General features: G+C 30.8%; 51 protein-coding genes (1 of these 51 cut by a window edge). 26 read left to right on the top strand and 25 right to left on the bottom strand.

Features of this window, described 5'->3' with window-relative positions:
- The first annotated feature begins 13 nt into the window (after window positions 1–13).
- Window positions 14–631: a DUF4097 family beta strand repeat-containing protein gene (locus tag FHS04_RS09230; protein WP_146131290.1), complete on the top strand. Its 618-nt coding sequence runs from the start codon at window positions 14–16 to the stop codon at window positions 629–631.
- 67 nt (window positions 632–698) lie between these two features.
- Complete coding sequence (locus FHS04_RS09225; protein WP_106677226.1) at window positions 699–1,325, top strand: lipoprotein signal peptidase; 627 nt, start codon at window positions 699–701, stop codon at window positions 1,323–1,325.
- Here the strand turns inward: FHS04_RS09225 and FHS04_RS09220 are convergent.
- Genes FHS04_RS09220 through FHS04_RS09205 form a run of 4 tightly spaced genes read right to left on the bottom strand, consistent with a single transcriptional unit; the run spans window position 1,322 to window position 4,157 of the window.
- Window positions 1,322–1,885, bottom strand: a complete 564-nt coding sequence (locus FHS04_RS09220; RefSeq protein ID WP_106677228.1) for a 5-formyltetrahydrofolate cyclo-ligase — start codon at window positions 1,883–1,885, stop codon at window positions 1,322–1,324. The genes FHS04_RS09225 and FHS04_RS09220 overlap by 4 nt on opposite strands.
- 6 nt (window positions 1,886–1,891) lie before the next feature.
- Window positions 1,892–2,863 (bottom strand): succinylglutamate desuccinylase/aspartoacylase family protein, encoded by a 972-nt coding sequence (locus FHS04_RS09215; RefSeq protein ID WP_106677230.1) that lies wholly within the window; start codon window positions 2,861–2,863, stop codon window positions 1,892–1,894.
- Entirely contained in the window at window positions 2,863–3,741 is an 879-nt protein-coding gene (gene rimK, locus FHS04_RS09210) for a 30S ribosomal protein S6--L-glutamate ligase (RefSeq protein ID WP_106677232.1), read from the bottom strand. Before rimK ends, FHS04_RS09215 begins: the two co-directional genes overlap by 1 nt.
- Window positions 3,738–4,157, bottom strand: a complete 420-nt coding sequence (locus FHS04_RS09205; protein WP_027879601.1) for an ATP-dependent zinc protease family protein — start codon at window positions 4,155–4,157, stop codon at window positions 3,738–3,740. Before FHS04_RS09205 ends, rimK begins: the two co-directional genes overlap by 4 nt.
- Window positions 4,158–4,295: 138 nt before the next feature.
- On the opposite strand from FHS04_RS09205, the gene uvrC reads away from it, so the two are divergent.
- From uvrC to FHS04_RS09155, 10 genes are all read left to right on the top strand, one after another.
- A complete protein-coding gene (gene uvrC / locus FHS04_RS09200; RefSeq protein ID WP_027879600.1) occupies window positions 4,296–6,089 on the top strand; it encodes an excinuclease ABC subunit UvrC in 1,794 nt (597 codons plus the stop codon).
- Complete coding sequence (locus FHS04_RS09195) at window positions 6,086–8,320, top strand: patatin-like phospholipase family protein (protein ID WP_106677234.1); 2,235 nt, start codon at window positions 6,086–6,088, stop codon at window positions 8,318–8,320. Before uvrC ends, FHS04_RS09195 begins: the two co-directional genes overlap by 4 nt.
- A gap of 217 nt (window positions 8,321–8,537) precedes the next feature.
- Entirely contained in the window at window positions 8,538–9,692 is a 1,155-nt protein-coding gene (locus FHS04_RS09190; protein WP_106677236.1) for a homogentisate 1,2-dioxygenase, read from the top strand.
- Between the two features lie 13 nt (window positions 9,693–9,705).
- Window positions 9,706–10,866: a 4-hydroxyphenylpyruvate dioxygenase gene (gene hppD / locus FHS04_RS09185; RefSeq protein ID WP_106677238.1), complete on the top strand. Its 1,161-nt coding sequence runs from the start codon at window positions 9,706–9,708 to the stop codon at window positions 10,864–10,866.
- A gap of 144 nt (window positions 10,867–11,010) precedes the next feature.
- Window positions 11,011–11,790, top strand: coding sequence for a DUF3108 domain-containing protein (locus FHS04_RS09180; protein ID WP_106677240.1), 780 nt, complete (start codon window positions 11,011–11,013; stop codon window positions 11,788–11,790).
- 3 nt (window positions 11,791–11,793) lie between these two features.
- Window positions 11,794–12,717: a tryptophan 2,3-dioxygenase family protein gene (locus tag FHS04_RS09175; RefSeq protein WP_106677242.1), complete on the top strand. Its 924-nt coding sequence runs from the start codon at window positions 11,794–11,796 to the stop codon at window positions 12,715–12,717.
- On the top strand, window positions 12,675–13,997 hold the full coding sequence (locus FHS04_RS09170; RefSeq protein WP_106677244.1) for a M23 family metallopeptidase: 1,323 nt from the start codon (window positions 12,675–12,677) through the stop codon (window positions 13,995–13,997). Before FHS04_RS09175 ends, FHS04_RS09170 begins: the two co-directional genes overlap by 43 nt.
- A complete protein-coding gene (pgi, locus tag FHS04_RS09165) occupies window positions 13,997–15,640 on the top strand; it encodes a glucose-6-phosphate isomerase (RefSeq protein WP_106677246.1) in 1,644 nt (547 codons plus the stop codon). Before FHS04_RS09170 ends, pgi begins: the two co-directional genes overlap by 1 nt.
- A gap of 167 nt (window positions 15,641–15,807) precedes the next feature.
- Entirely contained in the window at window positions 15,808–18,423 is a 2,616-nt protein-coding gene (locus FHS04_RS09160; protein ID WP_106677503.1) for a TonB-dependent receptor, read from the top strand.
- A 105-nt stretch (window positions 18,424–18,528) separates the two neighbouring features.
- Window positions 18,529–18,957 carry a hypothetical protein gene (locus FHS04_RS09155; protein WP_027879591.1) on the top strand — a complete coding sequence of 143 codons (429 nt, stop codon included), beginning with the start codon at window positions 18,529–18,531 and terminating at the stop codon, window positions 18,955–18,957.
- Between the two features lie 57 nt (window positions 18,958–19,014).
- On the opposite strand, the gene FHS04_RS09150 is transcribed toward FHS04_RS09155, so the two are convergent.
- Window positions 19,015–20,091, bottom strand: coding sequence for an endonuclease/exonuclease/phosphatase family protein (locus tag FHS04_RS09150; protein WP_106677248.1), 1,077 nt, complete (start codon window positions 20,089–20,091; stop codon window positions 19,015–19,017).
- Window positions 20,092–20,233: 142 nt separating this feature from the next.
- Here FHS04_RS09150 and FHS04_RS09145 point away from each other — a divergent pair, with 142 nt between their 5' ends.
- The 3 genes from FHS04_RS09145 to FHS04_RS09135 all read left to right on the top strand — a co-directional run bounded on the left by FHS04_RS09145 (window position 20,234) and on the right by FHS04_RS09135 (window position 24,939).
- Window positions 20,234–23,113, top strand: a complete 2,880-nt coding sequence (locus FHS04_RS09145) for a carboxypeptidase regulatory-like domain-containing protein (protein WP_106677249.1) — start codon at window positions 20,234–20,236, stop codon at window positions 23,111–23,113.
- A gap of 32 nt (window positions 23,114–23,145) precedes the next feature.
- On the top strand, window positions 23,146–24,498 hold the full coding sequence (locus tag FHS04_RS09140) for a DUF5689 domain-containing protein (RefSeq protein ID WP_106677251.1): 1,353 nt from the start codon (window positions 23,146–23,148) through the stop codon (window positions 24,496–24,498).
- A 66-nt stretch (window positions 24,499–24,564) separates the two neighbouring features.
- Entirely contained in the window at window positions 24,565–24,939 is a 375-nt protein-coding gene (locus FHS04_RS09135) for a hypothetical protein (RefSeq protein ID WP_027879588.1), read from the top strand.
- Window positions 24,940–24,941: 2 nt separating this feature from the next.
- On the opposite strand, the gene FHS04_RS09130 is transcribed toward FHS04_RS09135, so the two are convergent.
- Both FHS04_RS09130 and FHS04_RS09125 read right to left on the bottom strand, forming a co-directional pair.
- On the bottom strand, window positions 24,942–25,847 hold the full coding sequence (locus FHS04_RS09130; RefSeq protein ID WP_106677253.1) for a histone deacetylase family protein: 906 nt from the start codon (window positions 25,845–25,847) through the stop codon (window positions 24,942–24,944).
- Window positions 25,848–27,971, bottom strand: coding sequence for a Tex family protein (locus FHS04_RS09125; protein ID WP_106677255.1), 2,124 nt, complete (start codon window positions 27,969–27,971; stop codon window positions 25,848–25,850).
- A gap of 121 nt (window positions 27,972–28,092) precedes the next feature.
- Between FHS04_RS09125 and FHS04_RS09120 the strand changes: the two genes are divergently transcribed.
- Genes FHS04_RS09120 through FHS04_RS09100 form a run of 5 tightly spaced genes read left to right on the top strand, consistent with a single transcriptional unit; the run spans window position 28,093 to window position 33,507 of the window.
- On the top strand, window positions 28,093–28,530 hold the full coding sequence (locus FHS04_RS09120) for a hypothetical protein (RefSeq protein ID WP_106677257.1): 438 nt from the start codon (window positions 28,093–28,095) through the stop codon (window positions 28,528–28,530).
- Window positions 28,531–28,536: 6 nt separating this feature from the next.
- Window positions 28,537–30,789, top strand: coding sequence for an MORN repeat-containing protein (locus FHS04_RS09115; protein ID WP_106677259.1), 2,253 nt, complete (start codon window positions 28,537–28,539; stop codon window positions 30,787–30,789).
- Between the two features lie 19 nt (window positions 30,790–30,808).
- Window positions 30,809–31,819: a hypothetical protein gene (locus FHS04_RS09110; protein WP_106677261.1), complete on the top strand. Its 1,011-nt coding sequence runs from the start codon at window positions 30,809–30,811 to the stop codon at window positions 31,817–31,819.
- Window positions 31,820–31,822: 3 nt separating this feature from the next.
- On the top strand, window positions 31,823–32,836 hold the full coding sequence (locus FHS04_RS09105; protein ID WP_106677263.1) for a UbiA family prenyltransferase: 1,014 nt from the start codon (window positions 31,823–31,825) through the stop codon (window positions 32,834–32,836).
- Between the two features lie 47 nt (window positions 32,837–32,883).
- The gene (locus FHS04_RS09100; RefSeq protein ID WP_106677265.1) at window positions 32,884–33,507 is read left to right on the top strand and encodes a hypothetical protein; all 624 of its coding nucleotides are present in this window, start codon (window positions 32,884–32,886) and stop codon (window positions 33,505–33,507) included.
- Between the two features lie 52 nt (window positions 33,508–33,559).
- Here the strand turns inward: FHS04_RS09100 and FHS04_RS09095 are convergent, their stop codons facing one another.
- The 4 genes from FHS04_RS09095 to metG form a co-directional block, all read right to left on the bottom strand.
- A complete protein-coding gene (locus tag FHS04_RS09095; protein WP_027879580.1) occupies window positions 33,560–34,261 on the bottom strand; it encodes an OmpA family protein in 702 nt (233 codons plus the stop codon).
- Window positions 34,262–34,273: 12 nt separating this feature from the next.
- Window positions 34,274–34,744 carry a lipocalin family protein gene (locus tag FHS04_RS09090; RefSeq protein ID WP_027879579.1) on the bottom strand — a complete coding sequence of 157 codons (471 nt, stop codon included), beginning with the start codon at window positions 34,742–34,744 and terminating at the stop codon, window positions 34,274–34,276.
- Window positions 34,745–35,031: 287 nt separating this feature from the next.
- Window positions 35,032–36,360 carry a hypothetical protein gene (locus FHS04_RS09085; protein WP_146131291.1) on the bottom strand — a complete coding sequence of 443 codons (1,329 nt, stop codon included), beginning with the start codon at window positions 36,358–36,360 and terminating at the stop codon, window positions 35,032–35,034.
- Window positions 36,361–36,450: 90 nt separating this feature from the next.
- Window positions 36,451–38,508 (bottom strand): methionine--tRNA ligase, encoded by a 2,058-nt coding sequence (metG, locus tag FHS04_RS09080; RefSeq protein WP_106677269.1) that lies wholly within the window; start codon window positions 38,506–38,508, stop codon window positions 36,451–36,453.
- A 72-nt stretch (window positions 38,509–38,580) separates the two neighbouring features.
- On the opposite strand from metG, the gene FHS04_RS09075 reads away from it, so the two are divergent.
- The gene (locus FHS04_RS09075) at window positions 38,581–39,597 is read left to right on the top strand and encodes a S66 peptidase family protein (protein ID WP_106677271.1); all 1,017 of its coding nucleotides are present in this window, start codon (window positions 38,581–38,583) and stop codon (window positions 39,595–39,597) included.
- 2 nt (window positions 39,598–39,599) lie between these two features.
- Window positions 39,600–39,959 carry a YraN family protein gene (locus FHS04_RS09070; protein ID WP_106677273.1) on the top strand — a complete coding sequence of 120 codons (360 nt, stop codon included), beginning with the start codon at window positions 39,600–39,602 and terminating at the stop codon, window positions 39,957–39,959.
- Here FHS04_RS09070 and FHS04_RS09065 read toward each other — a convergent pair.
- From FHS04_RS09065 to mfd, 3 genes are read right to left on the bottom strand one after another with little or no spacing between them, the layout of a single operon-like run.
- Window positions 39,956–40,306, bottom strand: coding sequence for a DUF2200 domain-containing protein (locus tag FHS04_RS09065; protein WP_106677275.1), 351 nt, complete (start codon window positions 40,304–40,306; stop codon window positions 39,956–39,958). The genes FHS04_RS09070 and FHS04_RS09065 overlap by 4 nt on opposite strands.
- Before the next feature lie 29 nt (window positions 40,307–40,335).
- Window positions 40,336–41,670, bottom strand: a complete 1,335-nt coding sequence (locus FHS04_RS09060; protein WP_106677277.1) for a TlpA family protein disulfide reductase — start codon at window positions 41,668–41,670, stop codon at window positions 40,336–40,338.
- A 30-nt stretch (window positions 41,671–41,700) separates the two neighbouring features.
- Window positions 41,701–45,039, bottom strand: coding sequence for a transcription-repair coupling factor (mfd, locus tag FHS04_RS09055; RefSeq protein WP_106677279.1), 3,339 nt, complete (start codon window positions 45,037–45,039; stop codon window positions 41,701–41,703).
- Window positions 45,040–45,280: 241 nt separating this feature from the next.
- Between mfd and FHS04_RS09050 the strand changes: the two genes are divergently transcribed.
- On the top strand, window positions 45,281–45,712 hold the full coding sequence (locus FHS04_RS09050) for a tellurite resistance TerB family protein (protein ID WP_106677281.1): 432 nt from the start codon (window positions 45,281–45,283) through the stop codon (window positions 45,710–45,712).
- Window positions 45,713–45,761: 49 nt separating this feature from the next.
- Here FHS04_RS09050 and FHS04_RS09045 read toward each other — a convergent pair whose 3' ends face one another.
- From FHS04_RS09045 to fbp, 5 genes are read right to left on the bottom strand one after another with little or no spacing between them, the layout of a single operon-like run.
- Window positions 45,762–47,288: an ATP-binding protein gene (locus FHS04_RS09045; RefSeq protein ID WP_106677283.1), complete on the bottom strand. Its 1,527-nt coding sequence runs from the start codon at window positions 47,286–47,288 to the stop codon at window positions 45,762–45,764.
- Between the two features lie 18 nt (window positions 47,289–47,306).
- The gene (locus tag FHS04_RS09040) at window positions 47,307–47,798 is read right to left on the bottom strand and encodes a Rab family GTPase (protein ID WP_027879570.1); all 492 of its coding nucleotides are present in this window, start codon (window positions 47,796–47,798) and stop codon (window positions 47,307–47,309) included.
- Window positions 47,785–48,603, bottom strand: a complete 819-nt coding sequence (locus FHS04_RS09035) for a cell envelope biogenesis protein OmpA (protein WP_106677285.1) — start codon at window positions 48,601–48,603, stop codon at window positions 47,785–47,787. The genes FHS04_RS09040 and FHS04_RS09035 overlap by 14 nt, the downstream gene beginning before the upstream one ends.
- A 14-nt stretch (window positions 48,604–48,617) precedes the next feature.
- A complete protein-coding gene (locus tag FHS04_RS09030) occupies window positions 48,618–48,974 on the bottom strand; it encodes a hypothetical protein (RefSeq protein WP_027879568.1) in 357 nt (118 codons plus the stop codon).
- A gap of 53 nt (window positions 48,975–49,027) precedes the next feature.
- Window positions 49,028–50,032 carry a class 1 fructose-bisphosphatase gene (gene fbp / locus FHS04_RS09025; protein ID WP_027879567.1) on the bottom strand — a complete coding sequence of 335 codons (1,005 nt, stop codon included), beginning with the start codon at window positions 50,030–50,032 and terminating at the stop codon, window positions 49,028–49,030.
- Between the two features lie 117 nt (window positions 50,033–50,149).
- Between fbp and FHS04_RS09020 the strand changes: the two genes are divergently transcribed.
- The 3 genes from FHS04_RS09020 to FHS04_RS09010 are packed head-to-tail and all read left to right on the top strand — an operon-like array spanning window position 50,150 to window position 53,745.
- Window positions 50,150–50,629, top strand: a complete 480-nt coding sequence (locus FHS04_RS09020; RefSeq protein WP_106677287.1) for a GNAT family N-acetyltransferase — start codon at window positions 50,150–50,152, stop codon at window positions 50,627–50,629.
- A complete protein-coding gene (locus tag FHS04_RS09015; RefSeq protein WP_106677290.1) occupies window positions 50,630–51,880 on the top strand; it encodes an aspartate kinase in 1,251 nt (416 codons plus the stop codon). It abuts the gene before it with no gap.
- Window positions 51,881–51,921: 41 nt separating this feature from the next.
- Window positions 51,922–53,745: a GNAT family N-acyltransferase gene (locus FHS04_RS09010; RefSeq protein WP_106677292.1), complete on the top strand. Its 1,824-nt coding sequence runs from the start codon at window positions 51,922–51,924 to the stop codon at window positions 53,743–53,745.
- Here FHS04_RS09010 and FHS04_RS09005 read toward each other — a convergent pair whose 3' ends face one another.
- From FHS04_RS09005 to mgtE, 6 genes are all read right to left on the bottom strand, one after another.
- Window positions 53,746–54,072, bottom strand: a complete 327-nt coding sequence (locus FHS04_RS09005; protein ID WP_106677294.1) for an ArsR/SmtB family transcription factor — start codon at window positions 54,070–54,072, stop codon at window positions 53,746–53,748.
- Window positions 54,073–54,161: 89 nt separating this feature from the next.
- Complete coding sequence (locus FHS04_RS09000) at window positions 54,162–54,659, bottom strand: hypothetical protein (RefSeq protein WP_106677296.1); 498 nt, start codon at window positions 54,657–54,659, stop codon at window positions 54,162–54,164.
- Window positions 54,660–54,679: 20 nt separating this feature from the next.
- On the bottom strand, window positions 54,680–55,069 hold the full coding sequence (locus FHS04_RS08995) for a VOC family protein (RefSeq protein ID WP_027879562.1): 390 nt from the start codon (window positions 55,067–55,069) through the stop codon (window positions 54,680–54,682).
- A gap of 1 nt (window position 55,070) precedes the next feature.
- Window positions 55,071–55,529: a DUF1801 domain-containing protein gene (locus FHS04_RS08990; RefSeq protein WP_106677298.1), complete on the bottom strand. Its 459-nt coding sequence runs from the start codon at window positions 55,527–55,529 to the stop codon at window positions 55,071–55,073.
- A 24-nt stretch (window positions 55,530–55,553) separates the two neighbouring features.
- On the bottom strand, window positions 55,554–56,489 hold the full coding sequence (locus FHS04_RS08985) for a 2-hydroxyacid dehydrogenase (RefSeq protein WP_106677300.1): 936 nt from the start codon (window positions 56,487–56,489) through the stop codon (window positions 55,554–55,556).
- 5 nt (window positions 56,490–56,494) lie between these two features.
- Window positions 56,495–57,671, bottom strand: the 3' portion of a protein-coding gene (gene mgtE / locus FHS04_RS08980) for a magnesium transporter (RefSeq protein ID WP_221184974.1). It continues 194 nt past the right edge of the window; 1,177 of the gene's 1,371 nt are visible here — the last part of the coding sequence; its start codon lies off the right edge, out of view; its stop codon occupies window positions 56,495–56,497.

The raw sequence follows: 57,671 nt of genomic DNA, 5'->3' as shown, positions 1-57,671 counted from the left end.
ATTTCCACAAATTTTGAAATTCAAATTCGTTTTATTTTTTCTTTTAGTTGTCCATTGTTCTATTGCACAGAAGCAAACCGAAAAACAATGGAATACACAGAAAATCAAAAAAGTTGATATTGATGGCGAAGGAATTTTTAAAATAAACATTAAAAATAGTGTATCTAATACTATTGATTTGTTGGTTAAATTTGAAGGCGAGCATTCAGAAAATTTAGTGATAATTGATAGTATTAATCAAGGTGTTTTAAGACTATCTACAGATTTTCAACCTTTATTTAAAGCAGATAATGACAAGTTAAGTGCGCATAAAGTATTATCTGTAGAGTTGCAATTAAGTATTCCAAAACCTATTGATTTAAATATTAAAAGTGATATTGCGCAAACTAAAATAGAAGGTCAATTTCCAAATGTGTTTATAGAATTAAAAACTGGTAATTGTACGTTAGATCCGTTTTTTGGTAATGCAACAATAAATACTATAAACGGAACTATTAATATTAAAACAAATAACGCAAAAACCATTGCAAAAAGTAAAACAGGAATAGTTGATGTTAAGCAATTTAAACTAGCATTATATCAATTAAATTTGCAAACTGTTAACGGAAATATAAACGTCTCTAAAATTTAAAAAATAAGTCTATTTTTGTTTAAAACTAATCCTTGTCAACTAAGCATAGTTGACAAGTCTATACTTTATGAGCCTAAAAAAAGCTACAATCTTTATCGTCTTAATTTTACTTATTGATCAAGTAAGTAAAATATATGTAAAAACACATTTTGTATTAGGAGAAGATGTTGCTGTTTTTGATTGGTTTAAAATTTATTTTATAGAAAATAGCGGTATGGCTTGGGGAACAAAACTAAGTGATTTGTTTCCTTTTATTAGTGATCGTACTGCAAAAGTTAGTCTTACTGTCTTCAGGATTTTTGCAATTATTGGTATTGGATATTGGTTATATAATAGTATTAAAAAGCAGCAATCTAAAATGCTTAATGTTGCACTTATCTTTGTGTTTGCTGGTGCTTTGGGTAATATATTAGATTCTGTGTTTTACGGTGTTTTATTTGACGATAGTATTGGTCAAGTAGCTACATTTATGCCAGAACAAGGTTACGATAGTATGTTGCACGGTAAGGTAGTAGATATGTTATACTTCCCGATTTGGCAAGGATATTTGCCAGAATGGATACCAAGTGTTGGCGGTAAATACTTTACTTTTTTTGAGCCTGTTTTTAACATTGCAGACGTAGCTATTAGTATTGGTTTTGGAATATTAATTTTCTTTAATAAAAAAGCGTTTCCAAAAACAGAAGATGCTTAGAATTTGTAAACCTTATCAGGTGTTACACAATAATCTAATGCAATATCACCTTCATAAGCATCCTTAATTTCAGCTTCAGCTTCAAAAAAAGACAATCCTATTTTTAGGGTTTTAGGTTTACATGTTGCTAAAAAATTATCATAAAACCCTTTACCATAACCAACTCTATTTCCCTTTAAATCAAAAGCTAAAAGCGGTATAAATACAACGTCTATATTATGGTTTGGTATCTCAATACCACTAACAGGCTCTGGTATGTTATATTGATTGAGTTTTAAAGTGGTATTGTCCGATAACAGGTAATTGGTTAATGTGTTGCTTTCAAAATTGCTTTTAGAAATAGCTATGTTTTTATCTTTTCCGGATAGAATATTTAAAATAAATTCAGTTTGAATTTCTTTCTGTGATTCAATAGTTAAAAATAAGTGGTACACATTGTAGTCCCAAATAGCTAGTTTTAATAATTGGTTAGCAATATCAATGCTAAATTGATCTATTTGTTCTTCGGTAAGTTGTTGTCTTAAAGCTTTATATTTTTGGCGTAATCGGGCTTTATTCATTTTTAATTATTTAACTATTCCTGTTGAAATATGAAATAAAGCATCACCTTGATAAACAATAGGAGATTCATTTATATTAAACACGTAACCATCATGTTTAGCTTTTACAAAGTGATTAAATTTTCCGTAAGGATCTGTAATATTACCAATGGTGTCACCTTCTTTTATATATTGACCTAAATCTACATTAGCTTTAAACATACCAGAAAAGCTGGCGCGTTGCCATTTGCTATCTAATATTTTTATACATGCTTTTTTAGGCTCAGAAACATTATATTTTTTTCTTAGCATGCCAAAGTGATTTAGGATGCGTTTGGCGCCATTAACACCTGTGTTAGTGACTGTTTTATCTATATGAAACGATTTTCCGCCTTCAAAAAGAAGGATAGGTTTACCAAGCTCGTTACATGTTTTTCTAAATGATTTGTTTAGGTTTTTAGAGTATAAGATAAATGGTGCTCCAAATATTTCTGCCATAACATCATCATCTTCATTACCAGGAGCAATACGTATTTGAGGTGCATTAAACCTAAAAGCGCCACCGGTATGAAAATCGACAATAAAGTCTACTTCAGGTATAATTTCGGTTACTAAAGTATGCGCAACACGACTGGCCAAAGAGCCATTTTTTATTCCAGGAAAAACACGATTTAAGTCTCTACCATCAGGAAATTCGCGTTCCATATTAATAAATCCAAAGATGTTTAAAACAGGAATACAAATTGTGGTACCAACTTTAGGTTTATTTATTCCTTTTGAAATTAATTGACGTACAATTTCAATACCATTTACTTCGTCGCCATGTATGCCAGCAGTAAACAAAATTGTAGGTCCAGGTTTTTTAGAGCGTTCTATAATAACAGGAACATCTACTGGAGTACGTGTGTGTAAATGTGCAACATTAAAGCTTAGTTCTGCACTTTTACCTGGTTTAATAATTTCATCTAAAATATGTAAGTCCTTTTGTTGATAAATCATTAAGCGTTACTGTTTCGTTCTAAATAAGTTATAATGCTTTTAGCAATATTTTTTCCTGTAGCTTTTTCTATGCCTTCTAATCCTGGTGTAGAGTTTACTTCTAGCAGTAAAGGTCCTCTTTCAGATTGTAGCATGTCTACGCCGCAAACGGGAAGTTTTAATGCTCTAGAAGCATTCATGGCAAGACGAAGTTCTGCTTCAGAAAGTTTTATGATTTTTGCGCTACCACCACGATGTAAATTAGATCTAAATTCGCCTTCTTTACCTTGACGTTTCATTGCGCCGACAACTTGACCATCTACTACTAAAGCTCTAAGATCTGCACCTTTAGCTTCTTTAATAAATTCTTGTACTATAACTCTAGCTTGTAACCCATTAAAAGCTTCTAGAACAGATTCGGCAGCATTTTTAGTTTCGGCTAAGACAACACCAAGACCTTGTGTACCTTCTAAAAGTTTAATGATTACAGGCGCGCCACCAACATGGTCTATAACTTCTTCTACATCTCTAGAATAGTTGGTAAATACTGTTTTAGGCATGCCAATTCCTCTTTTACTAAGACGTTGTAAACTTTTTAATTTATCTCTTGATCGTAGGATAGAATCTGAAGTTACTGTAGTAAATACACCCATCATTTCAAATTGTCTTACTACTGCACAACCATAAAATGTAACCGAAGCGCCAATACGTGGTATAACTGCATCTACGTAATCTAAATAGCGATCTTTATAGTAAATTGTTGGTTTTTCTTTTTCAATAATAATATCGCATTTTAAAGGATCTATAACTTCTACTTTATGACCTCTATTTTCGGCTTCTTCAACTAATCTATCTGTTGAGTATAAACCTGCGTTGCGCGATAGAATAACTATATTCATTCTACTTTTTTATTAAATGATTGGTTTTGTAAATCGACATCAACTAAAAATTTTCGTTTTAAAAATTGCCTGCCTATTAAAACAGGAAACCTCATGTCGCTTCTTGTGCTTAAAGTTAAGTTAATCTTGTAGGTTTTACCAAAAAAAACAACATCAGTTTTTATTTTGTATCGGTTTTCTACAAAGCCATTACTGCTTTTTACATCGGTTAAACTGTACTCTTTAAATAAAACAGGCTCTGATTTTTCGGTTTTATTATCATCAAAAAAGCAAAGTAAACCTTGGTCAGTAAGTGTAATGTTAGAACAATGTATGCTTGATGTGTAAGCGCCAGTATCTATCTTACAATTAATGTTTAATAAATTTAATTTAGGGAAGTCTATACAATCTGTTCTTCCTATAATTTTCTTTGTCATTTTTTTTATTTAAAAGTCGCGCAATGTAGTAAATATAACATTGCTTAAAATTTAATTTTGGTTAAAGTTTTTAATTAAAAACTATTAAATAATTACCTTTGAGTACCACTAGACTTTACACCTATTTACTATTAATTTATGAGTAAAACCAACTTAGATATTCAATTAAAAACCATTCCAGAATCTGCTGGTGTTTATCAGTATTACGACAAAGAAGGTAATATAATTTACGTTGGTAAAGCAAAAAATCTTAAAAAACGTGTAAGTTCTTATTTTACAAAAACACATGATAGTGGTAAAACTAGAGTTTTAGTAAAACGTATTGCAGACATCAAATTTATTGTTGTTGAAACTGAAACGGATGCTTTACTATTAGAAAACAATCTGATAAAAAAGCATAAACCGCGTTACAATGTATTGTTAAAGGATGATAAGTCTTATCCATGGATTTGTATCAAAAAAGAACGTTTTCCACGTGTATTTCCAACACGTCGTTTAATCAAAGATGGAAGCGAATATTTTGGGCCTTACACAAGTATGAAAACCGTACATACCTTATTAGATTTAATAAAAGGATTGTATCAATTACGAACTTGTAATTATGATTTAGCCGAAGATAAAATAGAAGACGGTAAGTATAAAGTATGTCTAGAATATCATTTAGGAAATTGTCAAGGTCCTTGTGAAGGCTATCAAACCGAAGAAGATTATCAAGAAAATATAAAGGCAATTCGCGAAATAATTAAAGGAAACTTTAAAGACTCTTTAGGACAATTTAAACAGCAAATGAAGGATTATGCCGAAAAAATGCAGTTTGAAGATGCGCAACGCATTAAAGAAAAAATTGAAGTTTTAGAAAATTATCAAGCAAAATCTACAATTATAAATCCGAGAATAAGTAATGTAGATGTATTTTCTATTGTTAGTGATGAGAGTTTTGGCTACATCAATTTTCTTCAGATATCTTATGGATCCATCATCCGGTCTCACACTTTAGAAATAAAGAAAAAGTTAGACGAAACCGATAAAGAGTTACTAGAATTAGCAATTGTTGAAATAAGAGAACGTTTCAACTCTAAATCAAAAGAAATTTACGTACCTTTTAAGGTAAATATAGGTGAAGAAATTAAAGTAACAGTACCACAACTAGGAGATAAAAAACACATTTTAGATCTGTCTTTAAGAAACGCAAAGTATTATAGGATGGAGCGTTTTAAACAAATAAAGATCACAGATCCAGATCGTCACGCCAATAGGATAATGGCACAAATGAAAGCCGATTTAAGATTATCTGAAGAGCCAAGACATATCGAGTGTTTTGACAACTCTAACATACAAGGGACAAATCCAGTTGCGGCTTGTGTAGTCTTTAAAAATGGTAAACCAAGCAAGAAAGATTACCGCCATTTTAATATTAAAACAGTAGAAGGACCAGACGATTTTGCATCTATGGAAGAAGTCGTTTTCCGTCGTTACAAGCGGTTATTAGAAGAAGAACAGCCGTTACCGCAGTTAATAATAATAGATGGAGGAAAAGGGCAATTATCTTCAGCATTAAAAAGTTTAGATCTTTTAGGTTTAAGAGGAAAAATTGCCATTATCGGAATTGCAAAACGTTTAGAAGAATTATTTTATCCAAACGATCCAATTCCGTTATATTTAGATAAAAAAAGCGAAACGCTTAAAATAATACAACAATTACGTAACGAAGCTCATAGATTTGGTATAGAGCATCACCGTAATAGACGAAGCAAAAATGCGTTAAATAGTGCTTTAGATACGATACCAGGTATTGGCGAAAAAACTATTGTAGAGTTACTTAAAAAATTTAAATCAACCAAAAGAATAGCTAATGCAAAACTAGATGAGTTAGAAGAAGTAGTAGGCGTATCTAGAGCATCAAAAATTTACAACCATTACCATAAAGAATGAAACAATTTATCATCGCTATTTTGCTATTACTAACTGTAAATACAGTTGTTAATGCTCAAGAAAAAAATATAAAAGAACCAAAAGTAGGTCTAGTTTTAAGCGGTGGAGGCGCTAAAGGATTTGCACATATTGGTACCTTAAAAGTTATTGATAGTTTAGGAATAAGAGTAGATTATGTTGCAGGAACAAGTATGGGAGCAATTATTGGTTCTCTATACGCATCAGGTTATTCTGGTAAACAGCTAGATTCTATTTTTCAAGGCGTAAATTTTGATAATATTATTACAGACAAACTGCCAAGAGAAGCCAAATCTAATTATGAAAGAGAAATTTCAGAAAAATACGCAGTAACCTTACCATTTGATAATTTTAAGATGAAATTGCCTTCTGCACTCTCAAAAGGACAAAACACTTTTAATTTATTAAGTAAGCTTTTAATTAATGTTTGTAATAAAAAAGATTTTAGTGAGCTTCCTATACCTTTTTTCTGTATCGCAACAGATGTAGAAACTGGTAAACAAGTTGTGCTAGATAAAGGTAATTTAGCACAAGCAGTTAAAGCAAGCGGCGCTTTTCCTTCATTATTTGAACCGGTTTTAATTAAAGATCAATTATTAATAGATGGTGGAGTAGTCAATAACTATCCCATAGAAGAGTTAAGAGCTAAAGGAATAGATATAATTATTGGCGTAGATGTACAAGATGGTTTAGCAAATCGTACAGATTTATCTTCTGCACCAGCAATATTATTTCAAATAAATAATTTTAGAACCATAAATGATATGGTTAAAAAGTCTGAAGAAACAGACATATACATTAAACCAGATATATCTAAATTTACAGTTGTCTCTTTTGATGATGGAAGAGAGATTATTGATAATGGAGAAAAAGCAGCTTTGCAAAATTTAGAACAACTAAATCAATTAAAAGACAAACAGATTAAACCAAGAATAAAAACACAAATACAAAAATCTCCAGATAGCATTAGGCTTAATTATATAGAAACTCACGGTTTAGAAAAATACACCAGGTCTTATGTGTTAGGTAAACTTCAGTTAAGACCATATTCTAAAATAGCTTATAAAGATCTTACTTTGGGAGCAAATAATTTAGTGGCTACTAATAACTTTGATAATTTCTTTTATGAGCTTAAGCCAGAAGAAGACGATGGTTATAAGTTAATAACTAAAGTAAGAGAATCTAAAAAAACCACTTTCTTAAAGTTTGCTTTACATTACGACGATTTATATAAAAGTGCCATTTTAGCTAATATTACTAAAAAGCAGTTTTTGTTAAAAAATGATGTGGCTTCTTTAGATTTTATAGTAGGTGATCATGTAAGATATAATTTTGATTATTTTATTGATAAAGGAATTTATTGGAGTATAGGAGTTAACTCTAGATTTAGTGAGTTTGATAACGGAGTTGTGTCTTCTGCTTTTCTGTCTGAATTAGAAATATCAAGTGCAGGAGTAAATAAAATTAATGCAGAATTATCAGATTTTACCAATCAATTCTTTTTTCAAACGTTGTTTAGAAATGATTTAGTGTTTACTATCGGTGCAGAACATAAAAAACTAAAAGTAAAAACAGAAACAATAATTACTGAAGAAGATGAAGAAGAAACTGTTTTTGAAAATAGTAATTACTTAAGTGTTTTTGGTAGTCTTAAGTTTGATTCTTATGATAGCAAATACTTTCCTACAAGAGGAATGTACTTTAACGCACAAGGTAATTACTACTTATATTCATCAGATTTTGGAGGAGATTTTTCGCCTTTTTCAATCCTAAAAGCAGAAGTAGGTTATGCTTTTAGAGCAACAGATAAATTATCTTTTAATATTACATCAGATGGAGGTTTTAAGATCAACCCTAAAGCAAATAGATTTTTAGACTTTGTATTAGGTGGTTATGGTAATGACTTTATAAATAATTTTAAACCTTTTTATGGTTATGATTTTTTAAGTATTGCTGCAGACTCTTATATCAAAGGATCTGTAAGTTTAGATTATAATTTTGTGCCAAAAAACCATTTAATATTGGCAGCAAATTACGCCAATGTTGAAGATAGATTATTTGATGATGGAGAGTGGTTATCTTGGCCACAATACTCTGGCTATGCTGTTGGATACTCTTTAGAGAGTTTTTTAGGTCCTATAGAAGTTAAATACACATATTCTCCTGATACAAAAAAGGGATTTTGGTTTTTTAATTTAGGATATTGGTTTTAAGTTAAGTTTTTGAAAATCAGTTTGTTTAATCTTAACAAAAAAGACTTTCAAAACTCTAAAAAAAATACGATATTTGAAGTATATGAATACTATTTGGATGCATTTATTATCTCACTTAAAATTTCTTATTAAAAGAAATCCAGAATAGTATTCAATTATCTTAGCTATCAAACAATTAGACGTAGTTCTAATATTTCATTAATAAAAAATATTAAAAATGCCATTTTATCATAAATTAGGCAAGATACCGCCTAAACGCCATACACAGTTTAGAAAACCTGATGGGTCTCTATATTCAGAGCAACTATTTGGTACTATTGGCTTTGATGGTATGTCTACAAATTCATATCACGAGCATGCGCCTACAAAAGTAAAAGCAATTAAAAAGCAATACAGTGTAGCACCTAAAATAGCCAAATCAAATAATATACAATCTTATAGGTTTAGAGGTTTTCAAGTAAAACCAGAAAATGATTATTTAGAAAGCAGAAAAACAGTATTAACTAATAGTGATTGTAGTATTATACTGTCTGCGCCAAAACAATCTACTAAAGATTATTTTTATAAAAATACTGATGCAGACGAGCTTATTTTTATCCATAAAGGAACAGGTAAGTTACGTACTATGCTAGGTAATTTAGATTTTAAATACGGAGATTATCTATTAGTACCAAGAGGTATAATTTACAAACTAGATTTTGATACAGAAGATAATAGGTTATTTATTGTAGAGTCAAGAAGACCGATTTACACTCCAAAACGTTACCGTAACTGGTTTGGTCAATTATTAGAGCATTCTCCATTTTGCGAGCGCGATTTGCGTCAACCACAAGAGTTAGAAACTTATAATGAAGAAGGAGAGTTTTTAATCAAAGTAAAAAAACAAGATGATATTTTTGATATGGTTTATGCAACACATCCTTTTGATGTTGTAGGTTACGATGGTTATAACTATCCATATGCATTTTCTATACATGATTTCGAGCCAATAACAGGACGTATACATCAACCGCCACCAGTACATCAAACTTTTGAAACAGACGCATTTGTAGTTTGTAGTTTTGTACCAAGGTTGTATGATTATCATCCAGATTCAATTCCTGCACCATACAATCATAGTAATATAGATAGTGATGAGGTGTTGTATTACGTAGACGGAGATTTTATGAGTCGTAATGATATTGATGCAGGTCACATTAGTTTGCATCCAGCAGGTATACCACATGGACCGCATCCTGGTGCTGTAGAACGAAGCATAGGAAAAGTTAAAACAGATGAATTAGCAGTAATGGTTGACACATTTAAACCGTTACAAGTAACAGAAGAAGCATTAAAAATAGCAGACGAAGATTATTTTAAATCTTGGTTATAAATAAAGACAAACAATGAGTAAAGAAATAAAATCAGTAGATTACGGTTTAGAAAAAATATTTGATGGCGCGCAAGATTTTCTTCCGCTTTTAGGTACAGATTACGTAGAGTTTTACGTAGGTAATGCAAAACAAGCAGCACATTTTTATAAAACAGCATTTGGATTTCAATCTTATGCTTACAAAGGATTAGAAACAGGCTCTAAAGAGTCTGTAAGTTATGTTTTAAAACAAGACAAAATAAGACTTGTTTTAACAACACCTTTAAACAGTAAATCACCAATTAATGATCATATAGTAAAACACGGTGATGGTGTAAAGGTTGTAGCGCTTTGGGTTGAAGATGCAAGAAAATCTTATGAAGAAACTACAAAAAGAGGTGCAAAATCTTTTATGGAACCAACGGTTGAAAAAGATGAATTCGGTGAAATAGTTAGAGCAGGTATTTATACCTATGGAGAAACCGTTCATATGTTTGTAGAACGTAAAAACTACAACGGACAATTTTTACCTGGTTTCGAAAAATGGGAAAGCGATTACAATCCAGAACCAGTAGGTCTAAAATACATAGACCATATGGTAGGAAATGTAGGTTGGGGAGAAATGAATACTTGGGTAAAATGGTACGAAGATGTAATGGGCTTTGTTAACTTTTTATCTTTTGATGACAAACAAATTCATACCGAATATTCTGCTTTAATGAGTAAAGTTATGAGTAATGGTAATGGTCGTATAAAATTCCCTATCAATGAGCCAGCCGAAGGTATAAAACGTTCTCAAATTGAAGAATATTTAGACTTTTACGAAGGACCAGGTGTGCAACATATAGCTGTTGCAACAGACGATATTATTACAACAGTATCACAATTAAAAGCAAGAGGTGTAGAGTTTTTATCAACGCCACCAGAAGAATATTATAAAGCAGTACCAGGAAGATTAGAAGAATTTAGTCACGAGCTAAGAGAAGATATCGAAACACTTAGAGGTTTAGGTATTATGATAGATGCCGATGATGAAGGATATCTACTTCAAATTTTCACAAAACCTGTAGAAGACAGACCAACATTATTCTTTGAAATCATACAGCGTATGGGCGCACGTGGTTTTGGAGCAGGTAACTTTAAAGCTTTGTTTGAGTCTATAGAAAGAGAGCAAGCAAAAAGAGGTACACTTTAATATATGTTTACTTTTTAATAATAAAAAAATGCCATCAAATGTATAGATGGCATTTTTTTGTTTTATATTTTTGGAATAGTAATTGTAATACTACATTTAAATAAAGATGTTTAAGCTAATTAAGTGTTACAAATACAATATGTTATGAAAAGAATTTTACCAATTATAATATGTCTCTTAGCATTGCAATTAACTAATGCACAAGAGTCATCTTTTAAAAAAGGCGAATGGTTTAAATTTAAAATGAGCTATAGCGGTTTTTTAAAAGCAGGTAATGCCACACTACAAGTAAATGAAACCATTTTAGACGGAAAACAAGTGTATCATGTTGTTGGTAAAGGCTGGACAACAGGAGCAATAAAATGGTTTTTTAAAGTAGAGGATAGGTATGAAAGTTATTTTGATAAACGATCTATTGTGCCTTATAAGTTTATCAGAAAAATTGATGAAGGAGGACATAAAAAAGATATCGAAATCACTTTTGATCAAGACAAAAAAGAAGCACTAGTACATAATAAAAAACATAATACTAAAAAGTCATTTACAACAAAACCAAACATCCAAGATATGGTGTCAACTTTTTATTATTTAAGAAATAATATAGACACCAAAAATTTAAAAGTAGGCGATGAGGTTAAGTTAGATATGTTTTTTGACGAAGAAAATTATGGTTTTAAACTGAAGTATTTGGGTAGAGAAAATTTAGATACAAAATTTGGAGAAGTAGATGCTTTAATATTTAGACCCTATGTAATGGCTGGTCGTGTATTTAAAGAAGAAGAAAGTTTAACACTTTGGGTATCTAATGATAAAAATAAAATACCTTTGCGCATCAAAGCAGACCTTGCTGTAGGATCATTAAGAGCAGATTTAGAAGCTTTTAAAGGGCTAAAGCATCAATTTAAAATATTAGTAGAAGATTAATCGATGAGTGCTGACCAAAAAATTATAGATCAATTAGATAAAAAATATTCAGATTTAGATCAAAATCTAAATACACATTTAGAAGGCTTGCTACACAGTAAGCCTATAGATTATTGGGACTATATCCAAACAGATGCCCTATTAAATTTACAAATAAAACGAACAACATTACCAGATGAAATGGTTTTCATCCTTTATCATCAAGTTAATGAATTGTTGTTTAAAATGATACTTTGGGAAATAGACCAAGTTGCAAATAAAAAAGACATATCAGCAGCATTTTTTGAAACTAAAATAATGCGAATAAGTCGTTATTTTGATGTCTTAACTTCATCCTTTACCGTAATGAAAGACGGTATGGATATAGAACAATACAATAAGTTTAGAAATACACTTACGCCAGCTAGCGGATTTCAATCTGCACAGTACAGGAAAATAGAATTTGCTTCTACCGAGCTAATAAACTTAATAGATAATCGTTTTAGAGAAACTATTGACAGAAATACCTCTTTTGAACATGCTTTTGAACATTTGTATTGGCAAGCTGCAGGAAAAGACTACAAAACAGGAAAAAAAAGTTATACATTAACAGTTTTCGAGCAAAAATACAAAGACGAATTTATTAGATTTGCAGAATTCTATAACACACACAACCTGTGGACCATTTTTAAAAGTTTACCACAAGATGTTAAAGAAGACAAAGATTTAATAAAAGCAATGCGCCATTACGATTATACCGTAAACATCACTTGGGTTATGGCACATTATAATACCGCAAAACACTATTTAAATATAGGCGGTAAAACAGCAGAAGCAACAGGAGGAAGCGAATGGGTAAAGTACATGCATCCAAAATATCAAAGAAGAATATTTTTTCCAGACTTATGGAGCAAGCAAGAGTTAGAAGATTGGGGCAAAAATGTTTAGTAATACTAGCTTTAGCATTACTAAGTATAGCCTGCAAAAACGAAGTAAAAGAACCTATACAAACCGTTGAGGTTATAGAGCCAGAAGAAGTGTATGAGTTTGGTTTTAACCTTAAAGATTATTTTGTAAAAAGAGATACTATTAGAAAAGGTGATAGCTTTGGAGAAATACTTCAACGTAATCAAATAGACTATTCAAAAATATTTCAAATAGCACAGCTAACAAAAGATAGTTTTGATATTACCAAGCTTCAGATAGGCAAGCCTTATACTTTATTGTGTTCTAACGATTCTTTAAAAGAACCAAAATGTTTTATTTATCAACCTACAAAAACAGATTATGTGGTTGTTAATTTTCAAGACTCAATTCACGCATATTCTTCAACAAAACCTATAAAATATGTCGAAAAAGAAGTTTCAGGAATTATAGAATCTAACATTTCAGAAGCATTAGATAAACAAGGAAAAAGTGTCATTTTAGCTTATAAAATGAGTGATGTTTATGCTTGGACAATAGACTTTTTTAGGCTTCAGAAAAACGATAAATTTAAAGTAATTTATACAGAAAAATATATAGACGACAGTATTTATGCAGGAATAGACCAAATTAAAGCTGCTTATTTTGAACATAAAGGCGAGCCGTTTTACGCATTTCAGTTCGAAACAGATACCGTAAAAGGGTTAAAAGACTATTTTTCTGAGGACGCAAAAAACCTTCGTCGTGCATTCTTAAAAGCACCTGTAGAGTATAAACGTATTTCATCTAGATACAATTTAAATAGACGTATAGCACTTTACGGAAATCGTGTAAGACCACACAAAGGGACCGATTTTGCTGCAGATATTGGTACGCCAATTCGATCTACAGCTAACGGAACTGTAATAGAATCTGCTAGAAGAGGCGGTAACGGTAATTATGTAAAAGTTAAACACAACTCAACTTACACAACACAATATTTACACATGCGTAATCGTGCTGTAAAAGTTGGTGATTTTGTAAAACAAGGAGACATTATTGGATATGTTGGGATGACGGGTAATACATCTGGACCACATGTTTGTTACCGTTTCTGGAAAAACGGAAAACAAGTTGATCCTTTCAAACAAAAACTGCCAGAAGCAGAGCCTATATCAGACAGTCTAAAAGCAGAATATTTACAGTTTATAAAACCTATAAAAATTCAATTAGATAATATAGAATACAGTTATCCTATAGAAACTGAAGAGCAGGTTTTAGAGATACAAACCAATCAAGATAACGCAATTACATACACCAAATAATGGCATTACCTACAGTTAATCCAACAACTACAAAAGCTTGGGAAAATTTACAACAGCATTTTGATCAAGTAAAAGATTTAAAAATGAAAAATTTGTTTGCAGAAGATGCAAACAGAGCAAATAATCTAACTGTAAAATGGGAAGATTTTTACGTAGATTTTTCTAAAAATAGAATTACTGAAGAAACCCTAAAACACCTTTTACAACTTGCAGAAGATTGTAAGTTAGAAGAAGCAATTAATGCTCAGTTTAACGGTGAAACTATAAACAAAACTGAAGGAAGAGCAGTATTACACACGGCATTAAGAGCAGATAAGGATGCTATTTTTAAAGTAGATGGTGTAAACGTTATGCCTGAAGTTTTTGAAGTGAAATCAAAAATTGAAAAATTTACCAATCAAGTCACTTCGGGCGAATTAAAGGGATATACTGGTAAAGCGTTTACAGATGTTGTAAATATAGGTATTGGTGGTAGTGATTTAGGTCCAGCAATGGTTGTAGATTCACTTCAATATTATAAAAACCATTTAACAACACACTTTGTAAGTAATGTAGATGGAGATCATGTTAATGAAGTTATTAAAAAACTAAATCCAGAAACTACTTTATTTGTTATTGTTTCTAAGACATTTACAACTCAAGAAACATTATCAAACGCAACCACCATTAAAAATTGGTTTTTACAACATGGTAAAGAAGAAGATGTTGCAAAACATTTTGTTGCGGTGTCTACTAATATTCAAAAAGTTAAAGATTTTGGTATAGATGCTAATAATATTTTCCCGATGTGGGAATGGGTTGGCGGTCGTTTTTCACTATGGAGTGCAGTAGGATTATCAATCAGTTTAGCAGTTGGGTTTGACAATTTTAATAGCCTTTTAAAAGGAGCAAATAAAATGGATAACCATTTTAAAAGTGAATCTTTTGAAAGTAATATACCCGTTATTTTAGCCTTACTAAGTATTTGGTATAACAACTTCTTTGATGCCGAAAGTGAAGCTATTATTCCATATTCTCAATACTTAAACCAATTTGCAACATACCTTCAGCAAGGTATCATGGAAAGCAACGGTAAAAGTATTGACAGAAACGGAAATAGAGTAGATTACCAAACAGGTACTATTATTTGGGGAGAACCAGGTACAAATTCGCAACATGCCTTTTTTCAGTTAATACATCAAGGTACAAAGTTAATTCCAGCAGATTTTATTGGATTTGCACAATCACTTCATGGTAATCAAGACCATCAAGATAAATTAATGTCTAATTACTTCGCGCAAACAGAAGCATTATTAAACGGAAAAACTAAAGAAGAAGTTATTGCTGAGTTTAAAGAAAAAAATGCATCTGAGGAAGAAATTTCAACTTTAACACCTTTCAAAGTTTTTGAAGGAAACAAACCAACTAACTCCATTTTCATTAATAAATTAACACCTGAAAGTTTAGGTAAGTTAATTGCCATGTATGAACATAAAATATTTGTACAAGGTATTATTTGGAATATTTATAGCTACGATCAGTTTGGTGTTGAGCTTGGGAAACAACTAGCAAATAAAATTTTAAATGAGTTTGGTGCAGAAAATAATGCTGTACATGATAGCTCTACAGCTAACCTTATTAACCATTTTGAGGCTCTTAAATAATTGTTAAAAAAATGTGTATATCTATGTTTATCAAATTGTTGGGTGATTTAAAAAGTTGTTTAGTTTTGTAAAATGCAAAAATTGTTAACATTAAGTTAATGTTACATCTATAATTAGTAGTAATTTTGCATCAAATTTTGAAAACAAACAATTTTTAATTCAACATGATGAAAAACAAAATTCAATTTATGTTTTTGGCAGTAGCATTTATGTTTACTGCATTTACAATGGCTCAAAGTACAGTAACAGGTACTGTTCTTGACTCAGAAATCAATAGCCCTTTGCCAAGTGCAAGTGTTATGGAAAAAGGTACTTCTAATGGTACTACAACTGATTTTGATGGTAACTTTACTTTAAAAACTCAATCAGAGTCAGGAGAAATCGTAATCTCTTACGTGGGTTATGAATCAATAACTTTAACTTTTAACGGAAGTAAAAACTTAGGTAAAGTTTCTTTAGCTCCAGATAACTCTTTAGAAGAAGTAGTTATCATCGGAACTGGAGTTATTGATTTAGCAGCAGGAAGAGAAACTCCTGTAGCAGTTTCTACAATTAGAGGTAAAGACATCCAATTAAAAGCAGCTGGTAACGTAGAGTTTGGTGAAGCTATGAAAAACACTCCATCTGTTTACGTTTCTAACCAAGCTGGAGGATTTGGAGATAGTCAGATTTTCTTAAGAGGTTTTGATCAAACAAACACAGCTTACTTATTAAACGGGCAACCAATTAATGGTATGGAAGATGGTAGAATGTATTGGTCAAACTGGTCAGGTATGAGTGATGTTGCAAACGCGGTGCAAGTTCAACGTGGTTTAGGAGCATCAAAATTAGCTATTTCTTCAGTAGGAGGTACAGTTAATATCGTATCTAAAACTACAGATAACAAAGAAGGTGGCTTTGTAAGATTATTAGGAGGTAACGATAGTTACGGAAAAATTACTGCAACTTACAGTTCTGGTTTAAAAGAAAGCGGATGGGCTTATACAGTATTAGTAGACCACTGGCAAGCACACAGAAAATACTCTGAAGGAACAGCAGGTCAAGGCCAAAATTATTTATTTTCTGTTGGTTATAAGCCAAACGAAGTACACTCGTTCAACTTCTTGTTAACAGGAGCACCACAATGGCACGATCAAAATTTCTCAGACGATTTAGAAAACTATGAAAGATATGGTGATAAATATAACGGAAACTCAGGGTTTTTAGACGGAGAGCGTTATACAGAAAGAAGAAACTATTACCACAAACCAGTAGCAAACTTAAACTGGGATTTTAATATTAATGAAAAATTAGACTTATCTACTGTGTTATATGCATCATGGGGACGTGGTGGAGGAACCGGAGGTCTTGGTAGAGGAAGAGAAAGAAATGATGCAAACGGACTTATTGATTTTGATCAAATAGTTGAAAATAACATTGATTCTGCAACTGATGGCGTTGGTAACTTTGGAGATTCTTATTTAAGAAGATCTTCTGTAAACAACCACAACTGGTACGGTTTATTATCTAACTTAAACGTAGAATTAAATGAAAACTGGTCATTTAATATTGGTGCTGATGGAAGAACTTATAGAGGTGATCACTTTAGACAAATTAATGATTTCTTAGGTTTATCAGGTTATAATGATAACTACTTAACAGATAGACCATCAGATTATGTATTGACTGAAAGTTTTGAAGCTAACCCATGGTCTGCTTTATTTGACTTTGCAGATGAAGATCAAAGATACGACCGTGATTACTCAGAGACTATTAATTACTTAGGAGGTTTTGGTCAAGTTGAATTTACTCAAGGTGGTTTTTCAGCATTCTTCCAAGGAGCATTATCTACTCAATCTTACCAAAGAGAAGGTCGTTTAGTTGGTGTAGGTGACGGTTTAGGTAAATCTGAAAAAATAACTAAAACTGGTTATAATTTAAAAGGTGGTTTAGGATATAAAATTGACGATAAGCATGCATTCTTTGCTAACGGAGGTTTTTACTCTCGTCAACCATTCTTAGATAATATCTTTGCTAACATCAGATATTCAAATGCTTTAGTAGAGCCAGAAATTGATAATGAAGAAATTTCAAGTATTGAAGGAGGTTATAGATTTAAAGGTAAAGAATGGAGAGTAAATGTAGACGTTTATTCAACAAGATGGAGTAACAGATTCTTAGGGTTTGGTACTGATTTAGCTGGTCCTGACGGAACTTTAGGTAATGCTGATGACGAGTTTGGTAACTACAGAATTACAGATGTAACTCAGGTTCATAATGGTGTAGAATTTGATTTTGAATACAGACCTATGGCTTCTTTCTTAAGCTTTAGAGGATATGGTTCTATCGGAAATTGGAAATATGATGGAGAAACTCCTTATACTTTACAAAACGATGATACAGGTGAATTCTTAATTACAGATGGTAAGGTTGATTTAACAGACGTAAAAGTTGGTAACGCTCCTCAAACTTCATTTGGTGCTGGTATTAGAGCTAAATTACTAAAAGGACTTTCTGTAGATTTAGATTACAACATCTACACAGATTTATATGAGTTTGTTGATGTAGAAGAAGTTGCAACTGCTGCTTTAGCAGGTAACCAATACTCTTCTGTAAGATTACCTGCTTATACTCTTGCAGATGCAGGTTTAACTTATAACTTTGATTTAGGGTCTAACAAAATGACTTTTAGAGCTAATGTTTACAACCTTTTCAATGCAGACTATATTAACCAAAGAGATGCTTTTGGTTACTACTTAGGTATTGGAAGAACGTTTAACGCAAGCTTAAGATATAACTTCTAATTCTATTAAAAAGAATTAAATTTAAAAACCGCTTTTGTAAAGAAGCGGTTTTTTTATGCAATATAATTACTACCTTTATAGCCTAATTAATTAAATAAAAAATATATGTATTCAACAGTAAAAATGTTACACTCTTATTGGGCATATTTAGTGTTTTTAATGTTAGTTGTAGCTACCTTTAATGCGCTTTTTAAAACATTTACAAATAAAGAATATGAAGCAAGAGATTTTAGAATTTCTTTATTCACTTTAATTGTATCTCATATTCAGTTTTTAATAGGAATTATTTTATGGTTTGTTGCTGATTACTTTGGAGAAATGAGCATGGGAGAAATTATGAAAAATAGCGCCATACGTAATGTAGCGGTAGAACATCCTGTAGCAATGTTACTAGCTATAGCATTTATTACTATAGGATACTCAAAACATAAGAAAAAACTAACTTCAGCAAAAAAACTAAAAACTATTGCTATATTTTATTCTATTGCATTAATATTAGTATTGGCTAAAATACCTTGGTCTACTTGGTTTTAAAATATAAAAAAAGCGAGCTATATAGCTCGCTTTTTTGTTTAATATTATTATCGATATTTATTTATCGTTGTTCTTTTTGTCTTCAAGTTCTTTAATTAGATAGACATAAACAGGAAAGTGATCACTAAAACCATTGGTAAATCCACCATCAGCAAAACTTCTTAACGGGTAACCTTCCCAACGTCCTTTTTTATTTACTAAGTAGTTTTTATTAAAGATACCAGCTCTATAATAAGTCCAATTTGTATAATCTTTCTTTAAGAAAGGCTCTGTTAACATAATTTGATCAAATAAACTCCAAGCATCTCTATAAGCAGTAGTACCTAATCCTTCTTTTTTAAACATATCTATATATGGATTATATATACCTTTAAAGTCTACCTTCTTTTTATTTCTTTCTGCTTTTAAAACGTCCTTAACACTAGCGTTGGTAGGATCATCGTTTAAATCTCCCATTGTTATTATTTTAGCATATGGATCTATAGATTGTAAGCTATCAATAATACGCTTGTTTAACTTAGCAGCAGCAACTCTTTTAGGTCTACTTCTAGCTTCTCCACCACGTCTTGAAGGCCAATGGTTAACGATAAAATGCATTTTCTCGCCTTCAAGCTCACCAGATACTAATAATTGGTCTCTTGTGTTTATACGCTTTCTTGTTTCATCATCATAAATCTTTAAAGTATGTGTGCTTCTTGATGTTACTTGAAATAACTTTTTTTGATAAAGTAAAGCAACGTCAATACCTCTGTTGTCAGGAGAGTTAAAGTGAACAATACCATAATCTTTACCCAAAAGTAATGGGTCATTTACTACATCTTCAAGGACGTTAACGTTTTCTATCTCGCAAACGCCAATAATTGCAGGAGAGTTTCTCGTAAAATCAGATCCAATTTCTGAAATTACTCTAGCCATATTATGTACTTTCTTCTTGTATATTTCTTGACGGTTTGCTTTAATTTCCATCATTGGACTTGCCTCATCATTTTTTGTAGGGTCATTGATGGTGTCAAATAAATTTTCAAGATTATAAAAAGCAACAGTGTGGATTTTAAACTTTTTCTTTTCTTGTGCATTTACATTTATAATACTAATAAATAGTAGTGCAAATAGTAGGTAATTAAAATGTTTCATTAAAAAGTGTTTGTTACGTTTTTGTTATGTTATTTACAAAACTCCTGCCAAAAGTAGATATTTATTATAAATAATGTAAATTTGCAAGCCTTAAATAATAATTATTTAATGGTAAAACAAAGTTTTAACAACAAATTCACTTATGAAAAAAAGTTTTTTATTTTTCTTATTTGGAGTTTTTTCAACGTTTACAGTGCTTGCGCAGCAAACTATTGTAAAAGGTAGTGTAAAAGATGCCGTAACCGATGAACCAATTCCGGATGTAACAGTAACAATTGAAGAGTCTGACCTAACGACAAAAACAGATGCTTTTGGTCAATTTACTTTTAAGCAAAACCTACCTTTAGGAGAACAGATTCTTAAAATTGAAAAAGTAGATTATACCACAAAAAGATATCCTATTGTGGTTAATGAAGGTAAAACATTAGATATACAAGATATGACTTTATCTTATAATGCTAGTGATAAAAAAGACCTTTATATCATTTCTATTTCTGATGATCAGTTAAATAGTGAAGATGATGGATTAACAAGTAATGTGTCTGGACTATTACAATCATCTAGAGATGTTTTTTTAAATGCTGCTGCATTTGACTTTAGTGCAACTTTTTTTAGACCAAGAGGATTAGATAACGCTAATGGAAAAGTGTTGATCAATGGTTTAGAAATGAACAAACAAGCAACCGGAAGACCACAATGGGGAAATTGGGGAGGAATTAATGATTTACAACGTAATCAAGAATTCTCAATGGGTAGTACCCCTAACGATTATAACTTTGGTGATTTAGCAGGTACAAATAACATTGTTATGCGTGCTTCTAAATATCGAGAAGGTGGACGTTTATCTTTTGCTTCTGCAAATAGAAGTTACGAAGGACGTATAATGGCAAGTTATAACTCAGGACTAATGGAAGACGGATGGGCATATAGCCTTTTAGCTTCAAGAAGATTTGGTGATGGTGGTTATATAGACGGAACACTTTATGATGCAAACTCTTTTGTTGCTGTAGTCGAAAAGAAAATTAACGATAAACACAGCTTAAACTTCACGTCTATCTACGCACAAAACAGAAGAGGTAGATCAACAGCTATTACAGAAGAAGTTTTTAGATTAAAAGGAAGACAATACAACCCATTTTGGGGAGATTTAAATGGAGATATAAGAAACTCTAGAATTAGAAGAATTGAAGAACCAATCCTAATGTTAAATCACTATTGGGATATTTCAGAAAAAACATCTATAAACACAAACATAGGTTACCAGTTTGGACAAATAGGTAATACAAGAATAGATAACGGAGGAACAAGGTTAGTAAGATTTAACGGTCAAGATAGTTATATTGGTGGAGCTAGAAATACAGATCCAACTTACTATCAAAACTTACCAAGTTATCACTTAAATGTTGATGGTGGTCCAACAGCTTACGATTACGAACAAGCATACATCGCGCAACAAAATTTTGTAAACGATGGTCAATTTGATTGGAATGCATTATACACAGCAAATTCAACTTTTGAAAACTCAGTATATGCAGTACAAGAAGACAGAATAGACGATAAGCAGTTAATGGCTAATATTATTTTAGCTTCAGAATTATCAGACAATATCAGATTAAATGCATCTGTTAACTACAGAAATCTTAAAAGTGAAAACTTTGCAGAAGTATCAGATTTATTAGGAGGATCAGGATATTTAGATGTAGACTTTTTCTCTGATGAGCCAGCACAAAATACAGACGGAACTTTAACAACAGCTCAGTCTGATGTTAGAAACCCAAACAGAATTGCTAGAGAAGGAGATAGATATAAGTATAACTATGAAATTGATGCTAACGTATTAAGCGGTTTTGCACAAGCAGTATTTAAGTACAGTAAAGTAGATTTTTATTTAGGAGGAAGCATTTCTAAAACAGATTACCAAAGAAAAGGTTTATTTGAAAACGGATATTTTGTAGGTAACTCTTTTGGTAAAGGTCCAAAAGTAGAATTTGAAAACTTTGGTGCTAAAGCAGGTTTAACATATAAAATTTCTGGACGTCACTTATTAGATTTTAACGGTGTATACATGACTAAAGCACCAAGTATTAGAAACACGTTTGCAAACGTAAGACAATCTAATATGTTGTTACAAGATGTAGATAGTGAAAAAATAACAAGTGTAGATGCAAGTTATATTTTCCGTTCTCCAATAGTTAAAGCTAGACTTACAGGTTTTTACTCGACAACAGAAGACGGAACAGATACAGGTTTCTTCTTTAGTGAAGGTGCAGGAAACAACTTAGTGCAAGAAGCAATTACAAATATCGAAACTCAACGTATAGGAGGAGAATTAGGTATAGAAGCACAAGTAACACCAACAATTAAAGTAAAAGGTGCTGCATCTTTCGGTCAGTACATTTATAACAACAATCCAAACTTAACTTATTATAGTCAAGAGTTTGGAACAGGTACAGCTCAATTTGGTGACGGTACAACCAACTTAAAAAACTTACACGTTGCAGGTGGACCAGAAAGAGCCTTCCAAATAGGTTTTGAATATAGAGATCCAGACTATTGGAATATAGGTGTAACAGCAAACCATTTCTCTAACGCTTATGTAGATCCTAGTGCATTAAAAAGAAGTGCTGCTTTTGTAACAGACCCAGAATTATATTCAGAAACTCAATTTCAAGATAATACAGCAAATGGTCAAAATTACGTAGTTACTGGAGGAGAAATAAATGATGTAGATCCTACAGTTGCAAAGCAACTATTACAACAAGAACAATTTGACGATTACATGTTAGTAAACGTTATAGGAGGTAAATCTTGGAAAGTAAATGACTACTTTATCGGATTTTTTGCTACAATAAATAACGTATTTAATCAAGAGTATCGTACAGGTGGTTTTGAGCAATCAAGACGTGTGGATTACAGAAGTCAGTTGCAAGAACAAACAAATCCAAACGGACCTGTTTTTGGTAATCGTTATTTTTATGGTAACGGAACTACTTATTATTTAAATGTTTACGTAAGATTTTAATATATTTATAGAAAAAAATAATTCAAGAAAAGATGAAAAAAATAAATTTAAACAAAATAGCAGTACTTTTAGTAAGCTTAGTTGTACTAACAGGCTGTGTTGAAGACGATAACTTTGATGTACCTTCAACAATCGAAGGGATTTCAGAATACCCAAATACAGATGCAGAATTTAATACTTTAAGTGGTGTTTTAGGTGCATTTGGTAGTAATGGTAACGAAGCATACACTTACGAAGCAGCTAGCGAAACAGTATCAGAAAAATATACAGTAGGTTATGTTGTGTCTAGTGACGAAGGTGGTAACTTTTATAAGCAATTAGTAATCCAAGACGCACCAGAAAATCCAACTGCTGCAATTGTAGTGCAAGTAGATAAAAACCCATTATTTACTCAATACGAATTTGGTAGAAAAGTATATGTTAAGCTTAACGGATTAACTGTAGGCGAAAGTAATGGAGTATTACAACTTGGTCGTCTTAATGGAGATCAAATAGATGAAATAGCTAGTACATTAGTGCCAAATCATATTATTAGAACAAGTGAAGTTGCAACTATTGTACCTAAAGAAGTTTCAATATCTCAGTTTAGTGATGCTCTAGAAAGTCAATATATCAGATTAAATAACATGCAATTTAATAGCAATCTTGTAGTAGGTAATACAACTACATTTGCATCTGAAACTAATGACAGTTTTGATGGAGAGCGTTTACTAGAAAGTTGTGCAACAGGAAGTAGCGTAATTTTAAGTACAAGTACTTTCTCAGATTTTAAAGGATTACCATTACCAGCAAATAGAGGTAGTATTGATGGTGTATTAACTAGAGATTATTTTGATGATTTTTACACAATTTACATCAACACACCAGAAGCAATTAACTTTGATAACGACTTAAGATGTGATCCATTATTTGAAGACGATTTTTCTGCAGGAAACTTAGATAAATGGACACCTTACAACGTTACAGGAACACAAGAGTGGTATTATAATACTTTTGGTAACCCAGATGATAGTGCAACAATGTCTGGTTTTTCTGGCGGAGCACAAACTAATGAAGATTGGTTAATCTCTTTACCAATTGACTTATCAAATACACCAAGTGCTTTCTTAACATTCCAAACTGTAAAAAGGTACAATGGTAATGATATAGAAGTATTTTATGCGACAGACTATAACGGTGGTGACCCAACTACAGATGGTACATGGGTAGCGTTATCACCAACTTTAGATACTAACACTGGTAGTTGGTCTTCTTGGACTGACTCAGGATCTTTAGATCTTTCTGCTGCTGCAGGAGGTAATGTATTTATTGCATTTAAATATACATCTACAAGTTCTGCAGCTGCAACTTGGGAGATTGATAATGTAAAAGTTTCTGCAGAATAATAAATTCTTAAGAATATTAAAAAATAAAAAAACCTGCTATATTTAGCAGGTTTTTTATTTCAACATATGACAACATTTGATCAATTTTTCTTTGCTATATTTTCTGCATTTAAACCTAAGTTTAAACAAAAAGCTAACAGTATTGCCTTATTTTATATTTCAATACTTCAAATCGCTTTATTATTTGTTATAGGTGCTTTTCTTGTAACGTTTCTTAGTAAGATGCATGTTAAAACAATGTCTACATCTAGTATGTGGACGTTATTCATCATATTTTCAATAATCATTCACCTTAAAAACTGGATGAAGTACAATGGTAAAAGCCGAAAGGTTTTAAACGCAAAATTCAATAAAAGTAAAAACAGCTATAATACAAGTATACTTTTATTGTTACCTATAGGTTGTATTATTTTAGGATTAATTCTTTTAAAAAGTATTTGATCTTAAAAGAAGATATCTTGAGCTAATCTATAAGTGTTAGCATGTGCGCCAACAATTACTTTAATATCAGGACTATAACCGCCACCCATACTGCACATTACCGGAATGTTTTGAGATTTACAAATTTCTAAAACAAATTGGTCGCGCTGTTTACAGCCTTCTATAGTTAAGCTAAGTTTGCCTAGTTTGTCTGTAGCTATAACATCAACACCAGATAAATAATAAATAAAATCGGGTTGTTCTTTTTCTATTAATTGCGGAAGCATTTTTTTTAATATAGATAAATACTCACTATCTCCAACATTATTATCTAATTCAATATCTAAATCGCTTTGTTCTTTTTTAAAGGGATAGTTGTTTTTTCCATGCATAGAAAAGGTAAAAACAGCGGAGTCATTATTAAAAATTTCTGCAGTACCATTACCTTGGTGTACATCTAAATCTACAATTAAAACTTTTTTAACTAAACCATTATTTAAAAGAAATCTGGCGCCTATTGCTTGGTCATTAAGCATGCAAAATGCTTCACCACGGTTAGTATACGCATGATGTGTGCCACCAGCAATATTCATTGCAATACCATATTTTAAGGCATATTCACTAGCTTTTATAGTGCCATCTGCAATAATAATTTCGCGTTCAATTAATAATTCACTTAAAGGAAACCCTATTTTTCTTGCAGCGCGTTGGTCTAGTGTTATATTTAATAAATCATAAAAATAGTTAGCATCATGGACTGCTAAAATAGGATTTTCATTTAGCATTTTTACAGGCTCAAAAAAATTATCCTCTATACAAGTCCCTTCGTGTAATAATTGTTTTGGTAATAACTCATATTTTAACATAGGAAATCGATGTCCTTCAGGTAAAGGATGACTGTAAATAGGATGATAAGCTATTTTTAACATCTATTTATGTAATTTAAGTTGAATACGCTTTCGCGGAAGATCAACACTCAACACCTTAACAATAATCTGTTGATGTAAATGCACGTGCTCATTCACATCTTTTACAAAACTGTCTGATAAGTTAGAGACGTGTATTAAACCACTTTCTTTAATACCAACATCTACAAAGCAACCAAACGCAGTAATATTATTTACAATACCAGGTAATAATTGTCCTTCGCGTAAATCTTCAATCGTTTTAATGTTTTGATTAAAAGTGAAAACTTTTGCCTGCTCACGTATATCTAAACCTGGTTTTTCAAGTTCTTTAACAATGTCTTCTAAAGTTAAAAGACCAACTTCTTCTGTAATATATTTTTTTAAATTAATCTTTTTTAAAGTAGAGGTATTACCTATCAATTCTTTTACCGAAACGCCTTTGTCCTTAGCCATTTTAGTAACAATAGCATAGCTTTCTGGATGTACTGCAGAATCATCTAACGGATTATCTCCATCTTTAATTCTTAAAAAACCAGCGCTTTGTTCAAATGCTTTATCGCCTAATCTTGGTACATTTTTAATGTCTTTTCTACTAGAAAAAGCACCTTTTTCGCTTCTATAGTTTACTATGTTTTCTGCTAATTTTGGACCAATACCAGACACGTAACTTAATAAACTTTTACTTGCAGTATTTATATTTACACCAACTGCATTTACACAATTTTCTACCACAACATCTAATTGCTTTTGCAATTTATTTTGGTCTACATCGTGTTGGTATTGGCCAACACCAATAGATTTGGCATCTATCTTAACTAGCTCGGCTAAAGGATCTTGAAGACGTCGACCAATTGAAACTGAACCACGAACAGTTACATCATAATTTGGAAACTCTTCTCGCGCAATTTTTGATGCTGAATAGATACTAGCGCCAGCTTCGCTAACCACAAAAACTTGCACATCGGTTTTAAATCTAATTTTTCTTACTAAAGCTTCGGTTTCTCTAGATGCTGTTCCGTTACCTATTGCTATAGCTTCTATTTGGTAAGCTTCAGTTAACGTACTCAACTTTTTTAAGGCACCGATTTGGTCGTTTTTTGGCGCATGCGGATAAATAGTTTCGTTGTGTTTTAAATCTCCTTTTTCGTCTAAACAAACTACTTTACAACCTGTTCTAAAACCAGGATCTATAGCCAAAACACGTTTTTCGCCTAAAGGCGATCCTAACAGTAATTGTTTTAAGTTTTTGGCAAAGATGTTTATCGCTTCATCATCTGCTTTTTCTTTGGCATTTTGTAATGCTTCGTTACTTAACGATGGAAATAATAATCGTTTGTAAGCATCGGTTATTGCTATTTCTATTTGATCGGCGCATGCGTTGTCAGATTTTATGATTTTTCGGTCTATTCGTTCTAAAGCGCGGTCATTATCAATTTCAATTTTTACACGAATAAAGCCTTCTTTTTCGGCTCTAAGAATAGCTAATAATCTGTGCGATGGTATGCGATTTAGGCTTTCTTCCCAATCAAAATAATCTTTAAATTTTTGAGCTTCTTCATCTTCTTTTTTTGTTTTTACCACTTTAGTGGAAATCATAGCATAACGCTCTAATTGTTGTCTTAAACTAGTCCTAATATCGGTACGTTCGTTAATCCATTCGGCAATAATATGTCTTGCGCCTTCTAAAGCGTCTTCGGTAGATGTTACTTCACCTTTTATGTACTTAACTGCGATGTTTTCTATATCATTAGCATTTTGACTCATTATGATTTTTGCTAATGGTTCTAATCCGTTTTTTCTTGCAGTTTCGGCTTTAGTTTTTCGGCTTTTCTTGTAGGGTAAATATAAATCTTCAAGTGTTGTACTGTCTTGGCAAGCTTCAATTTTCGTTTTTAATTCGTCTGTTAAAACATCTTGTTCTTCTAATGCTTTTAAGATGGTTGCCTTACGTTTTTCAAGCGTTTCAAATTCTTCTTTATATTTAACAATTGCACCAATTTCAACTTCATCTAAATTGCCAGTTGCTTCTTTACGGTATCTAGAAATAAAAGGAACTGTACAATCTTGATTTAAAAGAGTAACAGTGTTTTTTATAGAGGTTTCTGATAGGTTAGTTTTGGATTGAATGTAGTTTAATAGAAGCATGATTTCTTTAAAAAATGAAAGGCAAATATAAATGTTATGATTAGCAAAAATACGTCATATATCGTATAGTTTTAAGTCTTCTTTAAACCTAGTTTTGTTTTAAACCATAATTATATTTAAAATGAAACATTTACTATTAATCTTAACCTGCTTTATTTCTTTTCAAACAATTTCTCAAACCAAGCTATTAAAAGATGTGTCAAGTACTAAGCAAATGTCTGTAGAAGTAACGACACTTTTTAAGCAAAATAAAATAAATGAAGCATTTCAAATTCTTACGCCATATTGGCCAATACCGCAAAATGAGATTGAAACTTTAAAAGAAAAAATTATAAAGTATACCAATATAATTAGTAATCGTTTTGGAGCGCCTTTTAATTATTTAAAGGTGAAAGATGAAACTATTAGTGATATAGCAAAACGCGAAACATATTTAATCCAATATGAAAATACAGCAGTACGTTTAATATTTACCTATTACAAAAGTAAAAACGGTTGGATTGTAAATGCCTTTAAATGGGACGATAATTTTACCGAAGAATTTGTAACTACTAAATAATTTAAGATGAAACATATATTAGTAAGTTTAATTTTACTATTTGTAGTAAAAGCAAATTCACAAACCATAGATTGGCAAAATGCACCACTTAATCCAGCTGCAGAATATTATACACTTAATCATTACAATTTAAATGGCGAAGTAAAAAAATCTTATTCTCTAGATTTTGTAGAAAGAACTCTAAATCTAGATTTTAATGAAAACGGATTTTTAACCAAAAAGCTAACTTCTGGACCAAGTAAATCTTTTAGAAGAAAATACGAATATTCTTATTCTGGTTTTGGGATAATAAAGTCTTTAAAAGAAACAGCAATAAATAGTAAAGGTGAAGTTACATATACTTCTATATCCGATTTTATTTATAATAAAGATGGTTTAATCTATAAAGAAGTAAATAGAGAAAACAACTATACAACAGAATTTAATTACGATAATTATAAACGATTAGTGTCTATTAAAACTATTAATCCAGATGGTAGTCAAAATGATTTGATAACATTTAAATACAATCAAAAAGGTCAATTAACAGAAGAAAGAAAAGAATCTAAATATGGTAAGTATTTAATAACATTAAGTTATGAAATTAATGGTGATAAATTAAAAATTAATGCTAGCTCTTATAAAGATGGAGAGCTAATTAAAAAAGGAATTTACTCTCCTGGTGTTTTAAATCGTTACAAATCTTTTTCTTTTTTTAACAATCCACAAGCATTTGAATTTACAAAAGACGGTCACGAAGCGTATAAAAAAAATGCTATAGATATGAGTTTTGACCAGTATGGTAATTTTAGAAGAAAATATTCTAAAATATTTGAAAAGGTTTTGGATGAGACAGAAATAACGTATTACAACGGTATAGAAAGTAAAATTCAAGAACATAAAAATAACTCTAATGTAGTTACAAATTGTATGTCTGGAGACTGTAATAATGGATACGGAGAATATAAATTAGATGATATGACTATTACAGGATATTTTGAAAATGGTCAAGCTAACGGTTATGCAAATCAAATTTTTAGTAATGGCGATAATTATATTGGCAATTTTAATGACGGAAAAAGAGAAGGCTATGGTGTTTATACTTGGAAAGCCTCCAATACTATTTATTACGGAGAATGGAAAAACGATAAAATAGCAGGTTACGGTTATCTAACTAAGGATAATATTACATCAGAAGCAGGTATCTATCAAGATGGGAAATTAGTAACAAACTTAGGTCAAGATTATCTTAATAAAAAGGTGGGTAATTCATGTCAAGGTAACTGTGTAGACGGTTATGGGGCTATCATATACAATAATCAAGATTCTTATATAGGCTTTTTTAAAAATGGAAAACCATACAAAGTAGGAACAAGAAAATGGAAAGCAAATAATAGACTTTATGTGGGGCAATTTAATATAAATGGAGAGCCAACAGGAAATGGTCATGTATCAACCTTAGATTATATTTATTTTGGAAGTTTTATTAATGGCGAAGTTACAGGTAAAGCCATTAAAGTAAATAAAAAGACTAAAAAATTAGAAGTCATAAACATTAAAAAAACAACTCCTTCTTTAAATACAACAACTAATGTTAACACTAATAGTAATGTAGGTTGTGTATCTGGTAATTGTAATAACGGTTATGGAGAATATAAAGGTCAAACCTATACAATTAAAGGAGTTTTTAAAAACGGTAAAGCTAATGGTTATGGTCTGCAAACTTATGAAGGATCAGGGTTTTATGAAGGAAACTTTGTTAATGGATCAAGAGAAGGTTATGGACTATACAAATGGTACGAAACAGGAAGTACATACTTTGGTCAGTGGAAAAATGGTAAACAAAACGGTTACGGTTATTATTCAAAAAATGGAAAAATAACAGAAGTTGGTTTTTATCAAGAAGGAAAAAGAACAAGAAATTTATTATCACAGAACTATCTTGATAACAGAAAGATTAATAATTGTATAGGAAATTGCAAAGATGGTTTTGGGACCTATTTTTTTACTAACGGAGACACATATCGTGGATTTTTCTCTAACGGGAAAAAACATTATTTCGGAAGTTATTTCTGGAAAAATGGGACTTCTTATTTTGGAGAGTATTATTACGATAAAGCAAATGGAATAGGTGATGAGTCATATAAGTCATCAGGAACAAGGTATTTTGGTAGGTTTACTAATGGTCAAAGAGATGGTTTTGGTGTGTTTTTTAATAAATCAAGGACAGTAGATAGTTATGGTATTTGGTCTAATGGTACCTTAATAACAAGGTATTAATTGCTGAAAATAATTAATAATGAACAAAATAAATAAAATACTATTTACTGCAGTTTTATTAGGTTTCCAATCTCTTAGCTTTGCTCAATCACTTCCTGATATAAGTAACATAGATTATGGTTTTACACAAAAGGTTACAAAAGTAAAGGCTATTAGCTACAATCTAAATAAAGAGCCAATTAAGACAACTGTATATCATTTTAACAAAAATGGCTTTATAAAAGAACACCATATTGAAAATTTAAAAAACAAATCTTGGCAAAAAACAAAAAGCTATTACAAAAATGACAGACTTTATAAACGTGTTTTTAAGTACAGTAACACTAAGAAAAATAAAAAACATTCTTATACTTATAATGCTAGCGGACAACTAATTAAAGAAACTATAACTCATAAAAATGGAGAAAGTAATAATATTGTTTACGATTATAAAAACAATAAGTTGCACCAAATTAAATCAGATATAAACAACTCTAAAACCACTTATTTTTATTCTATAAAAGGAAATCTTTACAAAGCCATTAAAACTCAAAAAGGTCAAAATGAAATAGAGCAAAATATCAACTATCTCTATCTTGAAGGAAAAGAAATTACATCATACGTATCGCTAAACTCAAATGTTTTAGTAACAACATATCTAAACGATTTTACATTGCAGTTTGACTTAAATGAAAATGAATTTGCTATCAATAAATTACAAAAAGGTATTAAGCGTTTTAACGAAGAAGCACCAAAGGATAACTTGCCTTTTAGCTTAAGAAGTTATTCTAACCAAACAGCACAATTTTACTCAAAAAACAAGGATAAATTAAAACATTCTAAAATTGTCTTTTTTGATTATGTAACAGATGACCAAAAGAATAAAATAACTTATGCTAAGGCAGATGTTAATGTACAAACAGAAACCATTGCCAGTATCCAATTTTATAAAACCAGTTTAACTAACGGCACCGTTGTTGGCGAAACTAAATTTAATGATAAAGTGCTTGAAAAATTTAAGGATATTCACCAAAGTCTAAATCAATTATAATACATGGCAACTCAAAATTTTTATGAAATCAAACCGCTATCATTACAAGATAGAAAAAAGCTTAAGCGACAATATGTATATATTATAGTATTTGGTGCTTTTGTAGGTGCAATTTTTTTCTTCATTTATAATTTTGTGTTGTCAACAGGTCAAATGGGAAATATTCCTGTTTTTGTTTTTACAGCTTTTGCCCTAATTTTTGCACTATTTATATCTTATTTTTTTTGGAGTACTTATACTGATTTAAAAAAAGGTATAAAACATTGCTATACTGGCATTGTCACCGATAAGAGAATAAATAAACACACGTCTTCTTCTGCACGACATAATAGAGGTGGATCTCATAGAAATGGGTCTTCACGTAAAAATACGCAAACACATTATTACATTACAATAGAAGACAAACAACACAGTGTTAATTATAAACAGTTTTCTCAGGTTAAAATAAATGATAAAGTTTACCTAGAAGTTAGTCCTAAAAAAAAGGAAGTTTTAGCCTTTAATGTTTTAGAAAAAAATACTGAAACAACAGAGTCGTATAATTCAACAATAAGAAAGCAAAATTGTGATAATATAGAAAAATCTCTTCCTATGAGAGAAAATGATATTGAATTAGTCAAAAAAATATTTTTCAAAAAAACACGAAAAAACCTAATATATCTAATACCAATTACAGTCTTGCTTTTTGTACTATGGAAAGGTATTTTTATATTTCTAATACCATTGATTATAGCATTTGTTTACTACTCTTTTAAATTCTTTATTCAAATTAATCAATATGCAAAATTTAAACGAAATGGTTATTTAAAATCACTAAATAAGGTTAAGGTAATAGATAAGTTAAAGACAACTTCTAACACAAAATCTACAGCTTTTCAAATAAAAACTAGTAACGGTGTTATTAATGTGTCAGAACATATTTATAATAAAGTACAAGCACATCAAAATTTACTTTTACACAAAGCTACTTTTGTTAACATATTGTACGACGTTAGTATAGATGAATTAAACAGTTAAAAAATCTTTCATAATATTTTCAATAAACCAGATAAATATAAAATCATATGAATAGCTTTTCTTCTATTTTAGAAAAACCATTAAAATATTATTCCCAATGGGATTTTTTAGTGTTTACATTACTTACAGCGCTATCAATTTGGAGCGGACAAACAACCGTATTTTATGTGATTTTATTTTTCTGGTGGAACGAGCTTATTAGAATAATTATAGATAGGATTTTTTTCAAAAGAAATAAAAATGCTGTGCTTGCCAGCAATAAAACAACATCCATATTTGGTTCTATTATACAAATGGGAGTTTATTTTATTTTTATTGTTGTCTTTTTCGGGTTTATGGCAAATTGGAATAATGAAGTACTTATTTTTACTAACATGAAAGTACTATTCTTTAGAAACTGGTTTTTTAATATTAACCTATTATTTGTGACTATAGAACGTGTATTACTACACATAAAACAAACACCAGTTAAAGTTAGTTTTGGTGCTTTTACACCTAATATGTTAGTGCTTCATGTATCTATTATTTTAGGAGTTATTCTTATGCTTTTTATAGTACGTAACTTTCCAGAAACGTTTACACCAACAAATTTATTTGGATCTGTACTTATTATTTTCCCTTTTTTAATGATAAGAGCACTTGCTTTATACCTTAGAATACGATATAAATAAAAAAGAGGTGTAATTTAAAATTCACACCTCTTTTTCAATATTCAAATAATTATTAATTAGACTCGTTTTGTGCGTCTTGTATCATTTTTTCATTTGGTAAAATAGCAATATTTACACGTCTATTTTTAGCACGTCCTTCGGCAGTACTGTTATCATACATTGGTTGTGTTTCTCCAAACCAATTTGTTGTTAATCTTGTACTGCTAATACCATTGCTAGTTAAGTAATTAGTTACTGCATACGCACGGTTTTTAGAAAGTGTCATGTTATAATCGTCAGATCCAGAACTATCTGTATGACCTACGACTAATAAATTAGTATCTGGGTATTCTTTAAATACACCTATTAATTTGTTTAATGTAGCTTGTGAAGCAGCGTTAATGTTATACTTTTCAGTATCAAAATAGACACCACTATTTTCATCAAACGTAACAACAATACCATCGTCCACACGTTCTACTTCTGCGCCTGGTATTTCTTGCTCAATTTCTTGAGCTTGCTTATCCATTTTCTTTCCTATAAGTACTCCAGCAGTACCACCAACTACACCGCCAATTACGGCTCCTAATTCTCCGTTTCCGCCTTTTCCTACGTTATTACCAATAATAGCACCTAAAACAGCGCCACTTGTTGCACCAATAACAGCACCTTTTTGTTTATTATTAGCATTTTTTACTGCATTACAATTGGTTAGTCCAATGCACATTAGTAGTGTTAGACTGAATATTGAAATCTTGTTAATTGTCTTTTTCATGGTTTTTTAGTTTTAAATTTTGGTAAAGTTCATTGTAATTACAAATGGTTGTCCGTCTAAACTAACGGTTTGTTTCCATTGCATGTTGGTGTCTGATAACTGAGATAGATTAACACGGTAACCTTGATTAGTTTCAGACTTATTTTTTTCGTTGGTTGGCTTTAATAAAAAGTCGTATAATCCCATTTCTGGACTTACTTCTTGTATGGTAAATACAAAGTTTCTTTCGCCAGACATACATCCTGCCGAGTTAATTGTATAAATTCCTGTGTTGTTGTTAGGAATAAATTGCCAAGTACTACCTTCAAAACAAGATTTTGAAGCATCGTCAAAAAGTGTAACGTTAAAAGTACCTGTTTGGTTGTAGGTAATCGAGTTTAAAACCCAATCGCCTTTAATGACTTTTTTAGAATCTCTCACTGTTTTTGGTGTTCCACATGAGATAATACTTAAAGTCACTAATAATAAAATTAGTCGTTTCATAGTAATGGTTTTTGGTTTGTAACTATTATAAGTTACGAAAATCATCACTTTTTAGACGACTAATTAAGACAAGTTTATCATATCTTTCGCTTTGTGGTTTTTATTGTAAAGAACAGTTTGTCAGCATGTTAACTGTTGTTTTAAGGTGTTTTGTTTTAACAGTTTTTAACTTTAACAACTATAAAAATTAAATTTTAAATCATTAATAAACTTCAATTTTTATTAGAACACTAATACGTGACTTTATTTAAATAAAAGTTATTATTAAAAACTAGAAAACTAATTATTTAAAACTTTAATAGGTGATAAGAACTTTCTTTTTGGTTAAAATAGCCAAAGAATAAGTCGTTTTTATGAAAAAAAACATCTTCACCACTAGAGTATTTTAATGTCGATTTATAGTCTTTTATTTTATTAAAAGGTGTTGATTCAAAACTACCTTTTACATGATTAAAATTAGAATCTAAAATTGAATTAAAATAAGTAGACTTTGTAGTTGTATAAGAATTAAATGAAAGATAAGTAGTGTTATAACCTGTAAAATTTTCATTTACAGTATTTACTGATCCCATATTTGGTTGGGTAATAACTTGAAAACCTCCTAAAGTTAGATAGTAATTACCATCATTTTTTGTAACATTGATTCCGATATTACCATTATTTATTTTTCTAAGATATTTTCGGGTTTCTTCTAACTCTCTAGTAGTAACAAATGGTAAAGCTGTTTGACCTTCTTGTATTATTGGAGAATTTTTAAAATGTATTTTTTTATCTCTAAAAATATTGAATTCTTTAATGACTTTTGAATCAAAATCTGAGATCACAAACTTTAAAGTTTCTTTAGATGAAGCTATTTGATAGATGTTATTCTCAAAAATAAACGAGTTATAGTTTTTAAATTCGTGACTTTTAGATTTTGGATAAGGATAGATTTTGTAATCTAAATTTAGTTGCTCTAAATCTATTTTATATAAATGTGTTGCCAATTCGTTGACATCAAAAGTTAAGTATATGGATTTATCATTTTGATACATTTTGTTTTTGGCAGAAGTTTGTTCAATCGAGTTAAAAACTCTTTGTTCAATTTTGGTTATGTTTGTTTTTTCTTTACCAGAAAACATAAAAAGACCATACTGAAATTTTGTGCTAATTAAGTTAGTTTCGTCTTTAATTTCTTCTAATTCAAAAGATTTTACTAAATCAAATCCTTCATTATTATATACTCTAAGATTAAGTATAGAATCACTATTAGCAGATAAAATATATAATTTGTTTTTATAGTTGATAGCGTCTAAAAATAGGTCATTATCTAAATTAAGATCAACCTCGATAGATTCTCCTGAAAAATTATTAAAATCTAATTTTAAAATTGAGAATTTATTTCTAGAATCATTAGTGTAAAGTACGTGGTAGTTGTTTTGTTTGATACTAAAGCCTAAAACTTTGTTGTATTTAGATTTTATGTTTTTTGTTTTAATAAATTGTGTAGAATTAACTTTAAAGTTAGAATCACTTAAGTAAGCATAGATATCTTTGTTTTCAACTAAAATTATAGCTAAATCATTAGTTATAGAATTAGAAATAGTGTAAGAATTTTTTCTAACTCGTTTTGACATTTCAAGATTTTTAAAAGTCAAAACTTCAGTTTGACTCCATAAAGAAATGCTACAACAAAAAAGTAAAAAACAAAACATGTACCTCATAACCTAACTAATCTGCAACCCATTTTTGACCGTTGTATCAGGATTTACAAATACTAAATCACCTTCGGCATTTTCGGTCATTAAAATCATACCTTCACTTTCTACACCACGTAAAGCTCTTGGTGCTAGGTTAACTAAAACCGTTACTTGTTTACCAACAACTTCTTCTGCAGTAAAACTCTCGGCAATACCAGAAACAATAGTGCGTACATCTATGCCAGTATCTACTTTTAAAACTAGTAATTTTTTGGCTTTAGGCATTTTTTCGGCTTCAATTATAGTTCCAACACGTAAATCTAATTTTGTAAAATCATCAAAAGTAATCGTGTATTTTTGTGGCTCTACTTTTTTGTTAGCAGCTTCGTTTGCTTTTTTACTAGCCTCTAATTTATCTAATTGAATTTGAATGTCTTTGTCTTCAATTTTATTAAAAAGTAATTCGCTTTGACCAATTTGGTGATTAGCTGGTAATAACACGTCTTTTGTTGAAATGTCACTCCAAGACATCTCGACTGCGCTCGATGTGACATTCAAAATTTGTTTCAATTTAGTTGAAGTAAATGGTAAAAACGGTTCTGATAATGTAGCTAAAGCACTTGCAATTTGTAAAGCAACATACATAATGGTTTGTGTGCGTGCTTCGTCTGTTTTTACTAATTTCCAAGGTTCTTCATCTGCAAGATATTTGTTACCAAGTCGTGCTAAATTCATAAGTTCTTGACTTGCTTCTCTAAAACGATAACGTTCTAAAGAGCTTTCAATAACCGCAGGATAGGCTTTTACAGCAGCTAACGTCTCTTCATCTATAGCTGTAAATGTTGAAGGCATTGGCACAATACCATTATAATATTTGTTAGTTAAAACAACAACACGATTAATAAAGTTACCAAAAATAGCAACAAGTTCGTTGTTGTTTCTGGCTTGAAAATCTTTCCATGTAAAATCGTTATCCTTGGTTTCTGGTGCGTTAGCAGTTAAAGCATAACGCAATACATCTTGTTTACCAGGAAAATCTTTTAGGTATTCTGGTAACCAAACTGCCCAATTTTTTGAGGTTGATAATTTGTTGCCTTCTAAATTTAAAAATTCGTTAGCAGGTACATTGTCCGGTAAAATGTAGCTACCTTCTGCTTTTAACATAGACGGGAAAATAATACAGTGAAACACGATATTATCTTTACCAATAAAGTGAACTAATTTAGTGTCTTGGTCTTTCCAATATGGTTCCCAATCTTTTCCTTCGCGTTCTGCCCATTCTTTAGTAGAAGAGATGTAACCAATTGGCGCATCAAACCAAACGTAAAGTACTTTTCCTTCGCCACCTTCTACAGGAACAGGAATTCCCCAATCTAAATCACGAGTTACTGCACGCGGACGTAAACCATCGTCTATCCAAGATTTTACTTGTCCGTACACGTTTGGTTTCCAGTCTTTTTTATGACCTTTTAAAATCCACTCGCGTAAAAAGTTTTCGTGTTTATTTAATGGTAAAAACCAGTGTTTTGTTTCTTTTAAGGTAGGTGTATTGCCTGTTATTGCAGATTTTGGATTGATTAAATCTGTTGCGTTGTGAGATGTACCACACTTTTCGCATTGGTCACCATAACTCTCTTCGTTACCACATTTTGGACAAGTTCCAATCACAAAACGATCGGCTAAAAATTGTTTAGCCTCTTCGTCGTATAATTGCTCTGTAACTTCTTCTACAAATTCGTTTTTATCGTATAAGGTTTTGAAAAACTCTGAAGCGGTATCATGATGAATTTTTGCCGATGTACGTGAGTAATTATCAAAGCTAATACCAAATTCTTCAAAAGAATCTTTAATAATTTTATGATATCTGTCTACAATTTCTTGTGGTGTAACGCCTTCATTTTTTGCTTTTATAGTAATTGGTACACCATGCTCGTCACTTCCGCAGATAAAAGCAACATCGTTACCGGTTAGACGCTTATAACGTGCATAAATATCTGCTGGAACATAAACACCAGCTAAATGCCCAATATGAATAGGACCGTTAGTATAAGGTAAAGCAGCAGTAATTGTATATCTTTTTGACATCTTAAAATCTTTTTGAAGCCGTAAAAATACACATTTTAACAGCGATTTAGAAAAAAAATGTACATTTACAATATGTCAAAAAACAGATTTATAATTATTACTTTATTGGTGTTTCTTTTTACAGGAACTAACGCCATGATATCCCAAAATACAAACTTTAAAAAACTAACAGAAAATTTGATACAACCACCATATTTAAAAGCTGGTGATACCGTTGCAATTGTAGCGCCATCAGGAATTTTAAAACACAGAAATGAAGAAATTGAACGCGCAAAACGTTTATTAAAACAATGGAATCTTAATGTTGTTGTTGGTAAACATGTGTTTAATCAAGCCAATCATTTTGCGGGTACAGATCAAGAACGTTGTGAAGATTTTCAAAATGCTTTAGATAATCCAAATATTAAAGCTATTTGGTGCGCACGTGGCGGATACGGTACGGTTAGAATTTTGGATAAATTAGATTATACTAAATTTTTAGAACAGCCTAAATGGATTATTGGATATAGCGATATTACAGCACTACATAACCAAATACATAATTTAGGTGTACAAAGTCTACATGCGATGATGTGTGTAAGTTTACCTAAGGATGAAAGTGAAATAGAACAAACTATAGCGACATTTAAAAAAGCCATTTTTGGTGAAACTTTAAGTTATACTTTACAAGGTTCAAATTATAATCAAGTAGGTGAAGTTACAGCACCAATTGTTGGTGGTAACTTGACGATACTTCATACTATGTTAGGTAGTAAAACTAGTATTGATACTTCTGGAAAAATATTATTTATTGAAGAAATTGGCGAGTACAAATACCATATAGATCGTATGTTACAAAGTCTAAAACGTGCTGGTTATTTTGATTACTGTAAAGGTGTGATTGTTGGAGATATGAGTAAGCTAAGAAAAAATACGACCCTTTGGGGAACATCTATAGAACAACTAATTTTAGATGCACTTGCCGATTATGATTTCCCGATTGCATTTAATATGCCAGCAGGACACGAAGATGATAATAGAGCTTTAATTTTAGGTAGAAAAGCTACTTTAAAAGTTGAAAAAACAAAATCTACACTTGTATTTGAATAGTAATGGCTAATCACAACCAGCTTGGTAAAAAAGGAGAACAACTTGCAGTCGATTTTTTAATTGAAAATGGCTACGATATTGTTGAACGTAATTACCGTTTTAATAAAGCTGAAGTCGATATTATTGCTCAAAAAGAAGATGTTTTAGCTATAATTGAAGTTAAAACACGATCTACAACAGATTTTGGGAATCCGCAAGATTTTGTAAAACCAAAACAAATAAAAAACTTAGTTAAAGCAGTAGATGAGTATGTGACTGTAAATAACCTAGAAGTAGATGTGCGTTTTGATATTATAGCAATTGTAAAAGAAGAACAGCAATTTAATATTGAGCATTTAGAAGATGCTTTTTTCTTTTTTTAAGATCTTAAAATGCTTTCCATTTTTTTGCCTCTAGCAAGCTCGTCTATTAACTTGTCTAAATATCTAATTTTTTGCATTAAAGGATCTTCAATGTCTTCTACACGGTAACCACAAATTAGACCTTTAATTTTATCAACGTTAGGATTAAGTTTTGGTGCTTTTTCAAAAAAGGTCTCAAAGTCTATTTTAGTTTCTAAAATTGTGTCTATATCTGCATTAGTATAATCTGTAAGCCATATAATAATGGTATGAACATCTTCTTTTGTTTTTCCTTTTTTTTCGGCTTTTGTGATGTAATGTGGATATACACTTGCAAAAGACATAGCAAAGACTCGGTTTTTTTTCATAATTATTAGATAGTAGATTTTAAAGATAACTATTCTTCTAATGTTTTAGAAAAATAATCTTTAAAAGCTTCAAAATCATAAGGTTTTTTAATAATTACTTTGTCTTTGTCAAGTATAAAATAGCTTGGTGTAGCTTTAACATTATAGTTGTTACCTATTTGGTTATCCCATTTTCCTTCTCCAAAAACATGATAAAATTCTGGAAAATCGTAAGTCATGTCTTTCCAGCGGTAACGGTCTTCATCTAATGCAATAGCTATAACTTTTAATTGTTTTTGATCTATTGTTTTTACGTAGTTATGTAGTTGCGGAATTTCTTCTAAACAATGAGAACATGTTGTACTCCAGAATATAATTAGGTAGTTTTCAGCTTCGTCTAAATCATGCATTTTTTTTACGGTAGCTTTACCGTTTTCATCATAAATTACAATATCAAAATTGTAACCTTTATGACCTATTGATGCATTTTTAAAATTAGTAAGATCTTTTATTAATTCTGTATCGTTATCTGCTTTTGCTATATCTAATAAGTATTTTGTTGCTATATGATTGGCTACTGGTTCTATATTTTCATAAGCAAATTGAGAATATAATACTTCTAATATTACTTTTTTTACCTTAGGGTTATTGCCAATAGCTTTTACAGCAGTATCAATATTTTTTATGTATGAAGCATTGGCTTGGTCTTGGTCTATAAAATTAAAAATATAGTTTAAAGTAGCTTCTATAAGAAAGTTTGAGTTTTGTAAAATAGGATTGCTAAAGTTGATATGGTCAAAATATTCTGCTTTTGCTAGTTCTGAAAATGTTTGCGCATCTACATATTTAGTAGGGATATATGGCTTACTTGCAGTAATAAAGTTTAATGCCATTTTGCCTTCTGCTGCTTTCTCAAATTCTGACTGTGTATTTTGTAAAATTTGTATGATTTTATTAAAATCTTCTTCGTTGTTTTCTCCTTTTAGGTAAAAGTTGTTAAGACTATTTGCGACTAATTGAATGCTTTTATTGTAAGAGTTCCAAAGCTTATTTTCTTCAGATTTAATAAAGGTTAGACCATTGTCAAAGTCGTAAGTCAATTCTATATCTTCATTATTATATAAAAAGTCAAAATTATATCGATCTTGTGGTTGATTGTAGACGATGCGGTATGTACCTGCAGGTTGATTTTTGTCTAAAGTAAAACTAAATGAACCGTCTTCTTTTATTTCGGCATTATTTACAAATTTGCTGGTTTGTGTTGTTACTTGATATAGAAAGGCAAATTTAAAATCGTCTGTATTTGGGAATTTCCCTTTTATGGTATGTTGTGCTAATGCAAAAAATGGAATTATAGCAAATACAAAAAATAACTTTTTATTCATGGGTTTTATTTTTTTATCAAGTTTCAAAAATTATTCCAAAATTGGTTTTAATACCTGAAGTGCTTTTTCTACTGTTTTTATATTATCAAAGGTAAGTAATAAACGTAAACCGTTACGTGTTTGTTTTTCTTTCATTTTACAAGTTTGTGGATGCGTTTGCACGTATTGTAACACTTTTGTAAAGTAATTACTTTGGTAAAATCCGCTTTTTTGATCATTAATAAAGTAACCAATAAGTTTACCTTTTTTCATGATTACTTTTTCTACACCTATTTTTGTAGCTATCCATTTAATTCTAACGCTGTTAAGCAAGTCTACTACTTGAGTTGGTAACTCGCCAAAACGATCTATTAATTGATTTTCGAAAGTAGTTAACTCGTCTTCCGTTTTTAGGTTGTTTAAAGTGGTATACAGGTTTAACCTTTCGGTTATGCTATTTACGTAATCGTCTGGGAAAAGTAGTTCAAAATCGGTATCGATTGTAATATCTTTAACGTATTGCTTTTTCTCTTCAGGCTCGTTGTAAAGGTCTTTAAATTCGTTTTCTTTAAGCTCTTCAATAGCTTCATTTAAGATTTTTTGGTAGGTATCAAAACCAATTTCGTTTATAAAACCACTTTGTTCGCCACCAAGTAAATCTCCTGCACCACGAATTTCTAAATCTTTCATTGCTATATTAAATCCGCTACCAAGCTCAGAAAACTGTTCTAATGCTTGAATACGTTTTCTGGCATCTGTTGTCATAGCGTGATAATCTGGAGTAATAAAATAGCAAAAAGCTTTTTTATTGCTTCGTCCGACACGACCGCGCATTTGGTGTAAATCACTTAACCCAAAATTGTTCGCATTATTAATAAAAATAGTATTGGCATTAGAAACGTCTAAACCACTTTCTATAATGGTTGTACTTACTAAAACATCAAAAGTTCCATTCATAAAGTTTAGCATAAGTTCTTCCAGCTTTTTACCTTCTAATTGTCCGTGACCAACACCAATTTTTGCATCAGGCACTAAACGTTGAATCATACCTGCAACTTCTTTAATGTTTTCAATACGATTATGGATAAAAAATACTTGTCCGCCACGTTCTATCTCGTAACTAACAGCATCTCTAATAGTTTCTTCACTAAAACGAATAACATGACTTTCTATTGGGTAACGGTTTGGTGGCGGCGTTGTAATTACCGATAAATCTCTTGCAGCCATTAAACTAAACTGAAGTGTACGCGGTATTGGTGTAGCAGTTAGCGTAAGTACGTCTACGTTTTCTTTTATGCTTTTAAGTTTTTCTTTAACAGCAACACCAAATTTTTGTTCTTCATCAACAATTAAAAGTCCTAAATCTTTAAACTTAACGCTTTTATTAACCAATTGATGTGTGCCAATAATAATATCTACATGACCTTTTTCTAGTTTTTCTAGAGTGATGCGTTTTTCTTTTGCAGTTTTAAAACGGTTTACATAATCTACCGTTACCGGAAATTCTTTTAAACGCTCGCTAAAGGTTTTATGATGCTGAAAGGCTAGGATAGTAGTTGGGACTAAAACCGCAACTTGTTTACCATTATCTACAGCTTTAAAGGCAGCACGAATAGCGACTTCGGTTTTACCAAAACCAACATCGCCACAAACCAATCTATCCATTGGTCTTTCGCTTTCCATATCGGCTTTAATATCTGCAGTAGCAGTAACTTGATCTGGCGTATCTTCATATAAAAATGAAGCTTCTAACTCATGCTGTAAATAACTATCAGGTTTATATTGAAATCCTTTTTTTAACTTACGTTTTGCATATAGTTTTATTAAGTTGAAAGCAACGTGCTTAACTCTAGATTTGGTTTTTTCTTTAAGGGTTTTCCAAGCTTTACTACCTAATTTGTAGATTTTTGGTGGCGCACCATCTTTACCATTAAATTTAGTTATTTTATGCAAAGAGTGAATGCTTAGGTATAAAACATCACGCTCGCCATACACTAATTTTATAGCTTCTTGTTTTTTACCATCTACATCAATTTTTTGTAGTCCGCCAAACTTACCAATACCATGATCTATATGCGTAACATAATCGCCAATATCTAGATTTGTAAGTTCTTTTAAGGTAATGGCTTGTTTTTTTGCATAGCCATTTTTAAGATGAAATTTATGGTAGCGTTCAAAAATTTGGTGATCTGTATAAACCACCATTTTTAAGTCGTGATCTATAAAACCTTGATATAAAGGTTGTACAATTGTTTGATAATGTACATTGCCATCAACGTCTTCAAAAATATCATGAAAACGCTTTGCTTGTTGCTCGCTTACGCAAGTAATATAATTGGTGTAACCTTTATCGTGATTAGCATTTAAATTATCTATTAATAAATTAAATTGTTTATTAAATGCAGGTTGAGGTACAGTGTCAAACTTTACAAATTGCTCTGCTTTAAAAACAGATGTTGTCCCAAATTCTACGATGTTAAAATCTAATAATTCTTTCTTTAAGGTTTCAGAATTTGAAAAAAGCTCATTTGGTTTGGCGTGTTTAAGCTCGGTAGATAAGTTGTTAAATGCAGTTTGAGCTTTATTGAAAAAATCGTCTATTCTGTTAAAAGTTAAATCGAAATTTTTCCCAAAAACAACTGTTTTTTGAGCGATGTATTGTAAAAAGCTTTGCCTTTTTTCTTCAATTAGTTTATTAGCAACATTAGGAATAATACTAATTTTTTTAATTTGCTCTGTAGATAATTGTGTTTCTACATCAAAGGTACGAATGCTGTCTACTTCGTCACCAAAAAATTCTATACGATATGGTTGGTCGTGACTAAATGAAAACACATCTACAATACCACCACGTACCGAAAATTCTCCAGGTTCGGTAACAAAATCTACACGTTTAAATTTGTATTCAAACAAGACTTCGTTTACAAAATCTATAGACAAATTATCGTTTACGGTAATTTTTAGTGTATTACGTTCCAGCTCTTTTCTAGTCACAACTTTTTCAAAAAGCGCATCTGGATACGTAACAATTATAGCAGGTTTTTTACGTGAGTTTATACGGTTTAAAACTTCTGCACGAAGTAAAACGTTGGCGTTATCTGTTTCTTCAATTTGGTAAGGTCTGCGATAGCTTCCTGGATAAAATAAAACATCGTTTTTATTTATTAAATGTTCTAAATCGTTTAAATAGAAAGCAGCTTCTTCTTTATCTTGAAATATTAGTAAAAATGGTAAATCGGATTGTTTAAAAATTTGTGAAATTATAAACGAAACCGAAGATCCTACTAATCCTTTAACGTGCGATTTACTTTTAGGTAGGGCAATAGCAGTTTGCAATTTTTGCGTTTGCAAAGATTGTAAATAGGCTTGCGAGATGTTAGATTTACTCACCTTAAATAGAATTTTTTGCAAATATAAGGCTTAGATTTTTTAAAAGCTTTCTGATTAATTAATTTAATCTGATATTAACAATGCTAATGAAAATAAACTCTAAAAAATGACTTAAAATATTGAAAATAAAATAATTATATTGGTTTTAATAATATTAAGTATACATGTTAAAAAAAGAAACTTTTTAATTTTAAAAGGAGCAAGGTTTAACTATATTTGCAGTGAATTAAAATTAAAAAGTATGTCATTTTCAGATTTATTTGATAGTGGGTTTAAGAAGCGAAATGAAGATCATTTTGCTGCAATTGTAAGAGTTGCTATGAGTGATGGTATTATCACAGAAGAAGAAAAGGCGTTTTTAGATAGATTAGCACGTAATTTAGATATTAGCGAAGAAGATTATAAGTTAATATTAAAGGATTATAAATCTCATCCTATAAACCCACCAACTTCTTATGATATGCGTTTAGAGCGTTTATACGATTTAGCTAGAATGGTTTGGGTAGATCAAATTGAAGGAGAAAACCAAATGGCTATGTTAGAGCGTCTTTGTGTTGGTTTAGGTTTTAAGTCTAGTAATTCTAAATACGTTGCAGATAAAGCTTTAGAGCTTGTTAAAAACGGAGTAGATCTAGAGGTTTTTATGGAAGAAATTAAAACTATGAATAGATAAAATAGTTTTTGAAATACATAAAAAAAGCAAGCATAACGCTTGCTTTTTTTTATTTTAGATGTTCTCTTATTTTGGTTAAAAGGGTATCTTCATCAAAAGGCTTTTTTACAACATCATTAATACCTGCTTTTTTATATTTTTTTAAATCATCCTTAAATACTCTAGCTGTTAAGGCTATAATAGGCGTTTTTTTATGCTCTCTCTCTGGTAATTTTCTTACTAGTTTTGCTACTTCATCACCATTTATATCTGGTAATTTAATATCTAAAAGGATTAAATCTACAGGAGAATCATAGTTTGTTACTTTTGGTATGACATCTTCTCCTTTTGTGGCAATATCTAAAAAGTAATTACCCTTAGAAGCAAGTATTTTAAGAACTGATAACTGAGTGATTTCTGAATCGTCTACCAACAGAATATTGTATTTTTTATCAGATTCTATAAAAGAAGTTTCTTCATTATTAGATTTTTCTAATTTGTAACTTGGGTATATTCTAAAGTTTAAATTAGTAGAAAATGTAGAGCCTTTTCCTACTGTAGAATCTACTGTTATTTTGTTTCCGGTTAACTCTACATAATGTTTTGCAATAGCAAGTCCTAAGCCTGATCCAGTATATTTATATGAATGGTTAAGCTGTTTAAAACTTTCAAAAATTGAGTTTTGATCTTCTTCTGGTATTCCTATTCCAGTATCAGAAATTTCAAAATGAATATTAGCTTTTCTTGCTCTTGTTTGATTTAATGAAGCTTTAAAAGTAATTGTTCCTACTTCTGTAAATTTAATAGCATTACTTAATAAGTTGCTTAAAACTTGTCTTAGCTTCATCTTATCACCACCAACTATTTGTGGTAAATTGCTATTAAAATCAGTAATAAATTCTAAACCTTTTTTTTCAGAATTAATTTTGTGTATTTGAGCTATTTCGTCTAATAATTCATGTAGATTAAATGGTTCTAAGATAATTTCTGCTTTTCCAGATTCTATTTTAGATATGTCTAGTATGTCTTCTATTAACTGCTTTAAGTAGTTAGTAGAAGAGTCCATGACTTTTATATAGTTAGTTTGCTCATCCGTTAATCCTGTCTTTTTTAAAATCTCAGAAAAAGTTAAAATACCTGTTATTGGATCTCTTAATTCATGATTAAAATTTGCTATGAATGCATTTTTAAAAGCTTCTTTTTCTTTTAAATACTCGTTTTTTAGTTCTAGTATTTGAGAGTTTATTACCGACTCATTCCTTACCTGTGCTGTAGTTTGGTAGTTATTGTAGTGTACCGTTAAATCTAGGATAACAATTAATGGTGGTTTTTTACCATCAAAAGTTTTTACAATAATATCTGTTATTATAGTATTGCCTTCTTCATTATTAAGGTGAATACAAGAAAATACTAAATCTTTGTTTTTTTCGGTTAATGTAGCTGTTAGACTTTCAAAAAAAGGATGAATATCTGATATATGTTTACCTTCTATTTTTTTAAAGATAACATCATCAGATTCTTTAATGTTGCCTTCTGTATCTACAATTAAATATTGATTTACAGATTGTGCGTAATTTTTTTTATACTCTTCTAACATTTTAAGAATGTTTTATGTTTAAACTAAAGATTTAGCTAGTTGATTAAAAACCTCTTCTACATTTTTGCCAGTTTTTGCACTTGTATATAAGTCTACATACTGTTTAAAAATCTCTTTATTTTCTTTAATAAACTCGTTTGTAACTAAGTCCTTTTTGTTGCCAATAACTTTAACAGGTAAGTTAGGATAACGTTCTTTTATATAATTTAAGTCAAATTCTAAGTTTTTATAGGTGTTTGGTCTTGTTAAGTCAAACACGTAAATAAAACCATGTGTTCCAATAAGATATGATGGTCTTGTGTTGGTAATATCATCATTACCTTCTAAGTCCCAAATAACTAGAGTAACGTCTTTGTTGGTTTCTGGAATTTGAATATCTTTTTTTAAGATATGTACACCAATAGTGACTTTATAATCTTCTGTAAAAGTGTTTTCTACAAAGCGTCTAATTAAGGACGATTTTCCTACACCAAAGTGCCCTATTAAAACAACTTTTTTAGATAATTTCATGTTCAAATTGTGCTTTTAATTTTGTTGCTAAAATACTACTATTTTCTAAGTCTGTTTTATTTATAACATTTTGAGCAAAATCTAATAACTTATCCTCTAGTTTGTTTCTAAATGTGGCTGTAAATGCTCCAGATATTACTACAGCAATGTAGTAATTAGAAAAGTTTTGAAGGTGAATATAATAGTTTTCATATTCTATATATTCTAAATTTTGAGTTTCAGCTTGAAAAGCATCTTCTGCAAAACTTTTAATTGCAGTAAGCATACCAGCAACTGTATCTTGGTCTATGTTTTGGGTTTTTGAATATTCTGAAGTTACAATACCAGAACCTTGCTCTATAACCATAATCTGCTCTATGGTTGGTTTAAAGTGGTCTTGGAGGATTATATCACCTTCTGATACGCCGCTTCTTTTTGCTCTAAACCTTCGTTTTAAAGACTCAAAAGAAAAGGTGTTATTCATTTTATTGTTAATAGCTTCGGATAAAAGTTGTATTTCTTTTTGCACATACTTTTTTATCATTTTACCCATAATAGGGTATAAAGCTTCTACAACAGCATCTTGAGAGTTTTTAATCTCTGCTTTTAAAGTTTCTGTAATTGTAGGTCCTAATGTTTCAGGTATTTCTTCAACAAACTCTTGTAATTTATCGTCAATTATTGGATTAATTTTTTTTGATAAATTGGGTTGTTGGTTTATTACTGCTTCAAGATCTTTTAGTTTTTGTTCAAGCGATAATGCATACTCGTGCTCATCTTTTAATAAGATGTCTTTTAAGATTTGTAATTTATCGTCTTGAGTCATTTATAGAGTCAATTTTATTGACTAATCTTCTCACCAAGCTTTGTGAAAAGTTCACCCAGAAGTTTACGGTCTACTTTTTTCTCTTCTAAAGCGTCTGTTTTTTCTTCAAGAGAAGCTTCAAGCTCTGTAATACGTATGTTTACGTCTGTACTTAAATTATCAATATTTTGAAGTAGCTCTGTTTTAACCTCGTCTATTAATTGCTCTAATTCTTCTTTTTTGTTAAGTATATCTTTTTTTAGAGTTTCAAACTCACTATCGTAAGCTTGCATGTTTTCTCCAAAAATAAGCTGTTTTATAGCGTCAATTTTTGAGCTAGCATCTACAGCGTTTGGCGCCATATTTTCTTGATTTTTATCTTGTTTTGCCATGTTGATAGTTTAAGGAGATAAAAATAGCAAAAAAATAGTTATTTAACTACCAGTTAAGCGTTTTGCATAAACTCTTCAGCTTTTAATACCATATTTTTACTTCCGCAGAAAAAAGGTACGCGTTGGTGCAGCTCTGTTGGGGTAATGTCAAGTATTCTAGTATAACCATCACTAGCTTTACCATTAGCTTGTTCTGCTAAAAATGCCATAGGATTACACTCGTATAATAAACGTAGTTTTCCGTTAGAATTTTTTGAGCTTTTTGGATACATATAAATTCCGCCTTTAATCATATTTCTATGAAAATCTGAAACTAAAGATCCAATATATCTTGAGGTGTAAGGTCTATCGCCTTCTTCCATTTGGCAATACTTAATGTAGTTTTTTACACCTTGCGGAAAGTGAATGTAATTACCTTCGTTTACAGAGTATATATTTCCATCTTCAGGAAATTGCATATCAGGATGCGATAAGTAAAACGTACCAATTGCTGGGTTTAGCGTAAAGCCATTTACACCGTGACCAGTTGTATATACTAACATTGTAGATGTACCATAAACCACGTATCCAGCAGCAACTTGTTTGTTACCCTGCTGTAAAAAATCTTCTATAGTTACAGGTGTACCAACAGGTGTAACACGCCTAAACACTGAAAAAATGGTTCCAACAGAAACGTTAACATCTATATTTGAAGAGCCATCTAAAGGATCTATTAAGACTACATATTTGTTTTGGTTGTTAGAATCTTGACTGTTTATGCTAATAAAGTCGTCTTCCTCTTCACTAGCAATTCCACAAACAATGTTTCGGTTAGTTAATGTATGTATAAACTTATCATTTGCGTATACATCTAGTTTTTGTTGATCTTCTCCTTGTATATTCGTGTCGCCAGCAGCGCCAATAATATCGACTAGTCCAGCTTTGTTTACTTCATGATTTACAACCTTTGCAGCAAGTCTAATAGAGTTTATTAGTCTAGATAACTCTCCAGAAGAATACTTAAAAGAGGATTGGTTTTCGATAATAAATTCACCTAAGGTTTGATTTTTTTTAGACATGAAGCTTATATTTGGATACAAATATCATAGAATTTTCAATAAACTACAACGTTTTCGTTTAAATTAATTTTATGGTCTATAATCTGTTTAGACTATATTTGAATAAAACTTTTTAAGATGAAATTTAATATTCGTTTTGCAAAGCAATCTGACATGCCAAAAGTATTAGAGCTAATAAAAGAATTAGCTGTTTTTGAGAAAGAGCCAGATGCTGTAATTGTAACAGAAAAAGATTTAATAGAACACGGTTTTGGTAAAAACCCTTTATTTACTTGTTTTGTAGCCGAGAGCGAACAAGAAATCGTAGCAATAGCCTTAATTTATTTTAGATTTTCTACATGGAAAGGAAAAACTGTTCATCTAGAAGATTTAATAGTAAAACAAGAGTTTAGGGGACAAGGCTTAGGTACATTACTGCTTGATGAGGTTATTAAATACGGTTACAGTCAAGGTGTACAACGTATTTGTTGGGAAGTTTTAGATTGGAATACAAGTGCTATTAATTTTTATGAAAAACAAGGAGCTAAAATATTAAAAGATTGGTATTTAGCTCAATTAGAAGGAGACGCCATAAAAAACTATATAGAAAAATTATAAATGAGAGTATTTAAGTTTGGTGGAGCATCTGTTAAAGATGCTTTAGGTGTAAAAAATTTAGTATCTGTATTAGAAGAGGTTGGACATGAAAACACACTGATTGTTATCTCTGCAATGGGAAAGACAACCAATGCAATGGAAGTTGTAATTGGCAATTATTTTAACAATCAAGCAGAACTACAAGCTGATTTACAAGACGTTATAAAATACCATAATCAAATTATCATTGATTTATTTGAAAACGAAAGACATGCTGTTTTCAATACTGTAAAAACACTCTTTGAAGAGTTAAAAGCATTTTTAAAAACCAATAAATCTCCAGATTACAATTTTGTTTATGATCAAGTTATAGGTTATGGAGAGTTAGTGTCTACAACCATAATAAGCGCCTATTTAAATGAAGTTGGCTATAAAAATAATTGGATAGATGTAAGACAATTAATAAAAACAGACGATTATTACAGACGTGCAAATGTAAACTGGGATCAAACTCAGACTAACATTTTAACTTATATAAATACTAAGCAATTAAATATTACACAAGGGTTTTTAGGAAGCGACAAGAACAATTTTACGACTACTTTAGGTCGAGAAGGAAGTGATTATACTGCAGCAATTATAGCCTATTGTTTAAATGCAGAAAGTGTAACCATTTGGAAAGATGTGCCAGGCGTATTAAATGCAGATCCAAGATATTTTGAAAATGCACAATTATTAAATGTAATTTCTTATACAGAAGCAATAGAGTTAGCTTTCTATGGCGCATCAGTAATACATCCTAAAACATTACAACCACTACAACGTAAAGAAATACCGTTACATGTAAAGTCTTTTATACAACCACAAAATAATGGTACAGTAGTTAAAAAGTTTAAAGGTATTGATCCCGTAGTACCATGTTTCATTTTAAAACAAAATCAAGTTTTAATATCATTATCTACCTTAGATTTTTCATACGTGGTAGAAGAAAATATCAGCGAAATTTTTAACTTGTTGTCCAAATACAAAATGAAAGTAGATGTTATTCAAAACTCAGCTATAAGTTTTTCGGTTTGTTTTGAAAACAATTATAATAACTTAGAGCCGTTATTACTTCATCTAAAAGCTAAATTTAAAGTAACTTGTCACGATAATGTATCACTATTTACAATTAGACATTATAATGAGCAAGCAATACAGAAATTAGAGAAAGGAAAAACGATTTTATTAAAACAAATGTATCAAAATACGGTACAAATAGTAACTAAATAAATGTTTGCTTACTTTTGTGGGCATTAACTTTAAAAAAATAAATGGGATTAGTCACTGCTAAAGAAGTTTCGTCTGCTATAAAACTTGATAAATATGGGTTTTTAGGTGCTTTTGTTGGATGGCTTTTAATGAAAGTTTTAAAAATTTCTACATTAAATAAAATATACGATAGAAATAAGCACCTAAAAGATTTAAATTTTTTAGATAGTATTTTGGATGAATTTCAAATTAAATTTGAAATTCCTGAAGAAGATCTAAAACGTTTACCAAAAGATGGAGCTTACATTACTGTGTCTAACCACCCATTAGGAGGTATTGATGGTATTTTGTTGTTAAAATTGATGTTAGAACAACGCAAAGATTTTAAAATTATAGCCAATTTTTTACTGCATCGTATAGAGCCATTAAAACCTTACATCATGCCTGTTAATCCTTTTGAAGACAGGAAAGATGTAAAGTCAAGCATATCTGGTTTTAAGCATGCCATAATGCATTTAAAAGAAGGTCATCCTTTAGGGATTTTTCCAGCAGGAGAAGTATCAACCTATAAGGATGAAAAATTAATGGTTGATAAACCATGGGAAGAAGCCGCAATGAAGTTGGTGCAAAAAGCTAATGTGCCAGTTGTTCCAATTTATTTTCACGCCAAAAACAGCAATCTTTTTTATAAACTATCTAAGATTAGTGACACGTTTAGAACAGCAAAATTACCTTCAGAATTATTGACACAGAAAAGACGTGTTATTAAAGTAAGAATAGGTAGACCAGTTTCTGTAGCAGACCAAAACGAACATGAAAGTCTAGCAGATTTTTCAGAATTTTTAAGACGAAAAACCTATATGCTTTCTAACTCTTTTGAGCCTAAAGAGAAGATAATAGAGACAATTTCATCTACATTAAAGTCTCCTAAAAGTATAAGACCGCCAAAAAAAATCGTAACTCCTGTAAGTCAAGAAACTATGATTGCAGAAGTTAATGCATTGCGAGATGCCGATTTAAGATTGCTAACTAGTAAAAATTATGAGGTCTTTTTAGCATCTGCAGATAAGATGCCCAACTTGTTACGTGAGATAGGTCGTTTACGTGAAATTACTTTTAGAGAAGTAGGAGAAGGAACAAACGAAGCTATAGATTTAGATAGTTTTGATACTTATTATCACCATATGTTTTTATGGGATAATGAAGCTAATGTTATAGCAGGTGCTTATCGTATGGGATTAGGATCTAAAATTTTTGCCACTTACGGTATTGATGGTTTTTACCTTCAGGATCTGTTTAGATTTGAGCCAGAATTGTATAAAATGATGAGCCAATCTATAGAAATGGGTCGTGCATTTATCATTAAAGAGTATCAACAAAAACCAATGCCTTTATTTTTACTTTGGAAAGGTATTGTACACACAACATTACGCTATCCTGAACATAAATATTTAATTGGAGGCGTAAGTATTAGTAACCAATTTTCAAACTTCTCAAAATCTTTGATGATCGAGTTTATGAAATCGCATTACTATGATCCTTATATAGCGCAATACGTTAGACCTAAAAAAGAATTTAAGGTCAAACTAAAAGATGCAGATAAAGATTTTGTGTTTGATGCTACTGAAGCCGACTTAAATAAGTTTGATAAAATTATTGACGAGATTGAACCAGGCGCATTACGCTTACCAGTACTACTTAAAAAATACATCAAACAAAATGCACGATTAGTAGCTTTTAATGTAGATCCTTTGTTTAATAACTCAGTAGACGGTTTAATGTATATAGAGATTGCCGACTTACCAGAAAGCACAGTTAGACCGGTAATGGAAGAGTTTCAAGAAGAACTTGAGCGTAAGTTGTCAGAGCAAAGTGAAAATGAGTAGTTATTTGGAACAGTTTACCTGCGTTTTTACAAAAAAGTCATTAACAACACGTCTACACTCATTTAACTGACCTTTATTAATAGTGTAGTATAAGTTTTTACCTTTTACTTTTTGATTTAATAAACCTGTTTTACGTATTTCTGCAAGATGTTGAGAGATTGTTGGTTGTGCTAAACCAATAGCTTTTACTAAATCGTTGCAATTACAGTCTTTATTTTCGCTAATGTGTTGTATGATAGCAACACGTGCTGGATGACCAATAACTTTTGTATAGTTAGCAATAGTGTTTATTTGATTTGTAAAAATATGTTTTTTAGTAAAACCCATAGTTTAATTATTTATAAACGTGATATTGCAATATTACAATTTTATTAAATAAAATAAAAGTCTAAACATTAGTCTAGACTTCATGATTTTTACTTTTTACCAAACAACCTTTGAAAGAAGCTTTTAGTTTTTTTAGTAGTTTCTTCAATAACTTCTTTAGCATCTTCTGCTAGCTCATCTAATTTTTCTTCTGCCTCATCTGCAAATTTAGATACCTTTTCTTTAGTTTCGTCTACAAACTCTTTTGCATCTTCATTAATAAACTCGGTTGTTTTTGCTTTAGCTTTCTCATAAGCTGCTTTAGCATCGTCTTTAAGTTCGTCTAGTTTTTCTTCAGCTTCATCTGCTATTTTAGATGCTTTTTCTTTAGCCTCATCATAAAGTTCTTTAGCATCTTCTTCTACAAATTCTTTTGCTTTTGCTTTGGCTTTTTCAAAAGTGTCTTTTGCGTCTGCTTTTATATCTTCAAACTTATTTTCAGCTTTTTCTGTAAACTGGTCTATTTTTTCTTTAGCTTGTTCTGTGTTTTTGGTAGTATTATTTAGCTCTTCAGCTTTATCTTCTAGGTTTTTGTTGTCTTCGCTCATTGGTTTTGTATTTTAATTGGTTATTTTTCAAAAGCACTATCAATTGGTTCCCATAATTCTATTTTATTACCATCATTATCCATAATCCAACCAAATTTTCCATAACTATAGGTTTCCATTTCACCAATAATTGTTACGCCTTCTTCTTTTAAAACCTTTAGTAGTTCTTCTAGGTTTTCGACTCTATAATTAAACATAAAGTCTTTTTTTGAGGGTTCGTAATATTTGGTATCTTGATCAAAAGCACTCCATTGTGTAGAGCATTTATTACCTGCTTCATCTTTCCACCAAAAAGTACAACCGTAATCGTCGGTATTAAATCCTAAATGTTTTTGATACCAATCTTTTGTCGCTTTTGGGTCTTTGGTTTTAAAGAATAAACCTCCAATTCCTGTAACTCTTTTTTTCATTTTATTTTTTCTTTAATGCGGATTCATAGATTGAAATCCATTCTTCAACTGTCATTTTTTGTACTAGTTCTGCAATTAAATCATAAGGAATTTCGTCTATTTTTTTAAACCTAACACAGCTTTTTCCCATATCTAGTTTACGTTTATTATGCTTTGGATATTCATTGACAAACCAGTTATGTAATTCTGGTTTTGCATAAATACCGCTATGGTAAAAGTTAATTGAGTTTTTTTGAGAAGCAAAACTCATAAAAGGTAATGGTAATTTTGGATCACAATGGTACCCATCTGGATAAATCTCGTGAGGTACAACATAACCAATCATGTTGTAGTTTATACACTCTTTAAACCCATTAGGTAAATTGTCGTTTATTGTTTTACGAAGTTTTTTTAAAGCGTCTTGTCTATCTTCAGGGACTTGTTTTATGTAATCTTCGGGTGTTTTTGCGTCGTATGTCATTTAGTGTTTTATTGAAACACTAAGTTAGCAAAATTTTGCTTTTATTTTATTTACGATTGTTTGCGCAAGTTTTTCTTTACTTTCTATAGTCCAACCTGCTACATGTGGTGAAAGAATTACATTTTGTGCTTCTATTAAATATTGAAATGCTTCTGGTAAAGTTGAAGAAAATAAACTTTCAAAAGATGCTTTTTCATATTCTAAAACATCTAATCCAGCACCTAAAATTTTGCCAGATTTTAAAGCACTTACTAAATCTGAAGTTACGACGCTTTTACCTCTTGCGGTATTTATTAACCAAAATGGTTTTTTAAAATTATTAATAAAGTCTTGGTTGACCATACCAATAGTTAAAGGCGTTTCTGGTGTGTGAAGACTTAAAACATCTGCTTCTTCTTGAAGTTTTTGTAAAGACACTTGTGTAGCATTTTCATCCTCTACATTATCTTTTATATCATAACACAAAACGTTGACATCAAAACCACGAAGTTTTTTAGCAAATGCTTTACCCATATTACCGTAACCGATAAGTCCGACAGTTTTTCCATCAAGTTCGATACCTCTATTATCTTCGCGTAGCCATTTACCGTTACGTACTTCGTTATCTGCTTTATTTAATTTATTAAACAAAGATAAAAGCATAGCTAAACTGTGTTCTCCAACAGCATTACGGTTGCCTTCTGGAGCAGAAATTAGTGTAATACCTTTACTTTCGGCATAATCACAATCTATATTTTCTAATCCAGCACCAACGCGACCTATAAATTTAAGATTGGTTGCTGCGTCTAAAAATGTTTTATCAATACTAAATCGGCTTCTTATGATAAAGCCATCATAATCTTTAATTTTTAGCTTGATTTCCTCTTTTGATGAGGTATAATCTTCATCATTAATAAAACCTAAATCATTAAGTTGATTAAGTAATAAAGGGTGATTAGTGTCTAAGTGTAAAATTTTCATTTTAGTTAAAATCCTAAAATTATTTTGGCGACTAAAAAGTATAAAAACACACCAAAAATATCATTGCTTGTTGTTATAAAAGGTCCTGTTGCTACTGCTGGATCTATTCCTTTTTTATCTAAAAAAATTGGGATAAATGTGCCTATTAATGCAGCCATAATAATTACAGTGATTAAGGCAATACCAATGGTAAAAGATACATTATATGGCGCACCAAATATAAAATGAGTGATAATAAATGCTAATAAGCCAATTGCTATACCATTAACTAAGCCTAAAAGTAATTCTTTTAAAAGTCTTTTAAATACATTGTTGCCAATGCTACCATTTGCAAGACCTTGTACAATAATTGCACTAGATTGTACGCCAACATTACCAGCAGTACCTTGAATTAATGGAACAAAACTAAGAAGGATAATATATGGTCCTAAATTACCACTAAAACTATCTATAATACTTGCTGCACCAATACCACCGACAACACCAATTAGAAGCCAAGGTAAACGTGCGCGTGTTAATTTGAATATACTATCATCTGCCTCTACATCTTGAGAGATACCTGCTGCCATTTGATAATCTTTGTCGGCTTCTTCACGAATAACATCTACAATATCATCAATGGTTATACGACCCAATAAAGTACGTTCTTGATCTATAACCGGTATTGCTTCTAAGTCATATTTTTGCATTATTCTTGCCACTTCTTCTGCTTCTTCATCTACAAAAACATAGTCTACATTTGCGTTAGAAAGTTCTGCGATTTTTTGTTCGCTTTTGGCAGTAATTAAATCTTTTAAAGAAAGTCTACCTACTAGTTTTTCTTGTTTATCTACAACGTAAATCGAGTGTACGCGTGTAACATCTTTTGCTTGACCACGTATACGACGTAAACAACCGGCTACCGTCCAAGTTTCGTAAACTTTTACAAGTTCTTTTGCCATTAATCCACCAGCAGTATCTTCGTCATACTTTAAAAGTTCTTTAATTTCGGCTTTGTGCTCTAAATCTTCAATTTTAGAGATGACTTCGTACTGTCTTTCTTCTGGTAATTCGGCAATAATATCTGCAGCGTCATCGGTATCTAGCTCTTCAATTTCTTCTGCAATTTCTTTTGCAGAAAGATTTCTTAAGACTTTCTCTCGATTGTCTTCATCAAGCTCCATTAAGATATCTGCAGTTGTT

This window comes from Mesoflavibacter zeaxanthinifaciens subsp. sabulilitoris (assembly GCF_014191595.1).
Taxonomy (GTDB): domain Bacteria; phylum Bacteroidota; class Bacteroidia; order Flavobacteriales; family Flavobacteriaceae; genus Mesoflavibacter; species Mesoflavibacter zeaxanthinifaciens.
Note: the sequence above shows the minus strand (reverse complement) of the source record. Positions and strands in the feature narration are given on the sequence as shown.

Excerpts from the sequence above, each read along its gene's own strand:
- FHS04_RS09225 (WP_106677226.1), top strand. The coding sequence starts at position 699 with ATGAGCCTAAAAAAAGCTACAATCTTTATCGTCTTAATTTTACTTATT.
- FHS04_RS09220 (WP_106677228.1), bottom strand. The coding sequence starts at position 1,885 with ATGAATAAAGCCCGATTACGCCAAAAATATAAAGCTTTAAGACAACAA.
- FHS04_RS09215 (WP_106677230.1), bottom strand. The coding sequence starts at position 2,863 with ATGATTTATCAACAAAAGGACTTACATATTTTAGATGAAATTATTAAA.
- rimK (WP_106677232.1), bottom strand. The coding sequence starts at position 3,741 with ATGAATATAGTTATTCTATCGCGCAACGCAGGTTTATACTCAACAGAT.
- FHS04_RS09205 (WP_027879601.1), bottom strand. The coding sequence starts at position 4,157 with ATGACAAAGAAAATTATAGGAAGAACAGATTGTATAGACTTCCCTAAA.
- uvrC (WP_027879600.1), top strand. The coding sequence starts at position 4,296 with ATGAGTAAAACCAACTTAGATATTCAATTAAAAACCATTCCAGAATCT.
- FHS04_RS09195 (WP_106677234.1), top strand. The coding sequence starts at position 6,086 with ATGAAACAATTTATCATCGCTATTTTGCTATTACTAACTGTAAATACA.
- FHS04_RS09190 (WP_106677236.1), top strand. The coding sequence starts at position 8,538 with ATGCCATTTTATCATAAATTAGGCAAGATACCGCCTAAACGCCATACA.
- hppD (WP_106677238.1), top strand. The coding sequence starts at position 9,706 with ATGAGTAAAGAAATAAAATCAGTAGATTACGGTTTAGAAAAAATATTT.
- FHS04_RS09180 (WP_106677240.1), top strand. The coding sequence starts at position 11,011 with ATGAAAAGAATTTTACCAATTATAATATGTCTCTTAGCATTGCAATTA.
- FHS04_RS09175 (WP_106677242.1), top strand. The coding sequence starts at position 11,794 with ATGAGTGCTGACCAAAAAATTATAGATCAATTAGATAAAAAATATTCA.
- FHS04_RS09170 (WP_106677244.1), top strand. The coding sequence starts at position 12,675 with ATGGAGCAAGCAAGAGTTAGAAGATTGGGGCAAAAATGTTTAGTAATA.
- pgi (WP_106677246.1), top strand. The coding sequence starts at position 13,997 with ATGGCATTACCTACAGTTAATCCAACAACTACAAAAGCTTGGGAAAAT.
- FHS04_RS09160 (WP_106677503.1), top strand. The coding sequence starts at position 15,808 with ATGAAAAACAAAATTCAATTTATGTTTTTGGCAGTAGCATTTATGTTT.
- FHS04_RS09155 (WP_027879591.1), top strand. The coding sequence starts at position 18,529 with ATGTATTCAACAGTAAAAATGTTACACTCTTATTGGGCATATTTAGTG.
- FHS04_RS09150 (WP_106677248.1), bottom strand. The coding sequence starts at position 20,091 with ATGAAACATTTTAATTACCTACTATTTGCACTACTATTTATTAGTATT.
- FHS04_RS09145 (WP_106677249.1), top strand. The coding sequence starts at position 20,234 with ATGAAAAAAAGTTTTTTATTTTTCTTATTTGGAGTTTTTTCAACGTTT.
- FHS04_RS09140 (WP_106677251.1), top strand. The coding sequence starts at position 23,146 with ATGAAAAAAATAAATTTAAACAAAATAGCAGTACTTTTAGTAAGCTTA.
- FHS04_RS09135 (WP_027879588.1), top strand. The coding sequence starts at position 24,565 with ATGACAACATTTGATCAATTTTTCTTTGCTATATTTTCTGCATTTAAA.
- FHS04_RS09130 (WP_106677253.1), bottom strand. The coding sequence starts at position 25,847 with ATGTTAAAAATAGCTTATCATCCTATTTACAGTCATCCTTTACCTGAA.
- FHS04_RS09125 (WP_106677255.1), bottom strand. The coding sequence starts at position 27,971 with ATGCTTCTATTAAACTACATTCAATCCAAAACTAACCTATCAGAAACC.
- FHS04_RS09120 (WP_106677257.1), top strand. The coding sequence starts at position 28,093 with ATGAAACATTTACTATTAATCTTAACCTGCTTTATTTCTTTTCAAACA.
- FHS04_RS09115 (WP_106677259.1), top strand. The coding sequence starts at position 28,537 with ATGAAACATATATTAGTAAGTTTAATTTTACTATTTGTAGTAAAAGCA.
- FHS04_RS09110 (WP_106677261.1), top strand. The coding sequence starts at position 30,809 with ATGAACAAAATAAATAAAATACTATTTACTGCAGTTTTATTAGGTTTC.
- FHS04_RS09105 (WP_106677263.1), top strand. The coding sequence starts at position 31,823 with ATGGCAACTCAAAATTTTTATGAAATCAAACCGCTATCATTACAAGAT.
- FHS04_RS09100 (WP_106677265.1), top strand. The coding sequence starts at position 32,884 with ATGAATAGCTTTTCTTCTATTTTAGAAAAACCATTAAAATATTATTCC.
- FHS04_RS09095 (WP_027879580.1), bottom strand. The coding sequence starts at position 34,261 with ATGAAAAAGACAATTAACAAGATTTCAATATTCAGTCTAACACTACTA.
- FHS04_RS09090 (WP_027879579.1), bottom strand. The coding sequence starts at position 34,744 with ATGAAACGACTAATTTTATTATTAGTGACTTTAAGTATTATCTCATGT.
- FHS04_RS09085 (WP_146131291.1), bottom strand. The coding sequence starts at position 36,360 with ATGTCAAAACGAGTTAGAAAAAATTCTTACACTATTTCTAATTCTATA.
- metG (WP_106677269.1), bottom strand. The coding sequence starts at position 38,508 with ATGTCAAAAAGATATACAATTACTGCTGCTTTACCTTATACTAACGGT.
- FHS04_RS09075 (WP_106677271.1), top strand. The coding sequence starts at position 38,581 with ATGTCAAAAAACAGATTTATAATTATTACTTTATTGGTGTTTCTTTTT.
- FHS04_RS09070 (WP_106677273.1), top strand. The coding sequence starts at position 39,600 with ATGGCTAATCACAACCAGCTTGGTAAAAAAGGAGAACAACTTGCAGTC.
- FHS04_RS09065 (WP_106677275.1), bottom strand. The coding sequence starts at position 40,306 with ATGAAAAAAAACCGAGTCTTTGCTATGTCTTTTGCAAGTGTATATCCA.
- FHS04_RS09060 (WP_106677277.1), bottom strand. The coding sequence starts at position 41,670 with ATGAATAAAAAGTTATTTTTTGTATTTGCTATAATTCCATTTTTTGCA.
- FHS04_RS09050 (WP_106677281.1), top strand. The coding sequence starts at position 45,281 with ATGTCATTTTCAGATTTATTTGATAGTGGGTTTAAGAAGCGAAATGAA.
- FHS04_RS09045 (WP_106677283.1), bottom strand. The coding sequence starts at position 47,288 with ATGTTAGAAGAGTATAAAAAAAATTACGCACAATCTGTAAATCAATAT.
- FHS04_RS09040 (WP_027879570.1), bottom strand. The coding sequence starts at position 47,798 with ATGAAATTATCTAAAAAAGTTGTTTTAATAGGGCACTTTGGTGTAGGA.
- FHS04_RS09035 (WP_106677285.1), bottom strand. The coding sequence starts at position 48,603 with ATGACTCAAGACGATAAATTACAAATCTTAAAAGACATCTTATTAAAA.
- FHS04_RS09030 (WP_027879568.1), bottom strand. The coding sequence starts at position 48,974 with ATGGCAAAACAAGATAAAAATCAAGAAAATATGGCGCCAAACGCTGTA.
- fbp (WP_027879567.1), bottom strand. The coding sequence starts at position 50,032 with ATGTCTAAAAAAAATCAAACCTTAGGTGAATTTATTATCGAAAACCAA.
- FHS04_RS09020 (WP_106677287.1), top strand. The coding sequence starts at position 50,150 with ATGAAATTTAATATTCGTTTTGCAAAGCAATCTGACATGCCAAAAGTA.
- FHS04_RS09015 (WP_106677290.1), top strand. The coding sequence starts at position 50,630 with ATGAGAGTATTTAAGTTTGGTGGAGCATCTGTTAAAGATGCTTTAGGT.
- FHS04_RS09010 (WP_106677292.1), top strand. The coding sequence starts at position 51,922 with ATGGGATTAGTCACTGCTAAAGAAGTTTCGTCTGCTATAAAACTTGAT.
- FHS04_RS09005 (WP_106677294.1), bottom strand. The coding sequence starts at position 54,072 with ATGGGTTTTACTAAAAAACATATTTTTACAAATCAAATAAACACTATT.
- FHS04_RS09000 (WP_106677296.1), bottom strand. The coding sequence starts at position 54,659 with ATGAGCGAAGACAACAAAAACCTAGAAGATAAAGCTGAAGAGCTAAAT.
- FHS04_RS08995 (WP_027879562.1), bottom strand. The coding sequence starts at position 55,069 with ATGAAAAAAAGAGTTACAGGAATTGGAGGTTTATTCTTTAAAACCAAA.
- FHS04_RS08990 (WP_106677298.1), bottom strand. The coding sequence starts at position 55,529 with ATGACATACGACGCAAAAACACCCGAAGATTACATAAAACAAGTCCCT.
- FHS04_RS08985 (WP_106677300.1), bottom strand. The coding sequence starts at position 56,489 with ATGAAAATTTTACACTTAGACACTAATCACCCTTTATTACTTAATCAA.